The organism is Dokdonia sp. PRO95, assembly GCF_000355805.1.
GTDB lineage: Bacteria > Bacteroidota > Bacteroidia > Flavobacteriales > Flavobacteriaceae > Dokdonia.
In genome coordinates, this window is record NZ_CM001837.1 from 763,094 (window position 1) to 817,307 (window position 54,214).

52 protein-coding genes and 1 riboswitch (1 of these 53 only partly in view) are annotated in these 54,214 nt (G+C 38.1%); of the genes, 24 read left to right on the plus strand and 28 right to left on the minus strand.

Annotation, left to right across the window (positions count from 1 at the left end; translation table 11 throughout):
• The 6 genes from metF to D017_RS03325 form a co-directional block, all read right to left on the minus strand.
• Nucleotides 1-611: the 5' portion of a methylenetetrahydrofolate reductase [NAD(P)H] gene (gene metF, locus D017_RS03300; protein ID WP_035334642.1), read on the minus strand. Its footprint begins 355 nt before the window's first position; 611 of the gene's 966 nt are visible here — the first part of the coding sequence; the start codon lies at nt 609-611; the stop codon falls past the left edge of the window.
• A 3-nt stretch (nt 612-614) separates the two neighbouring features.
• Complete coding sequence (metH, locus tag D017_RS03305; RefSeq protein ID WP_035334643.1) at nt 615-3,305, minus strand: methionine synthase; 2,691 nt, start codon at nt 3,303-3,305, stop codon at nt 615-617.
• Nucleotides 3,305-4,303: a homocysteine S-methyltransferase family protein gene (locus D017_RS03310; protein WP_035334644.1), complete on the minus strand. Its 999-nt coding sequence runs from the start codon at nt 4,301-4,303 to the stop codon at nt 3,305-3,307. Before D017_RS03310 ends, metH begins: the two co-directional genes overlap by 1 nt.
• Before the next feature lie 2 nt (nt 4,304-4,305).
• Nucleotides 4,306-5,394, minus strand: coding sequence for an aspartate kinase (locus D017_RS03315; RefSeq protein ID WP_035334645.1), 1,089 nt, complete (start codon nt 5,392-5,394; stop codon nt 4,306-4,308).
• Nucleotides 5,382-6,353 carry an alpha/beta fold hydrolase gene (locus D017_RS03320; RefSeq protein ID WP_035334646.1) on the minus strand — a complete coding sequence of 324 codons (972 nt, stop codon included), beginning with the start codon at nt 6,351-6,353 and terminating at the stop codon, nt 5,382-5,384. The genes D017_RS03315 and D017_RS03320 overlap by 13 nt, the downstream gene beginning before the upstream one ends.
• Before the next feature lie 94 nt (nt 6,354-6,447).
• Nucleotides 6,448-7,740, minus strand: coding sequence for an O-acetylhomoserine aminocarboxypropyltransferase/cysteine synthase family protein (locus D017_RS03325; RefSeq protein WP_035325679.1), 1,293 nt, complete (start codon nt 7,738-7,740; stop codon nt 6,448-6,450).
• Between the two features lie 158 nt (nt 7,741-7,898).
• Nucleotides 7,899-8,020: riboswitch (SAM riboswitch) on the minus strand.
• A gap of 410 nt (nt 8,021-8,430) precedes the next feature.
• Here D017_RS03325 and metK point away from each other — a divergent pair.
• Entirely contained in the window at nt 8,431-9,684 is a 1,254-nt protein-coding gene (gene metK, locus D017_RS03330) for a methionine adenosyltransferase (protein WP_035334647.1), read from the plus strand.
• Between the two features lie 123 nt (nt 9,685-9,807).
• Here metK and D017_RS03335 read toward each other — a convergent pair whose 3' ends face one another.
• The 6 genes from D017_RS03335 to D017_RS03360 form a co-directional block, all read right to left on the minus strand.
• On the minus strand, nt 9,808-10,350 hold the full coding sequence (locus D017_RS03335; protein ID WP_035334648.1) for a CIA30 family protein: 543 nt from the start codon (nt 10,348-10,350) through the stop codon (nt 9,808-9,810).
• A 65-nt stretch (nt 10,351-10,415) separates the two neighbouring features.
• Nucleotides 10,416-11,036 carry a TMEM175 family protein gene (locus D017_RS03340; protein WP_035334649.1) on the minus strand — a complete coding sequence of 207 codons (621 nt, stop codon included), beginning with the start codon at nt 11,034-11,036 and terminating at the stop codon, nt 10,416-10,418.
• An 80-nt stretch (nt 11,037-11,116) separates the two neighbouring features.
• A complete protein-coding gene (locus D017_RS03345) occupies nt 11,117-13,882 on the minus strand; it encodes a carboxypeptidase regulatory-like domain-containing protein (RefSeq protein ID WP_035334650.1) in 2,766 nt (921 codons plus the stop codon).
• 145 nt (nt 13,883-14,027) lie between these two features.
• Entirely contained in the window at nt 14,028-14,903 is an 876-nt protein-coding gene (locus D017_RS03350) for a GLPGLI family protein (protein ID WP_035334651.1), read from the minus strand.
• 65 nt (nt 14,904-14,968) lie between these two features.
• Entirely contained in the window at nt 14,969-15,796 is an 828-nt protein-coding gene (locus tag D017_RS03355) for a GLPGLI family protein (protein ID WP_035334652.1), read from the minus strand.
• Nucleotides 15,797-15,806: 10 nt separating this feature from the next.
• Nucleotides 15,807-16,280, minus strand: coding sequence for a hypothetical protein (locus D017_RS03360; protein ID WP_035334653.1), 474 nt, complete (start codon nt 16,278-16,280; stop codon nt 15,807-15,809).
• Nucleotides 16,281-16,414: 134 nt separating this feature from the next.
• Here D017_RS03360 and D017_RS03365 point away from each other — a divergent pair, with 134 nt between their 5' ends.
• Both D017_RS03365 and D017_RS03370 read left to right on the plus strand, forming a co-directional pair.
• On the plus strand, nt 16,415-18,019 hold the full coding sequence (locus tag D017_RS03365; RefSeq protein WP_035334654.1) for a HAMP domain-containing sensor histidine kinase: 1,605 nt from the start codon (nt 16,415-16,417) through the stop codon (nt 18,017-18,019).
• Nucleotides 18,012-18,689, plus strand: a complete 678-nt coding sequence (locus D017_RS03370) for a response regulator transcription factor (protein ID WP_035334655.1) — start codon at nt 18,012-18,014, stop codon at nt 18,687-18,689. The genes D017_RS03365 and D017_RS03370 overlap by 8 nt, the downstream gene beginning before the upstream one ends.
• A 55-nt stretch (nt 18,690-18,744) precedes the next feature.
• Here D017_RS03370 and D017_RS03375 read toward each other — a convergent pair whose 3' ends face one another.
• A complete protein-coding gene (locus D017_RS03375) occupies nt 18,745-19,137 on the minus strand; it encodes a group III truncated hemoglobin (protein ID WP_035334656.1) in 393 nt (130 codons plus the stop codon).
• Between the two features lie 50 nt (nt 19,138-19,187).
• Between D017_RS03375 and D017_RS03380 the strand changes: the two genes are divergently transcribed.
• The 3 genes from D017_RS03380 (at nt 19,188) to D017_RS03390 (ending at nt 21,244) form a co-directional block, all read left to right on the plus strand.
• Nucleotides 19,188-19,976, plus strand: a complete 789-nt coding sequence (locus D017_RS03380; protein WP_051583788.1) for a hypothetical protein — start codon at nt 19,188-19,190, stop codon at nt 19,974-19,976.
• Nucleotides 19,977-19,978: 2 nt separating this feature from the next.
• Nucleotides 19,979-20,593 (plus strand): deoxynucleoside kinase, encoded by a 615-nt coding sequence (locus D017_RS03385; protein WP_021778044.1) that lies wholly within the window; start codon nt 19,979-19,981, stop codon nt 20,591-20,593.
• A 132-nt stretch (nt 20,594-20,725) separates the two neighbouring features.
• On the plus strand, nt 20,726-21,244 hold the full coding sequence (locus D017_RS03390) for a hypothetical protein (RefSeq protein WP_035334657.1): 519 nt from the start codon (nt 20,726-20,728) through the stop codon (nt 21,242-21,244).
• A gap of 70 nt (nt 21,245-21,314) precedes the next feature.
• On the opposite strand, the gene D017_RS03395 is transcribed toward D017_RS03390, so the two are convergent.
• The 5 genes from D017_RS03395 to D017_RS03415 form a co-directional block, all read right to left on the minus strand.
• Nucleotides 21,315-22,322 carry a phosphatase domain-containing protein gene (locus D017_RS03395; RefSeq protein WP_035334658.1) on the minus strand — a complete coding sequence of 336 codons (1,008 nt, stop codon included), beginning with the start codon at nt 22,320-22,322 and terminating at the stop codon, nt 21,315-21,317.
• 150 nt (nt 22,323-22,472) lie between these two features.
• Entirely contained in the window at nt 22,473-23,003 is a 531-nt protein-coding gene (locus D017_RS03400; protein ID WP_035334659.1) for a peroxiredoxin-like family protein, read from the minus strand.
• A 176-nt stretch (nt 23,004-23,179) separates the two neighbouring features.
• Nucleotides 23,180-23,707: an inorganic diphosphatase gene (locus tag D017_RS03405; RefSeq protein WP_035334660.1), complete on the minus strand. Its 528-nt coding sequence runs from the start codon at nt 23,705-23,707 to the stop codon at nt 23,180-23,182.
• Nucleotides 23,708-23,957: 250 nt separating this feature from the next.
• On the minus strand, nt 23,958-26,501 hold the full coding sequence (locus D017_RS03410; RefSeq protein WP_035334661.1) for a DUF5686 and carboxypeptidase-like regulatory domain-containing protein: 2,544 nt from the start codon (nt 26,499-26,501) through the stop codon (nt 23,958-23,960).
• Between the two features lie 172 nt (nt 26,502-26,673).
• Nucleotides 26,674-27,651 carry a pyruvate dehydrogenase complex E1 component subunit beta gene (locus D017_RS03415; RefSeq protein WP_035334662.1) on the minus strand — a complete coding sequence of 326 codons (978 nt, stop codon included), beginning with the start codon at nt 27,649-27,651 and terminating at the stop codon, nt 26,674-26,676.
• 250 nt (nt 27,652-27,901) lie between these two features.
• Here D017_RS03415 and D017_RS03420 point away from each other — a divergent pair, with 250 nt between their 5' ends.
• The 11 genes from D017_RS03420 to D017_RS03470 all read left to right on the plus strand — a co-directional run bounded on the left by D017_RS03420 (nt 27,902) and on the right by D017_RS03470 (nt 37,943).
• Entirely contained in the window at nt 27,902-28,642 is a 741-nt protein-coding gene (locus D017_RS03420) for an electron transfer flavoprotein subunit beta/FixA family protein (protein ID WP_035334663.1), read from the plus strand.
• A 92-nt stretch (nt 28,643-28,734) separates the two neighbouring features.
• Nucleotides 28,735-29,697 (plus strand): electron transfer flavoprotein subunit alpha/FixB family protein, encoded by a 963-nt coding sequence (locus tag D017_RS03425; RefSeq protein WP_035334664.1) that lies wholly within the window; start codon nt 28,735-28,737, stop codon nt 29,695-29,697.
• 167 nt (nt 29,698-29,864) lie between these two features.
• Nucleotides 29,865-30,479 (plus strand): bifunctional nuclease family protein, encoded by a 615-nt coding sequence (locus D017_RS03430; protein ID WP_035337916.1) that lies wholly within the window; start codon nt 29,865-29,867, stop codon nt 30,477-30,479.
• Nucleotides 30,480-30,491: 12 nt separating this feature from the next.
• Complete coding sequence (locus tag D017_RS03435; RefSeq protein WP_035334665.1) at nt 30,492-31,892, plus strand: nucleoside transporter C-terminal domain-containing protein; 1,401 nt, start codon at nt 30,492-30,494, stop codon at nt 31,890-31,892.
• A gap of 209 nt (nt 31,893-32,101) precedes the next feature.
• The gene (locus D017_RS03440) at nt 32,102-33,382 is read left to right on the plus strand and encodes a carboxypeptidase-like regulatory domain-containing protein (RefSeq protein ID WP_035337918.1); all 1,281 of its coding nucleotides are present in this window, start codon (nt 32,102-32,104) and stop codon (nt 33,380-33,382) included.
• Between the two features lie 164 nt (nt 33,383-33,546).
• On the plus strand, nt 33,547-34,371 hold the full coding sequence (locus D017_RS03445) for a thymidylate synthase (protein WP_035337920.1): 825 nt from the start codon (nt 33,547-33,549) through the stop codon (nt 34,369-34,371).
• 25 nt (nt 34,372-34,396) lie between these two features.
• Nucleotides 34,397-34,807: a hypothetical protein gene (locus D017_RS03450; RefSeq protein WP_035334666.1), complete on the plus strand. Its 411-nt coding sequence runs from the start codon at nt 34,397-34,399 to the stop codon at nt 34,805-34,807.
• 1 nt (nt 34,808) lies between these two features.
• Nucleotides 34,809-35,270: a hypothetical protein gene (locus D017_RS03455; protein ID WP_035334667.1), complete on the plus strand. Its 462-nt coding sequence runs from the start codon at nt 34,809-34,811 to the stop codon at nt 35,268-35,270.
• Between the two features lie 171 nt (nt 35,271-35,441).
• Complete coding sequence (egtB, locus tag D017_RS03460) at nt 35,442-36,608, plus strand: ergothioneine biosynthesis protein EgtB (RefSeq protein ID WP_035334668.1); 1,167 nt, start codon at nt 35,442-35,444, stop codon at nt 36,606-36,608.
• Between the two features lie 39 nt (nt 36,609-36,647).
• The gene (locus D017_RS03465) at nt 36,648-37,613 is read left to right on the plus strand and encodes an L-histidine N(alpha)-methyltransferase (protein WP_035334669.1); all 966 of its coding nucleotides are present in this window, start codon (nt 36,648-36,650) and stop codon (nt 37,611-37,613) included.
• 48 nt (nt 37,614-37,661) lie between these two features.
• A complete protein-coding gene (locus D017_RS03470) occupies nt 37,662-37,943 on the plus strand; it encodes a DUF427 domain-containing protein (protein ID WP_035334670.1) in 282 nt (93 codons plus the stop codon).
• 80 nt (nt 37,944-38,023) lie between these two features.
• Here the strand turns inward: D017_RS03470 and D017_RS03475 are convergent, their stop codons facing one another.
• Nucleotides 38,024-38,317 carry an isoamylase early set domain-containing protein gene (locus D017_RS03475; RefSeq protein WP_035334671.1) on the minus strand — a complete coding sequence of 98 codons (294 nt, stop codon included), beginning with the start codon at nt 38,315-38,317 and terminating at the stop codon, nt 38,024-38,026.
• Between the two features lie 218 nt (nt 38,318-38,535).
• A complete protein-coding gene (locus D017_RS03480) occupies nt 38,536-39,615 on the minus strand; it encodes an aminotransferase class V-fold PLP-dependent enzyme (protein ID WP_035334672.1) in 1,080 nt (359 codons plus the stop codon).
• A gap of 63 nt (nt 39,616-39,678) precedes the next feature.
• Here D017_RS03480 and D017_RS03485 point away from each other — a divergent pair, with 63 nt between their 5' ends.
• From D017_RS03485 to fabD, 3 genes are all read left to right on the plus strand, one after another.
• The gene (locus D017_RS03485; protein ID WP_035334673.1) at nt 39,679-40,125 is read left to right on the plus strand and encodes a 2TM domain-containing protein; all 447 of its coding nucleotides are present in this window, start codon (nt 39,679-39,681) and stop codon (nt 40,123-40,125) included.
• Nucleotides 40,122-40,607 carry a dihydrofolate reductase gene (locus D017_RS03490; RefSeq protein ID WP_035334674.1) on the plus strand — a complete coding sequence of 162 codons (486 nt, stop codon included), beginning with the start codon at nt 40,122-40,124 and terminating at the stop codon, nt 40,605-40,607. The genes D017_RS03485 and D017_RS03490 overlap by 4 nt, the downstream gene beginning before the upstream one ends.
• Before the next feature lie 96 nt (nt 40,608-40,703).
• Nucleotides 40,704-41,588: an ACP S-malonyltransferase gene (gene fabD, locus D017_RS03495; RefSeq protein ID WP_035334675.1), complete on the plus strand. Its 885-nt coding sequence runs from the start codon at nt 40,704-40,706 to the stop codon at nt 41,586-41,588.
• A 105-nt stretch (nt 41,589-41,693) separates the two neighbouring features.
• On the opposite strand, the gene D017_RS03500 is transcribed toward fabD, so the two are convergent.
• Nucleotides 41,694-42,098: a hypothetical protein gene (locus D017_RS03500; RefSeq protein ID WP_035334676.1), complete on the minus strand. Its 405-nt coding sequence runs from the start codon at nt 42,096-42,098 to the stop codon at nt 41,694-41,696.
• A 239-nt stretch (nt 42,099-42,337) separates the two neighbouring features.
• Here D017_RS03500 and D017_RS03505 point away from each other — a divergent pair, with 239 nt between their 5' ends.
• Nucleotides 42,338-43,108, plus strand: coding sequence for a LexA family transcriptional regulator (locus tag D017_RS03505; protein WP_035334677.1), 771 nt, complete (start codon nt 42,338-42,340; stop codon nt 43,106-43,108).
• 54 nt (nt 43,109-43,162) lie between these two features.
• On the opposite strand, the gene D017_RS03510 is transcribed toward D017_RS03505, so the two are convergent.
• The 3 genes from D017_RS03510 to D017_RS03520 are packed head-to-tail and all read right to left on the minus strand — an operon-like array spanning nt 43,163 to nt 43,926.
• The gene (locus tag D017_RS03510) at nt 43,163-43,402 is read right to left on the minus strand and encodes a hypothetical protein (protein ID WP_035334678.1); all 240 of its coding nucleotides are present in this window, start codon (nt 43,400-43,402) and stop codon (nt 43,163-43,165) included.
• A 42-nt stretch (nt 43,403-43,444) separates the two neighbouring features.
• Nucleotides 43,445-43,654, minus strand: coding sequence for a hypothetical protein (locus tag D017_RS03515; RefSeq protein ID WP_035334679.1), 210 nt, complete (start codon nt 43,652-43,654; stop codon nt 43,445-43,447).
• Between the two features lie 50 nt (nt 43,655-43,704).
• Nucleotides 43,705-43,926, minus strand: a complete 222-nt coding sequence (locus tag D017_RS03520; protein ID WP_035334680.1) for a hypothetical protein — start codon at nt 43,924-43,926, stop codon at nt 43,705-43,707.
• Between the two features lie 140 nt (nt 43,927-44,066).
• Between D017_RS03520 and D017_RS03525 the strand changes: the two genes are divergently transcribed.
• Complete coding sequence (locus tag D017_RS03525) at nt 44,067-44,726, plus strand: DUF2461 domain-containing protein (RefSeq protein ID WP_035334681.1); 660 nt, start codon at nt 44,067-44,069, stop codon at nt 44,724-44,726.
• Between the two features lie 25 nt (nt 44,727-44,751).
• On the opposite strand, the gene D017_RS03530 is transcribed toward D017_RS03525, so the two are convergent.
• On the minus strand, nt 44,752-45,984 hold the full coding sequence (locus tag D017_RS03530) for a glycosyltransferase N-terminal domain-containing protein (RefSeq protein WP_035334682.1): 1,233 nt from the start codon (nt 45,982-45,984) through the stop codon (nt 44,752-44,754).
• Between the two features lie 137 nt (nt 45,985-46,121).
• Here D017_RS03530 and D017_RS03535 point away from each other — a divergent pair, with 137 nt between their 5' ends.
• Together D017_RS03535 and D017_RS03540 are read left to right on the plus strand one after the other, a co-directional pair.
• Nucleotides 46,122-47,255 (plus strand): DegT/DnrJ/EryC1/StrS family aminotransferase, encoded by a 1,134-nt coding sequence (locus D017_RS03535; protein WP_035334683.1) that lies wholly within the window; start codon nt 46,122-46,124, stop codon nt 47,253-47,255.
• Nucleotides 47,256-47,258: 3 nt separating this feature from the next.
• Nucleotides 47,259-48,536 carry an amidohydrolase family protein gene (locus tag D017_RS03540; RefSeq protein ID WP_035334684.1) on the plus strand — a complete coding sequence of 426 codons (1,278 nt, stop codon included), beginning with the start codon at nt 47,259-47,261 and terminating at the stop codon, nt 48,534-48,536.
• Nucleotides 48,537-48,657: 121 nt separating this feature from the next.
• On the opposite strand, the gene D017_RS03545 is transcribed toward D017_RS03540, so the two are convergent.
• From D017_RS03545 to D017_RS15320, 3 genes are all read right to left on the minus strand, one after another.
• Complete coding sequence (locus D017_RS03545; protein ID WP_035334686.1) at nt 48,658-50,607, minus strand: OmpA family protein; 1,950 nt, start codon at nt 50,605-50,607, stop codon at nt 48,658-48,660.
• 37 nt (nt 50,608-50,644) lie between these two features.
• Entirely contained in the window at nt 50,645-51,607 is a 963-nt protein-coding gene (locus tag D017_RS03550; protein ID WP_035337923.1) for a type IX secretion system membrane protein PorP/SprF, read from the minus strand.
• A 71-nt stretch (nt 51,608-51,678) separates the two neighbouring features.
• Nucleotides 51,679-54,214: gliding motility-associated C-terminal domain-containing protein (locus tag D017_RS15320; RefSeq protein ID WP_035334687.1), on the minus strand; the 2,536-nt coding region annotated here is incomplete at its 5' end.

The window sequence follows — 54,214 nt, forward strand, 5'->3', positions numbered from 1 at the left end:
AGCTTTTTCTTTAAAAAATGAATATCACTTTCAAGACTGGGCGCTTCTAGGTGCTTTTCTGGATATCCCGCTACTCCTATGCAAAAGTCTGTCTTTGCACTGTTCTGCAAATCTTCATCTAAGTAGGTGCCGTTGTTCAAATCAATAATTTGCTCTACGAGATCCTGCGCATAGATATTTCCGTTTTTATTGGGCTTGTAGTAAGTCTCACTCTTTACCGCATCACCACGTAAGGCCATCACATTCTCAATACCTAGAAAATCCATATCTATCAAAAAATTCTCAGTATCTTCTTTTGAAAAACCACCACACAACACGTGCGGCACTGCATCTACTTGATAGCGGTTTTGTATCGCAGCACAAATACCCACGGTACCAGGGCGTTTACGCACTACCTTTTTCTCTAGCAACCCATCCTCACGCTCCTTATAAATATATTCCTCACGGTGATAAGTTACATCTATAAAAGGCGGCTTAAATTCCATAAGCGGATCTATATTATCAAAAATGGTATTGATATTTTGCCCTTTGAGAGGTGGCAAGATTTCAAAAGAAAAATCGGTTCTCTTCGCTGCTATTGCTTCTGCTATGTGATCTCGTACTTTTGTCATAATCTACTCTGCTATATTTGGGGTGAGCCATTTTTCCGCTTTCGCGAAAGCAATATTCTTGCGGCTCGCATAGTCCTTTACTTGATCTTCTTTTATTTTACCTAAACCAAAATACCTCGCCTCAGGATGCCCGAAATAATATCCGCTCACACTTGCCGCCGGCCACATTGCCAAACTTTCGGTAAGGGTAACACCTATGGACTCTTCCACGCCAAGCAATTTCCAGATAGTCTCTTTCTCCAAATGATCTGGACAAGCGGGATAACCTGGCGCTGGACGTATTCCTTGGTATTTTTCTTTAATTAAATCTGTATTTGCTAGTGCTTCTCTAGTGGCATATCCCCAGTGTTTTGTGCGCACTTCCTTATGTAGATATTCGGCAAAGGCTTCTGCGAGTCTATCTGCAAGTGCTTTAATCATTATAGCGCTGTAATCATCTAGCGCATCTTCAAACTCTTTTGCCTTTCTGGCTGTTCCGAATCCTGCTGTAACACAAAAAGCACCCATATAATCTTGCAATCCACTATCTAGCGGAGCAATGAAATCTGATAGCGCGATATTGGGCTTGCCCGCTGCCTTTTTTGATTGTTGCCTGAGCGTTCTAAAAACCACCGAACCCTCTACTCGCTCCTGATTTACTACAATATCATCTTGGTTATTTGCATTTGCTTTGAAAAGACCAAAAGTCGCTTTGGCAGTGAGCCATTTTTCGGTAATGATTTTTTTGAGCATTTGTTGTGCATCGTCAAATAGTTCGCTGGCTTGTTTTCCTACCACCTCATCTGTCAAAATCTCTGGGTACTTACCGTGCAAATCCCAACTCCTAAAAAATGGACTCCAATCTATATAAGGCACCAGTTCGTTGAGATCTAAATGTTCAATCACCTGTACACCTAGTTCTTTTGGAGCGACAATATCCTCGGCTTTGAAATCTATTTTTAATTTATTTGCTCTCGCCTGCTCAATCGTCACATATTCCTTAATGCGTTGTCTTGAGTTAAAATTTTCGCGAAAGCGGGCGTATTCCTCTTTGAGTTTATTTTTAAAAAGAACACTTGTATCTTTCTGTAATAAATCACCCACAATAGTTGCCGCCCTGCTGGCATCGTTTACGTGCACAACGGCACTCTCATAATGCGTGTCAATTTTCACAGCGGTGTGTGCCTTGCTTGTGGTCGCACCACCTATCAAAACTGGGATTTTGATATCTTGTCTTGCTAGCTCTTTGGCTAGATAAACCATCTCATCGAGGCTAGGTGTAATTAAACCACTTAGACCTATGATGTCTGCATTTTCGGCAAGAGCGGTGGCTATGATTTTTTCTGGTGGCACCATCACACCTAGGTCTATAATTTCATAATTATTGCACGCTAGCACAACGCTCACGATGTTTTTACCTATGTCGTGCACATCTCCTTTTACGGTTGCCATTACAATTTTACCCGCACTCTGACTCGCGGCTTGGGTACCGTTTCTCAACTTCTCTTCTTCTATGTAGGGCAATAAACAAGCAACGGCTTTTTTCATCACTCTGGCAGATTTTACTACTTGAGGTAAAAACATCTTACCACTGCCAAAAAGGTCTCCCACTACATTCATACCCGTCATTAAGTGGCCTTCTATCACTTTGATAGGAGCATCTACAGCTTGTCTGGCCTCTTCTACATCTTGTAGAATATAGGCATCTATTCCTTTTACTAGTGCTCTGGTGATACGGCTCTGCACATCCTCTGTTCGCCAGGCTTCGGTTTCTTTTTGTGTAGATTCTTTTTGACCTACGGTCTCTGCAAATGTGAGTAGGCGCTCTGTTGCATCATCTCTTCTATTGAGTATTACATCTTCTACACGCTCTAGTAAATCTGCTGGAATATCATCATACACCTCCAGCAAGGCGGGATTAACGATACCCATATTCATCCCTGAATCAATAGCGTGATACAAAAACACCGAGTGCATCGCCTCGCGCACGGCATTATTTCCTCTAAAACTAAAAGACACATTGCTTACACCACCACTCACACTACAATGAGGTAAATTATTTTTTACCCATCGCGTGCTCTCTATAAAGTCTAATGCATTGCGTTTATGCTCATCCATACCCGTCGCCACAGGAAAAATATTGAGATCAAAAATGATATCTTCTGCCGGGAAGTTTACCTCATTAACTAAAATCTCGTAGCTGCGCTTTGCAATCTCAATGCGACGCTCATAAGTATCTGCCTGACCTACTTCGTCAAATGCCATTACAATCACAGCGGCACCATAACGTTTGATTGCCTTTGCTTGTTGTATAAAAATGGCTGCTCCTTCTTTTAAAGAAATAGAGTTTACAACACATTTACCTTGTACTACTTGCAAGCCAGCCTCTATAATCTCCCATTTTGAACTATCTATCATAATGGGCACTCTCGCGATATCTGGCTCTGCAATCACAAGATTTAAAAAGGTAACCATCGCCTCCTTGCCATCTATGAGACCGTCATCCATATTAATATCGATGATCTGCGCACCGTTTTCTACTTGATCTCTAGCGACAGAAAGTGCTTCTTCAAATTGTCGTTCTTTAATGAGTCTCAAGAACTTTCTTGACCCCGCGACATTAGTACGTTCTCCTACATTTATAAAATTACTTTCTGGCGTAATCACTAAAGGCTCAAGACCAGAAAGTCGCATATATCTAGGAGTCACATTCATTATAGCTTACATTTTCTAGGGGTTACATTGGCTACTAGTTGAGCAATGGCTTTAATGTGTGCAGGTGTGGTGCCACAGCAGCCACCCACAATATTTACAAGGTTTTTATCTATGTATTTTTTAATCTGCGTTGCCATTTGCTCTGGTGTTTCATCATACTCCCCAAAGGCATTAGGCAATCCCGCATTAGGATGTGCAGAAACACCCACCTCTGTTTTACTTGCTATGGCTTCTAGATGTGGCTGCAGCTGACTAGCACCTAGCGCACAGTTAAAACCAACAGACAACAGCGGAATATGAGATACTGAAATTAAAAATGCCTCTGCCGTTTGCCCAGAAAGCGTTCTACCAGAGGCGTCTGTTATGGTGCCAGAAATCATTACTGGCGTGTCTACCCCTCGCTCCTCTTTTACCTGATCTATCGCAAAGAGCGCAGCCTTTGCATTGAGCGTGTCAAACACAGTTTCTACCAGCAGCAAATCCACACCACCGTCTAGCAAGGCTTCTACTTGCTGCTTATAAGCAACTCTAAGTTCTTCAAAACTCACCGCACGATAACCCGGGTCATTTACATCTGGCGACATACTCGCTGTCTTGTTTGTAGGGCCTATGCTCCCTGCTACAAATCGTGGTTTGTGAGGTTCTTTTGTGGTTATGGATTGAGCGACATTTTTGGCAATTTTCGCGGAAGCGTAATTCAAATCATACACATACTCCTCCATCTCATAATCTGCCATTGCGATGGTGGTACTCGAGAAGGTATTAGTCTCCACAATATCTGCTCCCGCTTCAAAATACTTGCGGTGCACCTCTGCAATTGCGGCAGGCTGCGTGAGTGACAGTAAATCATTATTACCTTTTACAGACCGATGAAAATCTTTAAAGCGCTCTCCTCTAAAATCTTCTTCACTAAAGTTATATGCCTGTAGCATCGTTCCCATCGCACCATCTAGCACGAGGATACGCTCCTTTAGTGCGTTTGTAATTGCCGTGCTCATAACTAATTAAGGCTTGTCGTGATTTTTAAAATATCAGTCAGCACGCCTCTTGCCGTCACTGCCTTTCCTGCGCCAGCTCCTTGTATCACAAGTGGGTGGTCGCCGTAGGAGTCTGTATAAATTTCAAAAACGGCATCTGCACCTTGCGTTTGCCCCAGTGCTGTGTGCTTAGACTCTTGCACTAGTTTTACTTCAAGCTGTTGTGTTTTTAAATCTAACTCACCTACGTGTCTCAACACTTCATTTGCTCCTAGTTGGGATTTACTTTTCTCAAAAATGGCATCAAGGGTTTTTACGCTTTCGCGAAACTGAGGTAAGGTAGTGGTACCATTTAAAGCTTTAGGCACTAGTGATTGTACTTTTACATCGTCAAACTCTTTTGTGAGTCCTACCTCTCTCCCTAAAATCAAGAGCTTGCGTGCCACGTCTTTACCAGATAGATCTTCTCTAGCATCTGGCTCAGTGAGTCCCAACGCATCTGCCTCAAGTAATATGTCTGAAAAACTCTTATCCTCTGCCGAAAAGGTGTTAAACAAATAACTAAGAGAGCCAGAAAATACACCTCGTACCTTATGTATTTCTTCACCACTATCGTATAAACTTTTTATGGTCTCAATGATAGGCAGTCCTGCTCCTACGTTTGTTTCGTATAAGAACTTCTTGTTGTGCTGTTTTAAGGATTTACGCAGGGTTTTATAAAAATCATACGAGCGTGTGTTTGCAATTTTATTTGCCGTTACAATATGAAATCCATTTTCGACGAGAGCTACATAGTTTTCTACAAACTGCTGACTCGCAGTTACATCTACCGCGATAAACGAGCTTTTATCATCGTGATTTGACTCTTGTTGTTGTTTTAATTTTTTCGCGTAAGCGTAAATATCATCAAGTGTGTATGGATGTGCCTGGTTCTCAAAATCTGCACTCCAGCTGCCTGTCGTCTCATTTTGAAATAATGCCAGTGTAGAGTTTGCAATACAAAAAATGTTAAGTTGCTTACTAGAAGACTTTTTATTAAAATCTGTAATCTGTGTGATGAGCGTGCTCCCCACATTACCTATACCAAAAATGGCGATGTTTATTTGTGACATAATTGTGTTGAAAAAATGGGTTTTACAAAGCTTGATAACTGCTCATATTCTATTAAAAAGGCATCGTGACCGTGTATGGATTTAATCTCATCATAGGTAGATGAGACACCCATCTCTTGTAATTGCAAGTGGGTCTCATACATCTCATCTGCTAGAAAAAGTCCATCTGTATCTATAGCTACTTGATGCACGGTACCGGTAAAGTCACACAGGGACTCTTTAAAATCTTTGCTTCCTTGTGTAATATCTGCACTAAGCAATAACTGATTCATAAGCCTATATGCCGATAGCGAAAATCGTTCTGAGAGCTTTATGCCGTGGTGATTAAGCCAGCTTTGTGTATTATATAATTGCTCATCGCGCTTACTGCGATTAAACTTCTCTTTAAAAGAAGCTGGTGTGCGATAAAAGGTCATTGCGTGCATACGCGCATCTGCTACGGGCTGGCTAGAATGGGTAAGAAAGCTGTCTTGTATGTGACATTGTGCTATCACCCAGTCTGTCGCTTTCCAGTCTGTCGCAATGGGTATTAAATGTTTTATAAGCTGCGGCTGTTGGCTTGCGAGTTCCCAGGCTATCTGCCCTCCTAAGGAACCACCTACAACGGCAAAAAGTGATGTTATGTTAAGATGCTGTAGCACCTCCCCGTGTATGCGTGCGATGTCATAATTTGTAAACTCTTTATAAGCTGTAATGCGCTGCGTGCTTGCGTGGCCATTACCTGGTATATCTATAGATAGTATGGTGTAGCAACCTGTATCTATAGCTTTTTCTTTACCTATCAAATCACTCCACCAGCCCTTATTACCGGTTATGGTAGAGTTACCCGTGAGCGCGTGATTAACCAGTACTACAGGTGCCGTACCTAGTACCTGACCCGCCAGCTGGTATGACACTTCGAGATCACAATGATAACCAGAACGTGTGGTAAAAGATGATATGGATACTATGTTAAGCATATGTATTGCAGTTTAAGATGGGGTGAAAGGCTACTTATTGTAAAAAAGCTCCAACTAGCTCTGGCAAAAAAGCTAGCTGGAGCATCACAATTAATTACACTAAAACAGTTTTATCTACGCGCGCAAAAGCCGCTACGAGATCTTCTTTAAGATCTTCTATATTCTCAAGACCTACAGAAAGACGCACGAGATCTTTAGTCACTCCAGTTGCCTCTTGCTCTTGGTCTGAGAGTTGCTGGTGTGTGGTACTCGCTGGGTGTATAATGAGTGATTTACTATCACCTATATTTGCGAGTAGTGAGAAAAGCTTAGTCTCGTTTGCAATAGTTTTTGCACTTTCAAAACCACCTTTTATACCAAAGGTGACAATCCCACTCTGTCCCTTAGGCAAGTATTGCTTTGCAAGATCATTGTACTTACTTGACTCAAGGCCTGGGTAGTTTACCCACGCCACCTCATCACGAGTTTCTAGCCACTGCGCAAGTGCAAGTGCATTTTGCGAGTGCTTTTGCAATCTAATTTCTAGTGTTTCTAGCCCTTGTAATATTTGGAATGCATTAAATGGGCTCAACGCCGCACCGTGATCTCTCAATCCTTCTATGCGCACCTTTGCAATAAACGCTGCCTCTGCTAGTGCATCGTGGTACACTAAGCCGTGGTAACCTGCAGAAGGCTCTGTAAACTCAGGAAATTTACCATTACTCCAATCAAATTTTCCTGCATCTATGATTACTCCACCTAGTGCGGTACCATTACCGTTTATGTATTTTGTAAGAGAGTGAATCACGATATCTGCCCCGTGCTCAATTGGGTTAAGAAGCGCTGGAGTTGCCACTGTGTTATCTACAATGAAAGGCACTTTGTGCGCTTTCGCGAAAGCGGAAATACCTTTTAAATCTAATACATCCAGCTTAGGATTACCTAGTGACTCCACAAAGAAGGCACGGGTATTTTCTTGTGCTGCGTTTTTAAAATTTTCTGGATCTGAAGGATCTACAAAAGTGGTTGTAATCCCAAAACGAGGAAGCGTCACACTTAGTAAATTATACGTTCCTCCATAGAGACTACTTGAGGCTACTACGTGGTCCCCTTGCTTTAACAGTGTAAGTAGCGTGGTGTTAATTGCCGCAGTACCAGATGCGGTTACTACAGCTGCCAGCCCTCCTTCTATCTCTGTGAGGCGCTTCTCTAGCACATCATTTGTAGGATTATTAAGACGTGTGTAGATAAAACCTGGCTCAGAGAGGTTAAAAAGGTTTGCTGCGTGGTCTGCATCATTAAAAACGTAGGCAGTGCTCTGGTAAATAGGCACGGCTCTTGTTCCTCCGTTTGCTGCATAATCGTGTCCTGCGTGCAACGCTTTGGTTGCTAATTTTTGTGTACTCATTTTTCTTTTTTTTGAGTTTAATAGATTCCCTCTCACCCTGTGTGAAAGGATTAAAAACAAAAGCCAAACGTCTCTTAAACCTTTTTACAGGCTCTCAAGATTTTTAAGAAAAATATTATAAGAAAAAACATAAGCACGTACCTGAGCGGTACTGCTCGATGTTATCTATCCTCAAGATTCGGTAATGAGCGACTCTTGGGTAGAATGTAGCACCTTCTTTCTAAGTGAAAGGGTTGCTAAGGCTTCATAGGGTCATTCCCTCAGCCTTTCTTGATAACATTTCAATAAGTTGTTGAACTTTGTGAGCACAAATATTGTAAAAACAATTTTAGAAAAACAAACTTTTTAGAATAATTTTCTAAATAAAGTTATGTTAAATTCATTTAGACAAAAATTAAACTGTATTTAATCTATATAAAAAACTATTTTTCTAATACCTCCATAAAAGCAGAAAATAGGTCTTAGAAAATTTTCACAAAAAAATAACATTACCCTACCAGATTGGTAGGGTAATAGATTATTTATATCATTAAAGTTTCTTTACTTTTGTCCCCATAATAACGAGGACAGATTTGACTGCTTGCAACCTCAAAAAAAAATGGCTAAAATCAAACACAAGACTTTAACATTTCTTGTGTTATGTTTCTACCCAGCACTCGTCAAATCTACTTCTTGACAAAAAATTAAAAAATGGCTTATTTATTTACCTCAGAATCTGTTTCTGAAGGACACCCTGATAAAATTGCAGATCAGATTTCTGACGCACTTATCGATAACTTTCTTGCTTTTGACACGCAGTCTAAAGTTGCTTGCGAGACCCTAGTTACAACTGGGCAGGTAGTTCTTGCAGGAGAAGTAAAGTCTAATGCATACCTAGATGTTCAAAAAATTGCCCGTGAGACTATTAATAAAATAGGATACACAAAGGGGGAGTATATGTTTGACGGTAACTCTTGTGGTGTACTGTCTGCCATACACGAGCAGTCTGACGATATAAATCGTGGTGTAGACCGCGAGAGCAAAGAAGAGCAAGGTGCAGGAGACCAAGGTATGATGTTTGGCTATGCGACTAAGGAAACTGAAAACTATATGCCACTAGCTCTCGAGCTATCACATAGACTACTCATTGAACTAGGTAAACTACGCCGTGAGGATGATGAGATTACCTACCTACGTCCAGATGCCAAAGCACAAGTTACTATTGAGTATAGTGATGATAATGTGCCGCAACGCATTGAAGCTATTGTGGTGTCTACACAACACGACGACTTTGATGAAGATGAGGCAATGCTAGGCCGCATACGTGGTGACATACAAGACATTCTTATACCGCGCGTAGTAGGAATGCTACCAGAAAATATCGCTGCGCTCTTTAATGATGATATTAAGTATCACATCAACCCAACGGGCAAGTTTGTGATAGGTGGACCTCACGGAGACACAGGTCTTACAGGTCGTAAAATTATAGTAGATACGTACGGTGGTAAAGGAGCTCACGGTGGTGGTGCTTTTTCTGGAAAAGACCCATCAAAGGTAGACCGCTCTGCAGCTTATGCAACGCGTCACATTGCAAAAAACTTAGTAGCTGCCGGAGTAGCAGATGAGATACTTGTACAAGTATCTTATGCAATAGGTGTTGTTGAGCCTATGGGAATCTTTGTAGATACCTACGGCTCATCAAATGTGTCGCTATCTGATGGTGAGATTGCTCAAAAGGTGACCGAACTTTTTGATATGAGACCAGCTGCAATAGAAAGCAGATTAAAACTGCGCTCTCCTATATACAGCGAGACTGCAGCATATGGACATATGGGACGTACAAACGAAGTGGTGACAAAAACTTTTGAAAGCTTTGACGGTAAGAAAAAGGAAGTTGAAGTAGAACTCTTTACTTGGGAAAAACTAGATTATGTAGAGGAAGTAAAAAAAGCTTTTAACCTATAATCTATCCGTATAGATAGTAAAAAAGGGAGCCTAGTGGCTCCCTTTTTTTGTTTTGTATGTTATCACTCATATGCGCTCAATGTGATGTGATTTCTCGGCAGGCTCAAAATGACAGAAATGTAGTTACTCAAATATGATTTTATCTACTTCTATCTCAAAATCTGTTGCGGCTTTTGTATTTGAGATCAGTCCGAGACGTATAATCTCTGCAAGATCTTCTTTATCGGGCTGCCCTTCCAGAGGTTGCCCCAGTCTGTAGGTGCCAAAATCTGCGAGATTATAGGTGACGGTTTTCCACTCCCCTTGAGTGATGGGTAGGTTTATTTTATAATTCGGTCTCCAGAATCTTTTATACTTATTGAGCGTGAGCCCAAAATCTTGCCCTGTGGATTTATATCGCACAGTCACGGTCGTATAACCCGACAAATCATACGACTGGTAAGGAGTTCTCAATGATGCAAAACCACCATTATTCTCCAGACTTACGCTTCCGCGAAAGATGATACTTTCCTTAGTTTGCTCAATACTACCCGTAGATAATCCTCCCATCACACCATCAAGCACGACAAACCAGTCATCACAAGTATTGCAAGTAGTTCCAAAATCAAAAGAGAGCGGTGTCGTGTTCATAGTAGTTGTGATCAGTAAGGCTAAGAGATATTTCATAGCTTTTTTCTTTAAAGTTACGCTTTCGCGAAAGCGTAAACCTTATACTTACCACATTTTTAACACTACTCGGCAAGTGTCATTTTCTTCTTAAAACGACGATCAATAAGAAATTGAACAACAAAAAGAAGTAAAAATATAAAACGTGAGAGGCTAGGCATAGAGCTTGCTATAAGACCAGCAATTACCCAAATAATCATCACATTAAGACCCCTAGCTCTGTACCAACGATATCGTAACCTAGTAAAACCCGAGAGTTGCTTTTCTGAGTGATACACATATCGCAACATCACTATATTAAAAAACCCTATCACACTAAGATTAATACAATAAAATATGAAAGGACCAGCTTGGTCAAAACCATTTATATACATCGCAGTTGAGAATGGTAATACGACGATAGCGAGTAGAAAAAAGATGTTTATCCAAAGTAATTTACCTGAAATCACATTTACGTAACGCATTAATTTTATGTGACCCATCCAGTAGAGCGCACTAACCATAAAACTCACAAAAAGCCCAATAAAATCTGGTATTCTAGCAGATAGAACACTTTTGAAAGGTTTTGTATTAATCTCACTTATAGTAGGGACACCCACCTCGAGAATGAGAAGTGTCATTACAATAGAAAATACAGCGTCTGAAAAGTTGATTACCCGTGTTTTATCATAAGTTTCTTGTATCATTTTTCTAAAGTAATTAAAAAAAGTAAAAGCGACCTCATAAAGAATGAAGTCGCTTTTAAAAAGTGTTTCTTGTAGATATACTACAAACTATACTGTACTGTGAACATTACAATACGAGGCTGCACAAAATACTCTGTATTTGAGATGGTAAAATCATTTACACTATTTGTACTTATCACATCTACATCTAGCAAGTTTGTGGCCTGTATTCTAAACTCCCACTTACTTTCTGGTTTTTTATAGTACAGATTTGCTTCTAAGAAAGAATATCTATTTTCTATCTCAGTACTATCGTCATTATCGTCATAGTTATACAAGCTCCAGTCTGCAGCAATTGTAAATCCTTTACCAAAACTCCACTCTGCATTTGCAAATGGTCTATTTGTAAAGAAGGTTCTATCTGTCACCCCATTATCTGAGTTTGTGCTCGTAAAGTTATAACCTATTTCAAAATTGGGACCTTCTTTAAAATTAGTCTCTGCACTCGTTGTATAGTTTTGGGTTAAGTTTTTTGTATTACGGTCTTCTGTATTTACAATGTTATTAAGATCACTGTAGCTACCTCTTGCGCTTGCATTAAATTTCCACTTTTTAAAACGTTTTGAGAAGCGCGCATTTGCACTTAACGTCTGGTCTGCAAAATTTGTATTATTTACAGGCCTTGATATTCTGTTTATACCTATAAAGTCACCGGCTGTCTTAATAGGATCTACACGACGGCTATAATTAACACCCCCAAAAAGACTCGTAAAGTTGAACATACTGAAGCTAAAATAATTTAAACTCACGTCGTGATAGATGGCATTTTCTATATCTCGATTACCTCTAAAGAGGCTGTTGTAGTTATTAAACAACAAGCCTTCGGCAAAGTTATTTACGTCTGTATACTGGGCAGTCATCTGGTAATTAAAACGCAAGCTTTTACCTTGAGAAAACTCCACTACAGTATATAAATCTGGTAGTACCATCCACTCACTATCTTCTGTTGTGCTCCCTAGTTGTGTACTTTTAGTAGTATAATTATGTACTGTAAGCCCTGGTGTGATTGTAAATATGCCAGTCTTTATTTTATAATGAAGACCTAAAAACACATCGCTAAAATTAAAACGCACATCATTACCTATAGGTGTACCATCTTCTGTCTCGTTGAGATCTTGACTGCTACCATTTTCTAAAATTTCAAATAAATTAGAATTAAAGTCTTGACGACTCAAAGTGGTTCCTAGTGTAAAGTTGAGATTACTTTTATTATTAAGAACATAGTAGTAATCTATCTTTGCGTCAAGCTTGTTTGAGATGACGCTTTTATTTTGATTAATATCAAAAAGCCCGTCTGCTCCTGCTGTAAAATCTATGGCCTCAAAAGGATTATCAGGATCATCTGGGTTAGGAGACGTAAAAGGCTCTTGAGATAATAACGCACTATAAAATGGATTTTCATCCTGATATAAATGCTGGAAGGTACCAGAGAATATGTTATTCTCATCTAGCGTATAATAAACGTTTGCATTTTGATTTATAGAAAATGGTTCATTTTCCTTATTCTGGTCTACAATATCTGTTGTGGTCTCTCCATCTTGCGTAATAATACTTGCGCCATCAGAAAATTCTGTTTGTTTTGACTTTTTAAGCAGTACATCATAATCTACCTGCAGGCTCGCATTAGGCTTAAATTTTGAGCTTAGTTTTGCCATACCCAGCTGGTTGCGCTGGTCTGTCACTTCATTAAAACCTTGAGTAAACCCTTGATTGATAAATGTGTTGAGAGAGTTATTTACAAAGTTGGTTTTATTATCGCTTAGTAGCGCAAAGCCGCTAAGGTCCCACTTAGGTGAGGCTGCATAGGTGAAATTTGCTGCTACAAAATTAGACTCAATCTCATTTGCTCTATTATTTTGAGTAGTCAAAAAGCCTAAACCGCTATCGCTTACATTAAATCCAGTACCACCTCGTCTATTAAAACCTCTAAAACCGCCTGTAAAGTTGAAATAATCACGAAAAGTAAAAGGAACATCTCCCGTATTATTAAAGTTAGATATAACATTAATACTCCCCTTAGGGCTGTAATAAAACAGTTTTGCCTTACCCAGATAGCGCGTCTTCTCACCATCTCCTAGACCGGCAGTCACATCACCAAACCAAAAATTAGTCTTTCCTTCTTTAAGTCTTAAGTTTATCGCGACATTATCTTGGTCATTACCCAAACCTCGCATCTGGTCTACTTCATTATAATTTTTAAGTACTTCTACTTTTTTGAGTGCATCTGCAGGTATATTTTTTGTTGCTAGCTTAGAGTCTCCGTCAAAAAACTCCTTCCCTTCTATCATCACTTTGCTTACGACCTGTCCTTCTACCTCAATCTCACCATCATCATTTACCTCAACACCCGGTAATTTTTTAAGTACATCGCCTAGCTTGCGTTCTGTACCATTTGTAAAACTGTCTGTATTATAAACAATGGTATCGCCTTTTATAGTAACCGGCATCTCATAGACAAGCTCTACATTATCAAGCTGATTTGGATCCTCTTTAAGTACAAAATCTTTAACTACCTCATCTGCATCTTGGGCAGGTGTAAACTCTTCTAGTATAGACTGTAATCCCAAGTAACTTACTTTAAGATCGTAAGTAACACCCGTAGCAAGATCCAGCTTATATCTACCAGATTGATCTGTAATACCGTAAGACTCTAGGGTACCTTCAGCTTTGTTTGTAGCAATAATATTTGCTAACTCAAGCGGGTTCCCTATGCTGTCTTTAACCACACCTTTGAGTGTCATACTTTGGGCAAAAATAATGCTGGGCAATGCAAGCAGCACTGCCAAAAGAAGTTGGGTATTTTTCATCTTTGGATTGGTTGTTTTTTTACACCGCAACGTCCCGCAATTAAGGGTCGTCGTGTATAAAATAATTATGAATGTTAGTCCTACGCTTTCGTACTTCGGCAGGCTTTGTATAGACTACAGCAAACTGAAAGCGATGATAGCTTTTCTAAAATCTGCCACCGCCTTGACCACGTCTTCCTCCTCTGCCAAAACGCTCTGCCATTTCTTTTCCTTTTTCTTCAAGGATTTTTGTGTACTCCTCGCGGCTTACTTCCTTACCTTTTACAGGAGCCTCAATAGTTACAGGCTCTTTTGGGTTTAACACCACCTTTGTGCATAAAATAGTGGTATTACTTGTGCTTAACTCTAGTATTAAACCTGGTAACCCGCCAAACTCGTCTGGGCCGTGACTTGCAGGAATCATAGGTGTGTACCAAGCTACGATTTCTTCAGTCTTAGGCTCCTCTTCGGCAACGGTTCCTCCAGCCTTTTTAATAGAGTCATTTTTTTCTTGCAACTCTCTTGCTCTTCTCCCCATTCTAGACCACAGGTTGGTCTCAAGGCTGCGCGTTGCAACTGCCTTAAAAACGGGATACTGCCCTATCATCTTACTTTCTTTTACAAGCTCCCAGTTAAGGTTATTTAAGGTGTCTTTTACAAGAAAAGTTTTACCCATCATATCATTCTCACGTGCATAGTCATTACTTGCACGGTTAGAATAAATACCTCCTTGTGTAAAACCACCGCCAAAACCACGGCCTCCTCCACCTTGCCCTGGAGTTTCCAACTTTGCCTCTTCCTTATAAAAAGACTCATCTTTTGTAAAGCTTAGTGTATATTCTTTTTCTAAGAAGCGCTTCATACGCTCCATCATTTGCTTTTTCTGAGCTTCGCTCATTTGCTGACCACGACGTCCAAAATTAGACATATCTACCGTGCGTTTGCTCTGGTAAGTAGCCATCCCAGTAATCTCCTGCGCAGTAACCACTGCCGAAAAAAGGAATGTGCAAATCATTAAAAAAGAAAAGGTAGCTTTACTCATATCATCTGTGTTTAAAACTTTAGACTATAAAGCTAGCTAATAGTTTAATACGGGTTAAAAATTATTTATCCCTGTATCTCAATACTGATGTGATTACCTCCCTTTTTACCTTTAGTTTGGTAACGCTCCATCATCTCTTTTGCTTTTGCGGTAGAAATTTCTTCATACTCATCTGCACTTACTTTTTTACCTTTTGTAGGTGGTATTATGTTAAGTTTTTCGCTTGGATTGAGCACTACCTTTGTACACATCATAGCCATCTTACCGTCATTTACCTCGAGTATAAGTCCTGGCAATCCCCAGAAACGATCTGGCCCTTGCTGCACAGGTATGTCTAGCGTGTACCAGGCTGTTGTGACTTTTGTTTCTTTTGTTGGGGCAGTTTCTTCTCCATTAACCATATTAATAGTCTCCTTCTCTTCTGTAAGTGTCGCTTTAAAACAGGTGTATTGCCCTATATTTTTAATCTCTTTCTCAAGTTTCCACTCAGGCTTTTTTAAGCTGTCTTCTATAAGGAAGTCTTTTCCCATTAAATTGGTCTTATTTGTAAAGCTTTGCTCTTCTATATTATTAAACAGCTCATCATTACTAGTAGATACTTGAATTTGTATCCCGTTACTTGAAGGCGCTTGTGGCTTGTCTAATGTTGTGTTTTCTTTCCACAAAGACTTTTTACCATTAAAGGTGAGTGTGTATTCTTTTTGAAACTGCTTGCGTAGCTGCTCTTGTAAGGTCTTCTGTATATCACTAGTAATACCAGAGGTGCTGTCCATCTTCATTTCTATATGACGCTGCGTTTGGTAAGTTGCCACTCCAGATACTTGTTGTGAGTACGCTTTCGCGAAAGCGCAAACCATCACAAGCGCTAGTAAAGTTTTGGTTATAGATTTCATAGTTTTTATGTTATTTGTTATTCTTTTTATTTTGTTGCTCTAGCTTTTCAAGCCTTGATTTTAGTTCTAAAAAGGATGGGCTTTTTTCAAATATGCGTGCCGCTTCTGAAAGTTTTCTCTCAATGTCACTTAAGTCCTTCTTAGTGAGCCCGGCGAGTGAGGCCTGATCATCCTCATCTAGATTTATGGTAAATTTTATTTTTTTTGTAACCTTAGCATTGAGACTGTCCAGAGTAACATCTTCTTTTTCGAGAGTGTAACTTATTTTCTGACTTACCTCTTCCATCTTAGTCTGTAATTTTACTATATCTGACTTTGAAAAGAACTCATTGCTCTCTACATCTTCAAGCTTTTCAGAAAGAACTGTGAGCGCCTCTTTTAGTTCTTCTTTAAATTCTTGAGACACTTCGAGCTTCAACTCTTTTTGTTGAGCAAAAGAAACACTCACTAGTAAGGATAGAATGATTGTGATAATTGTTTTCATAATAGATTGATTTTAAAATGTTTGTTGTATTGAACAGTACAAATATGGAGAACATCTATGGCTATTTGAGTTAACAAGCGTTAACGAGTGTTAAGCGATTTGGTAACAGCTAGTTAACCCAGTACATTTGAACTATGCAAGAAAGACATTATAAAACCATATTGTATTTTATAAGCGCCGTCATAATATGCACACTCGCAGTGCAGATTTATTGGAATTATAAAAATTATCAAGTGGGAAAAGCACAGCTCAAACGTGATATGCAAACCAGTATTGATAATGCTGTAAGCGCTTATTATGAAGGCATCACGGCTTCTAACACTATAGGATTTCTGGGAGATGACCAAAATCTAGATTTATTTTTTAAATCAGATAAAATGCAGAATCTAGGTAAGCGTGTAGACAGTGGTCTTACTATAAATAGTATTAAAATAGAAGAGACTAATAATGATGATAACATTATAGTGGAAGGTGCAAGCCCAACAGAACTAGACAGCATTTTTGCAAGCCGTGTTGTTAAGGTAGACACCACATATGCTCAAGAGTTTAAACGCAACATACCTACATCGAGTGCTCATACTACTTTTAAAGTTTTTGGCGAAAGTGAAAAAGCAGTAGAAGTACTCTCAAAAAGAATAAAAAACAACCTACTTACCTCACAACAGGTAACAGACTCTTCACAAACAGCATTACCAGATAGACTTGAAGCACTTACAGAACTTACAACTAGTATTGTTTTGTCATTTAAAGATGATAAGATAAACGTGCCTACCCTAGATAGCCTCATTAACCTAGAGCTTACGCGAAAAAACCTCAACAACACACAATATACTATTGCTTACAACGCAGCAGAAAGTGATACCACACAAACACTCAATAATCACGATCTAGCTATCGTCTCTACCTCAAATTTGCTCCCTAAGAAGAGTAGCCTAGCCGTAGGTTTTAAAAATGTAGCCAGTATCGTTTTACAACGTAATTTACTAGGGATGCTCCTCTCCCTACTACTTGTAGGTGCTGTAATAGCCAGCCTACTCTACCTCCTTAAAATCATACAGGAGCAAAAGCAGCTTGCCGAGATTAAAAATGACTTTATAAGCAACATCACCCACGAGTTTAAAACACCCATAGCCACCATAGGTGTAGCTATAGAGAGTATACAACACTTTAATGAGGCAGACAGTAAAGAGATAACAAAAAAGTATCTTGAGATGTCATCACAGCAAGTATCAAAACTCAACACAATGGTTGAGAAGCTACTTGAGACCGCCACTCTAGACAGCGAAGCTTTAGAACTTAATAAACAAGAGACTAACCTCGCTGAGCTACTTGAGCACATCACACAATCACATCAAGAAACCACAAATGGTAAGGCACTAACCTTTACCACCCAAGACAGAAATATAAGCGCATCTATAGATGTTTTTCACCTAGAAAACGCGCTAGATAATATTATAGATAACGCCATAAAATATGGCGGAGATACCATAAAAATAACTCTTAACAGCACAAAAGAAAATATACAAATCACCATCGCAGACGATGGTAACAAGCTTACAAAACAACAAGCTCAACACATTTTTGATAAGTTCTACAGAGTGCCAAAGGGAAATAAGCACGACGTAAAAGGTTTTGGTATAGGTCTCTACTATACAAAGACCATTATAGAAAAACACAGTGGTAATATTACGGTACAAACCCAACCCACCACTTTTAAAATCACACTGCCTTATGTCTAAAATAAATCTACTACTCGCCGAAGATGAGCCTGCGCTAGGCCAGATTGTAAAAGAGAGTCTTGAGACTAGGGACTTCACCGTCACACTATGTCCAGATGGTGAGATTGCTTTTGAAAAATTTAAACAAGACACTCCAGACATACTCGTACTCGATGTAATGATGCCTAAGATGGATGGTTTTACTCTAGCCAAAGAAGTAAGAGCTATAAATGATGAAATCCCCATTATATTTCTCACAGCAAAGTCTCAACCAGCAGATGTTGTAGAGGGGTTTAGCATAGGTGGTAATGACTACCTAAAGAAACCCTTTAGTATGGAAGAACTCATCGTGCGTATTAAAAACTTATTGAATCGCTCTGCACAACAAAAAAAGTCAGAGGTACTTAAGGTGGGTAACTACAGCTTCGACTTTCCGAGGCAAGAATTACATTACAATAATGACGTCACCCGTCTCACACATAGAGAAGCTCATCTTCTTTTTAATCTGGTAAAAAATAAGAATCAAGTGCTGGACCGCAGCCTGATTTTAAAAAAGCTATGGGGCAATGATGATTTTTTCAACGCACGTAGTATGGATGTCTTTATCACAAAACTTCGCAAGAAACTCAAAGACGACCCTCAGGTTGAGATTGTAAACGTGCGTGGCTATGGTTATAAATTGCTGTGCTAGATTTATATTTAACGCAAAGTATTAGTTGCTGTGTTACGCTTTCGCGAAAGCGTAATTATTCCACTCCTGGTTTTGCCTGAAACATATTTACTAGAAAGAAAGTTCCAATCTTACGAGCTCTAAACTTTGCCATCTCTGCAAGGTCTCCTTCATATAATTCATCTACCGTTTGCACCCAGTGATTGAGCCACACGCCAAAGTGTTGCTCATTTATAGTATAACCCTCATCTCTATCTACACGTTTGTGAGCTTGTAAAGGTCTTCCTGTAAAAATGCGCTTTTGAAACAGGTTCCCTTCCCAAAAATCTGTGAGATGCTCAAAGTGATGTGGCCAGTCTGTAATGTGTTTATTGAAAATAGGTCCCAGATAAACATCACTACGTATGCGACCATAAAAAGTGGTAACCAGTTTATATACGTCTTCTCTATTTTTAATCTCTTTTCTCACATTACAAAGGTATTAACTATAACGGCTAGATTTTTGTACTTTGCTTACTAATGCACAAACTGATTTACATACTATTATTTCTTGCTTCTATCACAGCTACAAGCCAGAGCTACTCCCTAGAGAAGATAAATGAGGTCACACTAGACACAGACACCTTTATAGCTGTAGATGCTTTTAATGCACTATACCACATTAAAGGTGATATATTATATAAGACTGATGTGCAAAATGAGTATCAATTTTCGGCATTGCAACTGGGTGCGTTAACTTCGGTAGATGTGCTCAACCCGCTTAGAATTACCTTGTTTTATGAAAGCTCAAACACAGCTGTCATTCTTGACAACACACTTAACGAAATCACACGTGTAAACTTCTCTACCATAGAAAACTTTAGAAATGTAAGCCACGTGCGTACGGCAAGTGATAGGCGATTCTGGATTTTTAATACAGATTTACAACAGTTAGAAATTTTTGACTGGAACACTCAAAAGGTTCTTACCCAGTTTCCTCCTATGGCACATAATGCCACAGCGCTTATGACCAACTTTAATTTTGCCTGGGTGAGTACTAAAGATGGTGTTTTTTACTACAATAATTATGGGAGTTTTATAGAGAAGATAGAAAGTCCTGAAAGCCAGCTTATGTCACAAGACAAAGGTGCTTTTATACTTTATGCAGATAAGAAGCTCTATTACAAACCTAATGATACTGCTGCTGTAGGAGTTATAGAAACATTAGATTTATCTATAAAACAGCTTTCTTTAAAAGGGGAAAGTCTCTATATTTACAGTGATAAAAAGCTCACTGCTTTCCGTCTCAAACTAGCTAAACAACCTTAACTATGCACATCGCCATCGCCGGTAATATTGGTGCCGGTAAAACGACACTGACTAAACTTCTCGCAAAACATTTTAAGTGGACTCCACAGTTTGAAGACGTGGTAGATAACCCTTATCTAGATGATTTTTATAATGAGATGGAGCGCTGGTCTTTTAACCTGCAAATTTACTTTTTAAATAGCCGTTTTAGACAATTACTAGAGATACGCGATAGCAATAAATCTATTATACAAGACCGTACTATCTATGAAGACGCATTCATATTTGCGCCTAACCTGCACGCGATGGGATTGCTTACTAATAGAGATTACAACAACTACAAGTCGCTTTTTGACCTTATGGAGAGTGTAGTAGATGCACCAGACCTTATGATTTACCTGCGTAGCTCTATCCCAAACCTTGTATCGCAAATACACAAGCGTGGCAGAGACTATGAAAACTCTATATCTATAGACTACCTAAGCCGTCTTAATGAACGCTACGAGGCGTGGATACACGGTTATGACAAAGGAAAGCTTCTTATTATAGATGTAGATAATCTTGACTTTGTAGATAATCCAGAAGATTTAGGAGATATCATCAATAGAATAGATGCTGAGTTAAATGGGCTTTTCTAGAAACTAGAATTTATTATTACCCACTTAATTTCAGTTATTTACAAACACAAATGAAGCTTTTTACATCTGTAAAAAGCTTTTCTAATTGAATAAAATACTCTAGTTTTGCGCCTTGAAAAACTAACAAATATTATGAAAAATCTTAAATTTATTTTAGTCCTTGCTATTTCTGTAATGGCTATTTCTTGTGGTAATGATGATGACGGTACACCAGCGGGACCTACATTAACTCCAGCACTTCTTGAGGGAACATATAACTTCACATTTTTTGAAAGTGAGGAGGTAATAGAACAGCAAGTAACAGGAGGGACGGCTACGACAACTATCACTGAGGTAGGTGACACCTTTGGATCATCAAACATTGTTTTTAACGCAAACGGAACTTACACTACTAGCTTCCAATACCGTTTAACAACAACTACTCAATTAGAAAACAACGACCCAGTAGAAGAAACTGAAATTATTGTCGATTCTGATACAGGTAGTTATACTGTAAACGATACAGATCAAACAATTACTTTTGACGGTGGTAACACAGGTGATGTGACTTTATTTAACAACAGCCAGTTGAGAATAGAATTTATGGATGTAGACGTAAGTACAGATAGAACATCTACAACAAATCAAGAATTTCGTTTTGAAAGACAGTAGTCACAGAGCAACTTGATAACATATAAAAACGGCTACTTAATTAAGTAGCCGTTTTTTTTATGCTTTATGATTATGCTATAAGACCTATAGATCTGGCGTACTCCTCTGCAAAGGAACTCTTTTCTACTAGTACTGCCGGCGTGGTCTCATACTGTGCAAGTACACTTTTTACACGCATTACCTTTTTCTTATGTTTTACACTACGCAGATATACCGCTAGTATTTGCTCTGGATACTCCTTTGCTACTTCTAGATAAATATCTACATCGTGCTCTCCACTATCACCTATAAGCACAAACTTTAAGTCTGGATAGGTGTTTAATATATTTCTAATCTCGTGCTGCTTGTGCGGCTTTTCTGGTTTTGGAGTTTTCTCAAAAGGCCCTCTAAAATCTCTTAATAATATAGGCCCTTTCGGGAAATTTTGATTCCTCACAAAAGATTCTAGGTAGTTATATAAATTCCAAGGGCTGTTACTCACATAAAACATTGGGTTTGCATCTGCTCCAGAAGTTCCTCTATGTAGTTTTTGATATAAAGAAGGAGCTCCCTCTAGCGATGTGCGCCTCCCTACATCTTTAAAAAGTGTATTTACTATCACCCTCCACTTAAGAAGCGACGCTACTCCCGTGTGTAATATCGTATCATCTATATCACTTATGACTCCATAAGAAGCATTTTCTGAAGGAATTAGCATCTCTATAGCAAACTTATTTTCTCCCATAAGCACCACATCCTTTTTTACATCATCAAAGCTCACTGTAAGCTGGAGCCAGCCTTCACTATTAGTCATCTTATCTAAGCCGTGTACCTGCTCATCTAATTTAAAATATCCTTCGGCATCTGTGGTGGTATAAAAGACAGCTCCATCTGGCAAAGTCACTTTGAGTTTCGTGTGACGCAGCTCATCTGTAGCAAACTGTTTATAGGCATTTTTAAAAGCAGCAAGCACACCCTTTTTCTTTAGATCTACTCCTTCGTGCTCTAAAGCGCGCCCTATGAGGTATAAGTGATTTTTAGTTCCATAAGACTGGTACCCGTCTATTTGTATAGGACCTTGTTTTTTAGAAAAGAACATTGTACGATGTATTGGTTAGTATTACGCTTTCGCACTTCGGCAAGCTCAGTATAAATTTGAGTAAACTGAAAGCGTTAAAATAATAGCTTCATAAAAAAAGTGCACAACTATAGTAATGCACTTTTTTTGGTAGAGATATGTCTCTATTTCTTACGCATTTTGAGGAATTCCTTTTACCTCTCCTCTAGCTGGGTAATCTTTTTTCATAATAAAATCAATCCCTCCTAAAAGATCATCAAATTGTGGTCTCGCAAATGGCATCGATTGCACTGAAGAAAAGAAAAGTGTACCATCTGGTTTAATTAAAAATAGTCCAGGCTCTGTAAAGAAGTCTGGCTCCTTATCTGAAATAGCTTCAGAAATATAAAGTCCGTACTCTCTAGCCTTTTCTAAAGACAGATTATAACCAATAGGAAGTGATGGAATATCCCAGTCTTCTCCTGCTATTTTAGCACGCTTTTCTGTGTCTGCGCTTATCGCAATCACATTAATTCCTCGCTCTGTAAATTTATCTAGTTGTGACGCTAGGTCCTCTAGTTGCGCTTTACAGACAGGACAATGTAATCCCCTATAAAAAACCACGAGCGTAAAGTTTTCTACATTTTGCTCACTTAATTTCCAGTTAGTATCATTTATTAAAGGTACTTCTAGTGAAGGTACTTTAGTCTTAGGTAGTATCATAATCTTATTTTTTTATAAAAGTACCTGAGATGAAGGTTAAAGTATATTAATGTGACAATAAAGGTTTGTTAAGAAATTCTATGACAAGCACTTCCCCGTTCTTTGACTAGAGAGCATAAAAAAAGCAGCCTGATGGCTGCTCTCTTGTAATTTAATCTATTTTAGAATATGTGCTATTATTTAATAGACACCTCTTCTGCAGGAACATCAGACTCTTCGTAACGCTCGATACATTTCTGAATGATAGCCTTAGCTTCGTTAACATCTCCCCATCCACCTACGTCTACTTTCTTTTCTTCAAGATCCTTATATACTTGGAAGAAGTGCTCGATTTCTTTTATTAAATGCGGGTTACAATCAGATAAATCTGCAAGTTTACTTGCTGCAGGATCACTTACTGGCACACAGATTACTTTTTCATCTGGACCTTTCTCATCTGCCATATGGAATACTCCAATAGGCTTCACCTCAATTACACAACCAGGAAAAGTAGGCTCTGTTACTAATACGAGTACATCAAGAGGATCACCATCTAGCGCGAGAGTTTCAGGAATAAAACCATAATCTGCTGGGTACATCATAGAAGAGAAAATCATACGATCGTAACGCATTCTCTTTAGTTTAAAATCGTACTCATACTTATTACGGCTTCCCTTAGGAATCTCTACTAATACGTCAAATGTTGTTACTTTATCTGCTGTCATAATATATTATATTTCAAATCTCATGTATTTTGATACATAAGAGATGTCTCAATTAATTCACAATATCCTTAGTGTACACTTTATTAAACAACTGCATAACAACTATTTAGTTTAAAATATATTTATTAAGGCGTGCAAAAATACGCTGAAATAGCGATTTAGCCAAATATTGGTGCATTAAGATTAGGTTAGGTGATTAAAAAAACACCCTTCTAAAAAAGCTAATAAGCTATCCTACAATAAGTCTTCCTTAAAAATAAAACCCAAAACTACCCGTAACTCCTATCTTCCTTGCATCTGGAACAGAATTATAATTTCCTCTAAAGTTAAGGTCAATACGGAACACCTTAAAAATGTTACCCACTCCTACACTATACTCATAATAAGGCTCTACAGATGGGGCTACCATGCTCGGGGTTATTGCTGTAATAGGCTGTCCTTCTTCAAATAGTAAACTCTCAAACGCTGGGCGGTTTAAGTCAATGTTACCTTGAGAGATATTACCTATCACACCACGCACGCTTACTATCTCACGTAAATTCAAATTTTTGAGTAATGGAATACGATTAAAAATGCGGCCTCCAAAGTTGTGTTCTAGCTGTAGTGAGGCATACTCATCTGTTGTAAACTCATAAAAGTTAAGCTGGCTAAAGGTATTGAAGATTGAAAACAGCGACTGGTTACCAGGCACAGGACTTAATAGTGCTAGCGGTACCTCATCAAATGTTTTACCTATTTCTGTAGAGGCTGTTAATGTACCGAGACCTCCTATACGGATTGCCTTCCTAGCAGAAAATTGCACCTTATCATATGCAAAGTCGCTATCAAGTGTCCCTTCTAGTCCACGTGTATAACTCGCATAAAAACTAGGAAACCACTCATTAGTCACTCTACGCTCTACTCCAAAACCTGAAGTTTTCTTTCCTGGCTCCCAGATGGTGGTAAGAACCACTTCTGCTTGTTTTAACTCTCCTGTGGTCGTAGTTTGCGTATCATCTGTAAAATAGTCTAGGCTAAAAGTTTCCGAAGCCGACTCTAAAGTTCTCAGAGAGAAGTCTGCCCTTACTTGAAGGTTACGCACTACTTCTACTTCGGCTGCAATATTTGCTAGCTTGATCGAGGTAAGTTTATCGTTGGTCGCTGTATTTACTAGTGAGGATGATGCTAGATTTCTACCTAGCACGTCTCTAGAGGTTGTAAGGCTCGCTCCTATTTGCTCAACGTCTTGTCTATATCCACCAGAGACAATAAATCTACTCTTTTTATCTAGCAGCCATTTTCCTGAGATTCCAAATTTTCCTTTTTTATCCTTAAATCCGTAGGCTAGAAATCCTTCTAATCTCCATGGATCATTCTGTGAGAAATAAGTTCTTCCTCCCGTGCGCACACGCAATCCCTCTACCTCATTAAACCCAAAGGTTGAGAATATAGGCCCGTAGTCAAAGTTAAGGCTTGGGATCTCATAGTATCCAGATGCCAGAATGGAGCCGAGGTTATAAAGATTTTTAAATTTCTTTACCGTTTTTAAGGTGTCAAGCATCTTATAAACTCCTAGCTCATCTTTACTAAGCGCCTCTTTTCTATTTTCTTGCCAGAAGGCATCACTACGATTAAAAACGTCCTTATCGTAGTTATAAACCTGCCTGTCATAAAAGTCCTTTTCTAGCTTATTATCAAAGTTGTGATTATCGTATAGTGTCGTTCGTTTACCATACATACCTCTTGACTCCTCTTTTTCGCGCAAAGCGAAATCAGATAAAAAGTAATCTCTTGAAAGTAAGAAGGTGCTATCATTTACGATATCAAATTCTTGCTCCATGTAAATCTCTTTTACCCAGTTTACATTTGCACTTTTAGAAAGCTGCATATTGATTTCCTTAATGGCCCATGTAGAGTCATTAACCCAGAAATCTCCTTTAAAGGTAAGTTCGTTTTTACGTCTCGGGTAGTAGATAATGTTATAACACCACTTATTGTTGATATAAGCGCTATCTGCAAGTACATAGTTATAGGTTTGGATACCTGTACGAGAAATTGGACTTGTAAAACTCTTGTCAAAAAACTGTAGGTAGTTATCATAGATGTCATAGTCACTATATAGACTTTTTACAAAACCTATGATAGTTTGATTCTCACTAAAACCACTGTTTTTATTACCTTCTAGAATCTCCTTTTCCTTATTAATCTCATTATCCCCATATACTTTTGAAAATGCCTCGTTTACAAAAATAGGCAGGTACGTTTTTCCAGTAATACGGCTTGTGTCTGTCTGCTCAAAGATGAACTCCATCCCTCTAAAGATGCGGCTATTAATAAGCGCACTATCAATCGTATTAAGATCAAACTCTAGCTTCTCATACTTATCATAAGCATATTGCTTGTACTGTTTTAATCCGTTCTGGCGTTTATTTGCCCATATTTTACGAAGAATATCTACCGCTGGGTTATTCTTCTTATCTGTTTTTCCAGTAAATATGACTACCTCATCAAGCGAGCCTGCCTCTTCCTCTAAGACTACTTTCATCTCATAATTTACCTTCTCACTCAAGTTTATCACCTTGTTTGAAAAACCTATAAATGAAAAACGCACTTGATCCCATGTTTGTTCAGACTCAAGATAAAAACGCCCATCTTCATTAGTTATAGTACCCTCATTAGACCCTACAAATATGACATTTACAAAAGGTAAGCCGTTACCATCTGCGTCAAAAATCTCACCACTCACTTTAGTTTGACTAAACAAATTTGCTACGCAAAATATGCTAGCGATGATGAGAAAAAAATTATACTTCATGTTAAACAATCTATGTTGATAGCCTATTAATTGGGGACACCATTAGTTAAAACTATGTACCATCAAATCTTTGACAGTACATTTATCACAACCTTACTCAAAGGTGAAATAAATTAAAAAATCCCTTCCAGTTATGAAAGGGATTAAATCTTATTCCGCTTTCGCGAAAATATTATTTATACATCACCTTTCTAACCGCATTTACCACGTCGTCGCTGTTAGGCAACCACTCTTTAAGTAATACTGGTGAGTATGGTGCAGGTGTATCTGCTGTATTTATACGTTGTATAGGAGCATCTAAGTGATCAAAACAATGCGCTTGTACTTGATATGTGATTTCTGTAGAAACGTTTCCAAAAGGCCAAGCCTCTTCAAGAATCACAAGTCTGTTTGTTTTTCTTACAGACTCAAAAATAGCTTCCTTATCTAAAGGTCTTACAGTACGTAAATCAATAATCTCACAAGAAATCCCTTCCTCTGCAAGTTGATCTGCCGCTTTGTAAGCTTCCTTAATAATTTTTCCAAAAGAAACGATTGTTACATCTTTCCCTTCACGCTTAACATCTGCAACACCTATAGGTAATACATATTCTCCATCAGGCACTTCTCCTTTATCACCATACATTTGCTCAGACTCCATGAAAATTACAGGGTCGTTATCACGTATTGCTGCTTTTAAAAGCCCTTTTGCATCATAAGGATTAGAAGGTACTACCACCTTAAGACCTGGTGTGTTTGCAAACCAGTTTTCAAAAGCTTGAGAGTGTGTTGCCCCCAGTTGTCCTGCAGATCCCGTAGGACCACGAAAAACTATAGGACATGGAAACTGTCCTCCAGACATTTGTCTAATTTTGGCAGCGTTATTTATAATCTGATCAATACCTACCAGTGAGAAGTTAAACGTCATATACTCAACAATAGGACGCAGTCCTGTCATTGTGCTTCCTACACCTATTCCTCCAAAACCAAGCTCTGCAATAGGAGTATCAATAACCCTATCTGCTCCAAACTCGTCTAGCATTCCCTTTGACGCCTTATAAGCTCCATTATATTCTGCTACCTCTTCACCCATTAAATAAACAGACTGATCACGGCGCATTTCTTCGCTCATTGCCTCACAAATGGCTTCTCTAAACTGGATTGTTCTCATAATATATAAACCGCTACGGCGGAAATTTAATCAAGGTTCCTCATAACATAGAGAATTACCTTATTAATATTGTCTTCTTTAACAATCACAAAAATAAGCAATTCCAAAACCTCAATAAATTACATTTTTGTAAAATTTTACTATGCACGCACAGTAAATTATACTTTTTTATGTTATTTTTGTTACGAAAACGAAATAGTTTAGGATTACGCTTTCGCGAAAGCGTACCTTTATATAAAATATAAATTCTATGAAAATATTAGTGTGCATCAGTCACGTACCTGATACGACATCAAAAATTAACTTCACAGACGGAGATACAAAATTTGACACTAACGGTGTTCAGTTTGTAATCAACCCTAACGATGAGTTTGGATTGACACGTGCTATGTGGTTTAAAGAAAAGCAAGGAGCCTCTGTAGACGTAATTAACGTAGGAGGACCAGAGACAGAACCTACATTGCGTAAAGCACTTGCAATAGGGGCAGATACTGCCATCCGTGTAAATGCTGAGGCAAAAGACGGTTTTCAAGTTGCAAAGGAGCTTGCAAAAGTTGTTCAAGATGGAGGTTACGATCTAGTTATTGCTGGACGTGAGTCTATTGACTACAACGGTGGTATGGTACCTGGAATGCTTGCTGGAATTACAGGAGCAAACTTTGTAAACACGTGTATTTCTTTAGATATAGATGGCACAACTGCTACAGCGACTAGAGAAATAGATGGTGGAAAAGAAACAGTAAAGACTTCGCTTCCTCTAGTAATAGGAGGTCAAAAAGGTCTTGTAGAAGAAAGCGACTTACGTATTCCTAACATGAGAGGGATCATGATGGCTCGTAAAAAACCATTAAACGTGGTAGAACCTTCTGGAGCTGGGACTGAAACTAATACAGTTTCTTTTGAAAAACCTGCACCTAAAGGAGCTGTTAAGCTTGTAGAAACAGTAGATGAGCTAATCGACCTGTTACATAACGAAGCAAAAGCTATCTAAGTTATCTTATCGTAAGATAGGAGACTTTTTAATCTAATAATAATCCCAAAAAGCAAAACCTCGCGTTCGGCTATTTGGAAATTCTTATAAATATGTCAGTTTTAGTATATACAGAATCAGAAAACGGAGTGTTTAAGAAGGCATCATTAGAAGTTGCTTCTTATGCAAAAGGAATTGCAGATATGATGGGAACATCTGTTACTGCAGTTGCCGTAAATGGTGGAGATACTGCACCATTAGGAACTTATGGAGTAGATAAAGTTCTCAATATAAAAGACGCAAAGCTAGATGCATTTAATGCTGCAGCTTATGCAAAAGGAATCGCAGCTGCTGCAAAGGCAGAAGGTGCTCAAGTGGTAGTTCTTACTCAAAGTGCAAATGCTAAGTACCTTGCTCCTCTTCTAGCAGTAGCGCTAGATGCAGGATATGCATCAAATGTAGTATCACTTCCAGAAAGTGCTTCTCCATTTACAGTAAAGCGTACAGCATTTACAAACAAAGCTTTTAGTAATACGGAAATCTCTACTGAAATTAAAATTGTAGGACTAGGGCAAAACGCTTACGGCCTTAAAGAAGCTTCTGGAGCAGCTGCAACAGAAGATTTTTCTCCAGAATTAGGAGATTTTGGTGTAGAAGTACAATCTGTAGACAAAGCAACAGATAAAGTAGCTATCGCAGATGCAGAAGTTGTAGTATCAGCAGGGCGCGGACTTAAAGGACCAGAAAACTGGGGAATGATAGAAGAAATGGCAGATATCCTTGGAGCAGCAACTGCTTGTTCTAAGCCTGTGTCAGATCTAGGATGGAGACCTCACGGTGAGCACGTAGGACAAACTGGTAAGCCAGTAGCGTCTAACTTGTATATCGCTATAGGAATCTCTGGAGCAATACAGCACCTAGCAGGAATTAACTCTTCAAAAGTAAAAGTAGTAATCAACAACGACCCAGAAGCTCCTTTCTTTAAAGCAGCAGATTATGGTATCGTAGGTGATGCTTTTGAAGTTGTACCAGAACTTAACGAAAAATTAAGAGCGTTTAAGGCTGCAAATAGCTAAGCAATCACTCTTTAAAACAAAAAATGAGCTTAAATATTTCTTTAAGCTCATTTTTATTTACCACCTTTTACACTGTAAATCTGATAGATAGCAGCATTTTTTAAACCATCAACTCTAGAGAGATAAACTTCTTCACTTATGCAGCCTTTTTCCTATTTTTGCAACTTATGAGCTTAGTGCGTTTAAATATAAAAGGAATATCCTACAGCCAAACTCAGAATGGAGCATATGCTTTGATTCTAACTGAGCAGGGAGGAGAGCGTAAATTACCTATAGTTATAGGCGCCTTTGAGGCACAATCTATTGCAATCGCTTTAGAAAAGGAGATTAAACCACCTCGACCGCTCACACATGATTTGTTTAAGAACTTTGCAGATCGCTTTGATGTCATTATTAAACAAGTAATTATACACAAGCTTGTAGATGGCGTTTTTTACTCTAGCATTATATGCGAGCGTGATAACATTGAAGAAATAATTGATGCTCGTACTAGTGACGCTATATCGCTAGCATTACGTTTTCAAGCGCCTATTTTTACTTACAAAAACATTTTAGACAAAGCAGGGATTTTCTTGAAAGGAAATACAAACCCTGAGGAGTTTACAGAAGATGACGAAATCCTAATGGATGAAATCTTACTAGAAGACGAGACATCTTCTAGTGATAGTGATTACAATAAGTTATCACTGCAAGACTTACACAATAAACTTGATCAAGCTGTAAATAGCGAAGACTATGAAACAGCTGCCCAGTTAAGAGATGAAATCTCAAAACGCAACTAACCCATTTATTATATGCGCAGATTACTACTTACCCTATTGGTATTATTAAGTTCATTTACAGTATTTGCGCAAGAGGCACCTCAAGCGATTATGGATGTAGTTCCATCACAGGGTTTTTCTCTTGAAAGCTTTGGACGTGGAGTACTAGGTATGTTCTCCCTAATACTAATTGCCTTTATATTTAGTAGTAATCGCAAAGCGATAAACTGGAAAACGGTAGCCGTAGGTCTCGCCTTCCAGCTTGTTATTGCTGTCGGTGTTCTAAAGGTAGCTTTTATAGAAAAAATATTTGATTTCATTGGAGGTATATTTGTCGCCATATTAAACTTTACGCTTGCCGGTAGTGATTTCCTTTTTCAAGGTCTTGTGAGTGACACCTCTACCTTTGGATACATTTTTGCTTTTCAAGTATTACCTACCATTATATTTTTCTCTGCACTTACATCAGTTATGTATTACTTTGGGGTTATTCAAAAGGTGGTTAAGGCCTTTGGATGGCTACTTTCTAAGTTATTAGGCATCTCTGGAGCAGAGAGTTTAAGTGTTGCTGGTAATATTTTCTTAGGACAAACTGAGGCACCACTTTTAATAAAAGCATACCTAGAAAAAATGAACAAGTCAGAAATTCTGCTTGTAATGATAGGTGGTATGGCAACAGTAGCCGGAGCTGTCCTTGCAGCATACATAGGCTTTCTAGGTGGTGAAGACGAGGCTCTACGCCTAGTATTTGCAAAGCACCTACTCGCGGCCTCTGTAATGGCTGCACCAGGAGCTATTGTAATATCAAAAATACTATATCCTCAAACTGAAGAAGTAAATACAGACGTAAGTGTATCTAATGACAAAATAGGTGCAAACGTTCTTGACGCTATTGCAAATGGAACTACAGAAGGACTTAGACTTGCTGTAAACGTTGGGGCAATGCTTCTTGTATTTGTTGCATTTATTGCAATGGCAAATGGAGTTTTAGGTTGGATAGGTGAAATCACTACGATTAACGATTGGATTGCAGCAAACTCAGCATATCCTAAGCTTTCTTTAGAGGCTATCTTAGGAACCATCTTTGCTCCTTTAATGTGGCTCATAGGTGTTGCAAGTGAAGACACCACGATGATGGGACAACTACTTGGAATTAAACTAGCAGCCAGTGAATTTGTAGGGTATATTCAGCTAGCAGAACTTAAAAATACTGCAAATGCTATTCACCTCAACAATGAGAAGTCTATCATTATGGCAACCTACATGCTCTGTGGTTTTGCAAACTTTGCATCTATTGGTATACAGATAGGCGGTATTGGATCTCTAGCTCCTGGACAGCGCACACAGCTATCTCGTTTTGGATTAAAAGCATTAATTGGAGGCTCTCTAGCTTCATTAATTTCGGCAACTATTGCAGGGATGATTATTGGTTAAAAACCACATCCATTAGTGTAAATAATTCATTTTCTTTTCGACTTTAGAAGTACGCTTTCGCGAAAGCGTGCCCATTCATTGTGCCTTATTCTTAAAATCTTAGCCTCTTAGTTTTAATAAATTAACAGCAGGATTTTAAATATGCCATAAAAATATATTAACTTATAGTGTTAAAAAGACTTCTTGAGAATTTACTTAAACTCATTGCTATGAAAACTATTTACAAGCTTACCAAATTAACTTGGGCATGTATACTTATGCTCTTTCCAATACTAATCTTGGCTCAAACTGCCACCACAACCATTAACGGATCTATAAATGACCGCGAAACTAAACAAGCTATAAGCGGAGCAACAATTACTTTAGTTGGAACCAACATAAGCACCATATCAAATACCGAAGGGGATTTTGCTTTAAAAATAATGGAAGCCACAACTAGTCCTTCTCTACTTATTGAAGCCTTAGGATATAAAAACAGCATACAAGATATTGCAAATGTTGACGATGATATAAACATACGCCTATCTCCAAAAAGCGTAGACCTAAGCGAAGTGCAAGTTGTGGGGTACAAATCTGCTAAAGAACTCGTAAAAAAAGTCTTTAATAAAAAGAGAGAAAACTACATAGGTGAACCGCTTAAGATGACAGCATTTTATCGAGAGACTATCAAAAAAAGAAAGAAAAATGCATCACTGGCAGAGGCCGTTGTTTCTATTCAAAAAGAAGGATACATAAGCAACAAAGAGGACCAAATACGCTTACTTAAATCAAGAAAGAGCACAGATTACGCTAAGCTTGATACTATCGCACTCAAGCTACAAGGCGGGCCTTTTAGTACATTATATGTAGATGTAATGAAGTATCCTGAATATATTTTCACTCCAGAAACGATGGATGCTTATCATTTTAGTTTTGCAACGCCTACAGAGCTCAACGGTAAAGATGTGCTAGTTGTAGGTTTTGAGCCAAAACCTAACATCGTGGGTCCTTTATATGCCGGCCAATTGTATGTAAGCGCCACATCACTAGCATTACAAAAAGCAACATTTACACTAGATCTTACAAACGAAATTGAAGTAAACAAGATGTTTGTAAGAAGCAAGCCGAACGGCGTACGAGTGAAAGCAAGAGATATCTCTTATGAAGTAGATTATAGAGAGAAAAATGGAAAATGGTATTACGGCTATGGAAAAGCAAATTTATCTTTTGAGGTCAAAAAGAGAAGACGTCTTTTTAAATCTATTTACACACTCTCTTGCGAGATGGCAGTTACAGACTGGAAAGTAACCACTGCAGATGCTTTTAGTAAAGATGGAGAGATATCACCATCAATAATCATGGCAGATGAAAATCTAGGTTTTGGCGATCCAGAATTTTGGGGTGAGTACAATGTGATAGAACCTGAAAGATCTATAGAAGCAGCCATCAAAAAAATAAAACGTAACCTAGAAAAAGAAGATAATTATCGTGCTTCTTTAGGAGGTAAATAAGACCTCGTTAATAACTCATAACAAGATTATACACCTTGCGTTGTACAACTAGCAAGGTGTATTTATTTTTATACGCTATACGAGAGTAACAGTTAATTACTTTGTGGGACATAGCACCTACTTCAATTACACCAACTCTTTTACAAAAAATCACCGCTGCACCTATGAAACAATATCACGACCTCATCAAACATGTACTAGAAAACGGAAATCAAAAAGGTGACCGCACAGGTACAGGAACTAAGAGCGTTTTTGGGTATCAAATGCGCTTTGATCTCTCTGAAGGATTCCCGATGGTCACAACTAAGAAGTTACACCTCAAATCTATTATTTATGAGTTGTTATGGTTCTTGCAAGGAGATACAAACATCAAATATTTACTAGAAAATGGCGTGCGTATCTGGAATGAGTGGGCAAATGAGAATGGAGATCTAGGTCCCGTTTACGGATACCAATGGCGCAACTGGAATGGTGATGAGATTGATCAAATTAAAGACATTGTAGAAACTCTTAAAACTAATCCTAACAGTCGTAGAATGCTCGTGAGCGCATGGAATCCCTCTGTAATGCCAGACACCTCAGCATCTTTCTCAGAGAATGTTGCAAATGGTAAAGCTGCGCTCCCACCATGCCATGCATTCTTCCAGTTTTATGTTGCAGATGGCAAGTTAAGCTGCCAGTTATATCAACGCAGTGCAGACATATTCTTAGGAGTTCCATTTAATATTGCAAGTTATGCGCTCTTCACAATGATGATGGCGCAAGTTTGTGGTTACGAAGCTGGGGAGTTTATACACACCTTTGGAGATGCTCATATCTACTCAAATCACATGGAACAAGTTGAGCTTCAACTCTCAAGAGATTTTCGTACTTTGCCTACATTAAAAATTAATCCTGATGTAAAAGATATCTTTGGCTTCACTTTTGATGACTTTACTTTAGAAAACTATAATCCGCATCCACATATTAAAGGAGCAGTGGCTATTTAACCCCCCAAACTAACCTACTTACCTTATGAAAAAACTATTATTTGTACTCGCACTTGTAGCAGGAATCACAACTATGAATGCTCAAGAAGGAGTTTACATGAAAAAGTCTACCACATTGAGACTTGAAGAAGTTCCTCCTACATGGCCTGGTTGTACTGGATCTATAAATGCAAAAAACAATTGCTTAAGGCAAAAACTAGCAACCCACGTTGTGCGTAACCTAAAGTTCCCAAGTGATTACCAAAAAGGAGCTCGCGTTGTAGTTGATATGGTTATCAATAAAGAAGGAAAGCCTGTGGTAAATAATGTCACTGGCGGTACTCCTGGGATGCAAAAGGCTGTAAAAACGGCTATCATGACTATCCCACAATTAAAACCCGGAAACATAGGTGGTACTCCTAAAGAGAGCAAACTTAAACTTCCTTTTACATTTTAATATGCGTTACCTTCTATTAAGCTTAGTTTGTATATGTACATTTTTCTCACAAAATACTCATGCACAAATTAAAAAAGACATTTCATTTACTATAGTAGACACTCCACCTAGATATCCTGGGTGCAAGGGAGCAAATGTTAACTTCCTCAAGGAATGTTTTCGTAATAAGGTAGAAGATTTTATTACAGGTAATTTTGACTTTGAGAAATTTGAGGCACTTTTACCTAAAGGAAACCACAGAGTTTTTGTGCAATTTAGAATATTAGAAGATGGCACTTACGATCAGTTATCTGCGCGCACACCTTATACCTCTATAGAAAAAGAGGCACTTCAAGTTTTATCAAAACTACCACGTTTCAAGGGAGCGATGCACAAAGACGAGCCTAGAAACACACTATTTGCTACCGCATTTACTGTGGTTGTAAATGAAGGCATCACAGGCAAAGAAGACGATAATAATTAATTTTATCACAAAGCTAGCTAGTGCAATAATTTGCACTAGCTCCACCTCTCTTGACGTTGCTATGTGCTCATTTAACAAACATTTATTACGTTATTCCTCCAGTCTAGAGATTCTCACAAGTACGGCTTGCTAAAAAGCCGTAAATTTATATGACTCATAAAAGTCATATATATGATTGCTATAGAAAACCTTGTCCAATTCTTTATTGAAACTCGAGAACACACAGAGAATATCTGTAAACCACTAGAAATTGAAGATTACGTTGTGCAACCCATTGCAGACGTCTCTCCTCCAAAATGGCACCTAGGACACACTACTTGGTTTTTTGAAGAATTCATCCTCAAGCACCATAAAGAAGGATACACCCTCTTTAGCGAAGATTTTGCATTCGTATTTAATAGTTACTATGAGAGCGTAGGAAAAAGAGTCGTGCGCACAGATCGTGGCAACCTGTCTAGACCTACAGTAGACCAAGTATATGCATATCGCACATACGTCACTCAAGCACTCCAAGAGCTTCTTGAAGAAGAAATTACACCTATAGTAGAAAAACTACTCACCATAGGTATCCACCACGAGAAACAACATCAAGAATTACTAGTTACAGATATTAAATACATCTTGGGCAACAACCCTCTTACTCCTATTTATGAAGGAGAATTACGCTTTCGCGAAAGCAAAAAAGAAACACCACAAAGCTTGATAACCATTAATGAAGGAGTCTATGAGATAGGCCATACTGGAGAAGATTTTTGCTATGATAATGAATTAGGTCGCCACAAAGTGTACCTGCATGACTATCAAATATCAAATACACTAGTAACAAATGGCGAGTGGATTGCATTTATTGAAGCTGGCGGATATCAAGAAACGCTCTTATGGCATTCCGAAGGCTGGGACTGGGTAAACACGCATGAAATAACTGCTCCTATGTATTGGTACCTTATTGATGATGAATGGCACCAATACACTCTTAATAATGGGTTACAAAAAATAAATCCAGACGAGACACTTGCACATATTTCTTATTACGAAGCTTTTGCATTTGCACAGTGGAAAGGAATGAGATTACCTACAGAATTTGAGTGGGAAGTCGCTAGCTCACAACTAGACTGGGGTGATCGTTGGGAATGGACAGAAAGCTCATACTTGCCTTATCCAGGATACACCAAAGAAGAGGGCGCTCTAGGAGAATACAACGGAAAATTCATGGTTAACCAAAAAGTTTTAAGAGGCGGATCTGTAGCAACACCGCCTAAACATACAAGACATACCTATCGCAATTTCTTTCAAACCGGACTACGCTGGCAATTTACAGGTTTACGCCTTGCCAAATAACAGTGAAAGTATTTATAAAAACCCACGACATAAACGTCTATGACGACCAAAACTACTACCATCACATCTGCATTTAGTCAAGAAGTAACCGAAGGACTCACCTCCTTCCCAAAGTTCCTATCTTCAAAGTATATCTATGATAAAAAAGGCGACAAGCTTTTTCAAGATATTATGGCGATGCCTTCCTACTATCTCACAAACTGCGAGTTTGAAATTTTTGAAACACATAAAGAATCGATTTCAAAAGCCTTTACAGACAGTAACGGTTTTGACCTCATAGAACTAGGCGCTGGAGATGGTAAAAAAACTAAAGTGCTTTTAAAACATTTAATAGAAAGAGGCGACAACTTCACATACTTACCTATTGACATAAGTCAGAATGTACTTGATGGACTTAAAGAAAGTGTAGAAAGAGAAATACCCGGTATTAATATAAAACCACAACAGGGTACTTATTTTGAAGTTCTTGAAGATGTTGCTGAATACAATGAACGCAAGAAAGTTATTATGGTACTAGGCTCAAACATAGGTAATCTTCTACACCCACAGGCTATAGATTTCCTTACAAATATCCAGAAAGCAATGACTTCTGGAGATTTGCTTTATATGGGGTTTGATCAAAAGAAAAACCCGCAGACTATTCTTGATGCTTATAACGATCCAGAAGGTATTACTGAGGCATTCAATAAAAACTTACTGCACCGTATTAATAATGAAATGGAGGCAGATTTTAATCCTGATAATTTCAAACACTGGGAAGTATACGATCCAGAGACTGGTACTGCCAAAAGTTATTTGGTAAGCACAAAAGACCAATCTGTAACTATAAAATCACTAGACCTTACTGTAGATTTTACAGCATGGGAAACTATTCACACAGAGATTAGCCAAAAGTACGATGATAACATAGTACAGTGGCTAGCTGGGGAATCTGGGCTTGAGATAATAAATGAATTCTCAGATAGTAAATCTTACTATAAAAACTATTTATTCAAGAAGAAATAAATATCAATACAAACGCAAAGGCAACTTCTCACATTTAAAAAAACTATTATGAAAGCAATATGGAATAATCAAGTGATAGCAGAAAGTAATGATACCGTAGTTATTGAAAACAATCATTACTTCCCTCATGACGCCATTAAAAAAGAATTTTTCTCGTCCAGTGATTTGCAGAGCACCTGCCCATGGAAAGGTGTCGCTTCTTATTACACCGTTACCGTAGATGGAAAAGAAAATAAAGACGCTGCCTGGTTTTATCCAGAAGTGAGCGAACTAGCAAAAGGAATTAAAAACCACGTTGCCTTCTGGAGAGGTATAGAAGTAGTAGAATAAAGAATTACTCAATACTAAAACAGCCATTTCATATAGCTATGAAATGGCTGTTTTAAATTATATGAATATATGATTGGTTATTATAATTCGAGGACACTATTTTCTGTTGCTGCATAGTCGTTATATTGAAAACGATCTGCTTCTGCCTCATTTACCCACTCACCATCTACTACGTAGCGAAACTCGTAAGAATTATCTGTTGGAATATCAAAAGTTCCTTTAAAGGTTCCATTTTTTAATTTCTTGAGAGATGTAGATGTGTCCCAGTTATTAAAATCACCAGCAACAGCTACAGAACTTGCGTGTGCCGCAGGTATTGCAAAAGTAACTTTACAAACAGGTTTTGTTTTTAAAAATTTTTTTGTGACTGCCATAATAAGAGGTTTAAAAATACACTCAAATATAGCAGGATATTTACTTAAAAAACAGCATATCAATAGTTTAACCTTATTTTTACGATATAACAATATTAGGAGCTTCAAAATTAAAAAGCCGCAAAGCGAAAACGTTTGCACTTTTTAAAAAACTAGTAAGTGCTTATTACAAATCATAGTATTTGCACTATACCCATCATCAAATTGACCAAAAAATTTTATTTAAAGCTACAAAGAGCTAGCAGTTTATTAAGATCATCTTCTGTATTAAAATAATGAAACCCTACTCGCACACCTTCACCTCGTGCAAGAGTTATAATGCCTTCATTTCTTAAACGCTCCACAAGCTTATCATCTCCCTTAATATTAAAAAAAGATCCGTGGTCTACTCGATCTATAATTTCTTTTGAAATAAGTCCTCTCTCTGCAAAGGCTTCTTTTGCCTTAGTATTGATAGCTTTGATTTTTTCATCTATAGTCTTCATTCCTAGCTGTCGTATCACATCGATGGCAACTCCTAAGCTGCCATAGTTAAGTGTGTCTTGATGTCCCGGCTCAAACCTTCCTAAAAAACTACCTTCTTGAGGTTTATATTTTCCTTGTATAGAATTGAAACCTGTGGTTCTAGGAGCAACATGCTCTGCTACAGATTCTTTAAACAAAAACAGTGCATTACCATATCCAGCATTCATCCACTTATAGTTACTACCTCCTATCGCATCAAATGCAGAGTTGTCAAAATCAAATACTTCGGTGCCCAGATACTGAGTAGCATCTGCAAGAAATAAGGTGTCTGGATATTTTGACTTTAAATCTTTTAAAAATTTATGACTGATTTTTATACCAGATAACCACTGTACCATAGAAAAGGCAAATATTTCGGGTTGCGCTTTCGCGAAAGCGGTTGCTATCTCCTCCTCAATAGCACCAGTGATTTTTATATAACTCAAGTTAAAGTCTCGACTCTCAAAAGGCCAATTTACCGAAGGATAATCTCCCTCCAACAAGAGTACTTTTTTATGCGTTGTGATCCCCTCGACTAGCGTATTAAATCCGTAAGAAAAATTAGGTACAAGTGCCACTCTGTTTGCTTTACAAGAAAAAAGCTTACCTACCTTTTCTCGCACACTTGTAAGCACCTTAGCTTGATTTTCTTTAAGTATGCTACCTTGTATAAGAAAATCGAGATCATGTTCTTGACGCCACTCCATGACAGGTAACGACAGTAAGCCCGAACCCGCAGTATTGAGATAGGTATATTGTTTTAAAATAGGAAAGAGTTTTGCAAAATTTTTCATAAGCTATTTACAATTGACGCTCAAAAAGGCTAATTTTATATCACCATATAAAGGTCGCATTTTATGTCACTATTCTCAAAGAAAACTACTACTTCTATTGATCCAGTTCAAAAAGAGCTCATTGAAAACGCGCAAGCACGCGTGCGTCAAAAGAAGAATCTCTATAGACACTTTGTTACTTTTCTAGCAGGCGCAATCTTACTTATAGTAATTAACCAGGTACTTCATGTAGGAGAAGAATTTAAGCCATTCAAAAGACCATGGTTTGTCTGGGCAATACTTTTATGGACCTTCTTTTTTCTAATTCACCTCATAAATGTATTACTTATGAGTAAGTTTATGAATAAAGAGTGGGAACAAAAACACCTTGATAGACTTGTTACAAAGCAGAAGGTACGTATAGCAGAGATAGAAGAAAGTGTAGCGCAATCACATCCATTACCAGAAAAAAAAAGTCCCGTAATGAGGGATCCATCCTTACCACTAGACGATCAGAATACACTCCTATGATAACAATGATTGCCGCAGCTGCAGAAAATAATGCTTTAGGAAAAGATGGCAACATCCCTTGGCATTTACCAGATGATTTTAAGCACTTCAAACAGATAACTACTGGTCACCATATTATAATGGGACGTAAGACTTGGGAATCTTTTCCTAGGCCGTTGCCTAATCGCACGCATATAGTGATCACTCGTGACCTAAATTACAAGGCAGAAAATGCTATCGTAGTGCATTCTCTAGAAGATGCACTCGCTTACAGTAAAGACGAGAAACAAGTTTTTATTATAGGTGGTGGAGAGATTTACACGCTAGGTATGGACTATGCAACACACATAGAACTCACACGAGTACATAATGAATATGAGGCCGATGCCTTCTTCCCTACCATAGACACTAATACTTGGAAACTTACAAAAAGTGTTTTTCACGATGTAGATGACAGGCATAAAAGTGGCTTTACTTTTGAAACTTGGAAGAAAACCACATAAGTCTACATTCTATTTTTTCACGCTTTCGCGAAAGCGTAACAACCACGGGTATCTTCTAGGTTTTGTATTTTTACCCCAACAAATGAATTCTTAATTATGAAAGCATATATATTTCCAGGACAAGGAGCCCAATTTTCAGGAATGGGTCTAGATATTTTTGAAAAGTACCCTGCTGCTCAAAGTCTTTTTTTAAAGGCAAATGATGTATTAGGTTTTAATATTACAGATGTAATGTTTGAAGGATCTGCAGAGGATTTAAAGCAAACTAACGTTACACAACCTGCCATATTCATCCATTCAATCGCTATCAAAACGGTGATGACAGATTTTAAACCTTCTATGGTTGCTGGTCACTCTCTAGGTGAGTTCTCTGCACTAGTGGCAAGTGGTGCGTTAGATTTTGAAGATGGTCTTAAGCTAGTAAGTAAACGCGCTCAGGCGATGCAAAAAGCATGTGAATTGCAACCTTCTACTATGGCGGCAGTTTTAGGTCTTGAGGATCACGTTGTAGAAGAAGTTTGTAATGAAATTTCTGGTGTTGTTGTAGCAGCAAACTACAATTGCCCTGGCCAGCTTGTTATTTCTGGTGAGGTAGAAGCTATCAATAAAGCTTGTGAGGTTATGAAGGAAAAAGGTGCTCGCCGCGCTTTAGTACTGCCAGTAGGTGGTGCTTTCCACTCTCCTATGATGGAGCCAGCTCGTGAAGAACTAGCTGCAGCTATAGAGAATACAGTTTTTAAAAACCCAGTATGTCCTATCTATCAAAATGTAACAGCTAGTGCCGTTACAAGTGCTAGCGAGATTCAAAAAAATCTAATTGCACAACTCACTGCTCCCGTGAGATGGACACAAACTATACAACAAATGATAGCAGATGGGTCTACTGAGTTTATAGAAGTAGGTCCAGGTAAGGTTTTACAAGGTCTTATGAGAAAGATAAACAGAGATGTGACTGCAAGCAGCGCAGCGCTTCCAGAATAAATTATAAACATATATCCATAAAAAAACCAGCCTTAGGGCTGGTTTTTTATTGTTTAAAAATTACAATGTTTCAATGCATTGTAATTTCTATAAACTATATATGACTTAGTTTACTGCTTTTTTTACAGCATCACCAGCTTTAGTTGCAGCATCTTTAGTAGCGTTTGCAGCGTTGTTTGCAGCGTCTTTAGTTGCATTTACAGCATCATTTGCAGCATCTTTTACAGCATCACCAGTTGCGTTTGCAGCATCCTTTGCACCTTCCATTGTTGCGTTTGCAGCATCCTTTACAGAATCTCCAGCTTCTTTTACAGCATTTCCAGTTGCATCAACAGCATCACCTGCAGCATCTTTTACAGAGTTTCCTGCGTCATTTAAAGCATCACCAGTTGCATTTGCCGCGTTTTCAACAGCATTTCCAGCTTCGTTTGCTTTTTCTTCCATTTCTCTACAAGAAACAGCACCTACGATTAATGCTAAAGCAGCAACATTTAAAATAAATCTTTTCATAATTCAAATTTGTTTGGATAATTAGATGCGCGAATTTAACATAATTTCACATTCTCATAACAGAAAATATTCAATATCTGTAGTAATTATCGACAAAATGCAAATTTCTTAGCCATTACGTCAAAATCTTAACGATTTAAGATAAATCTTAGCATCAATTGCATTTCCTGGATTTTTCAAAAAAAATTAATAAAACAATTTATTATAGGAATTATTCCTAATTTTCATACATTTACCTTATGGGCATAAACGATTTACCTTCAGAAATACGCAGATTTAAGGAAGTACGAGAGGATCACGACTTCACACAAGCAGAATTTGCAGATAAATTAGGGATAAAAAATAGCACGGCAGATATAGAACGTGGCAGAACTAAACTATCTGGACAAGTTATTACAGAGCTCCTTAGACTCTTTAATATCAATCCTTTGTGGATTTATGGTTATAGTAAGCAAAAATACCTCAATACAGATAAAAGTGATGTAAGTCCAAAAGTTGTTATTGTTGATAAAGATGATAATGAAAATATGGTGCTGGTTAATCAAAAAGCCGCAGCCGGATATCCTAATAATATTGCAGATGTAGAATGGTATCAAAAGCTCCCAGCGTTTGACTTTCCAATACCACAATATCGCAATGCAACTTACAGAGGGTTTCAAATAGAAGGCGATAGTATGATGCCTAGCTTTAGACCAGAAGACTGGGTACTTGCAAAAGGGGTAGAAAGCTTAGAATATGCTAGTGACAATAAAGTGTATGTCATTGTCTTACAAGACGCAGTAGTGGTCAAGAAATTACAGAAAATGCCAGACGGAAAAAAGGTGTTATTAATATCCATAAATGAAGAGTACGTGCCTTATGAGGTAGCGGTAAGTGACATTCAAGAAATATGGCAAGTTAACAGCAAGCTCACTTTTAATCTTGATGAAGGAAGCAGCAATAGCTTACTTAAAGAACTCCAGCAATCCATGCTTGATCTCAAAGCACAAATGACTCAATTTAAAGCATAAAAAAAGGTCGATAACTCATAGAGTTATCGACCTTTTAAAATATAAGTTTGACAGTTAGTTGTCAGTTTTTACTTTTACCTCTCCATCTTCATCTACTTTTACCTTAGTTTCAGAACCGTCTTCGCCTTCTACTTTTAATTTGTAGCCATCGTCGGTATCTTTTTCCTTAGTTATCTCAGCGTTAGCCTTTGCTTCTTCTATAATAACTTCGGCTTCAGTTTTCTTTTCTTTACATGATGTAAATGATACCGCAAGGACACCAAGAGCTATAGCTCCTATTTTTAATGATTTCATAATTTTAAATTTTGGTTGTTTGAAAAAAAATAGCTGTTAGACTTAATTATCGTCTGTGCCGCCAGTTCCTGTATTCTCTTTGATCTCGTCAACACCTTCTTCTATAGCGTCTCCAGCGTCATCAACACCTTCTTCTATTGCATCTCCATTATCTGTAGATACTTCAACAGTTTTATTCTCCCTACAAGAAGTAAGTGTAAATGACGTCCCTAAAAGAGCTACAAGTGCTAGACTTAAAAAAATTCTTTTCATTTTAATTAAATTAAATAGTTAATTAAATGATATACGAACGCCACAACGTTTTAGTTGTCGTCACCTATTTTTTCTATCTCTTCGTTAATTTCTTCATTTACTTTATTATCTACTTTCTTTGCAGCTCTTTCTAAGATACCTTCACGTTCTTTTTCGGTTTCTACTTGAACTTCTTTTACAACTGTAGTTTCTTTTACCTCTGTCTCTCTACAACTTGCTACGGTAAACGATGCAATTAATAGTGCGATAATTGTAATATTTCTTGTTTTCATAATTTGGTTGTTAATTACTGTACAAATGTATCCTAACGAGAATGTTGTATTCCATAATTTGAAACCAATGTTTTCTAAATCATTCGTTAACTTTTGAATATGCAGATCATTTATAGATAAAAACTGTTAATTTTATTTCCATGAATTTTAGAGACACTTACAATTTCTTAGAACGACTACAACAGAACAACACAAAAGAGTGGATGGATACTCATAGAAGTGAATATCATCATATACGAGACAATCACATCAAATGGCTCAATCACCTTAACGATAAACTCGCCCAATTTGATCCTGAGTATTTTGATACTCCAGGTAAAAAAGCGATTAATCGTATTAATAACAATTTGATGTTTCATCCAAACAAGCCTATTTACAAAGACCACATAGGCGCAGGACTAGATCAGAAAACAAAACAAGGAGATTTTTATATTGAAATTGGCCTCAATCAAAACTTACTAGCAGGAGGCTTTTGGAGACCTAAGAAAGAGATACTACAAAGTATCCGAGAAGCTATAGACTATAATGGTGAGGAGTTAAAAGCTATGATCAACAAGCCTAGTTTTATAAAAACCTTTGGTGGTTTATGGGAAGATGACAAACTTAAAACAGCTCCAAAAGGATTTTCTAAAGATCACCCACACATAGATTTATTAAGAAACAAAACATTTGCAGTAGAAGTAACACTCTCACAAGAACAAGTACTAGCAGACGACTTTGAGAAAACAATTGTTTCTGTCTATAAAGAGATGCTCCCCTTTAGAAGATACTTAAGAGAGGCTGTATCTATAGTAACTTAGAATCTGTCCTTTAGTTTTAAGCAAGCTAATTATTCAAGTAGTCAATAATAGCTTTTGTGGCACCGGTATTACTATTAATAAAGTGTCCCGCTATCATCCCTGTTTGCGCTCTAAATGTTTCATCTACGATTAACTTGGATAGACGCTCATCAAATTCGGCTTGATTGGTTACGGCATAAAGTCCTGCGAGTTGCTGTAGTTTTTTTGCTTCGGGAAACTTATCAAAATTGCCTCCAGTAATTATAGGCACACCAAAGGTTGCTGGCTCGAGAATATTATGTAGTCCCGTAGTTCCCATCGCTCCACCTACGTAAGCAATATCTGCATAGCTATATATTTTAGTAAGAAGACCTATAGTATCTATAATCAATACGTCGTAAGACGCTAGTGACGCTGCATTCATTTGAGAGTATAGCATAACCCTACTCTTAATACTTGAGGCTAGCAACGCAATTTTCTCAGGCTTAATTTCATGTGGTGCTATGATAAATTTTGCTGCTCCTTCATTCTTGTTGATGTAATTTATAATCACATCATCATCTTCTGCCCAAGTACTTCCGCACACTACGCACATTTTGTCATTCTTAAAAGTATGAACAAAATCTAAAGTGTTATTCATTTCGATTTGATGACTTACTCTATCATATCTAGTGTCTCCGCTTACGCTAAAATTTTCAAATCCTAACTTCTGTAATGCAGTTGCAGAATCTTCGTTTTGCAGAAAAAAGTGCTCAAAACTTTTGAGAGATGCTGTCATCCACTTTCCATAAGGTTTAAAAAATGGCTGACTTTCCCTAAACACCCCTGAAATTAAAAACGTGCGAATCTTTCGGCGTTGGAGTTCGCTTAAATAGTTAGGCCAGAATTCATATTTCACAAAAAACGCCATTTCTGGAGATACTATGTCTAAGAACTTAGTGACGTTCTTAGGAGTGTCAAATGGTAGGTAAACGGTAGCTTTCGCGAAAGCGTTATTTTTTTTAATCTCATAGCCAGAAGGGGAGAAAAAGCTAATGACCATCTGGTGCTCGGGATACTTCTTTTTTAACTCCTCAAGAACAGGCACTCCTTGCTCGTATTCTCCTAAAGAAGCTGCATGTATCCAGATAGTAGGCTTGCCAGCGATGAGTTCTTTTTTTAAAATTTTTAAGGTGTGCTTACGTCCTACTATCGACTTCTTAAGCTTTGCATTAAAAAAACCAGCTACTGGAATTAGAGCTTGAATAAGCGTAATTAAAAGAGAATACAATTTATGCATGGTTTCAAAAATAGTGCTTTGTTCTATAAATAGATTGTTAAGCGGTTGTAGTTTTTGTAATTTCGTTTCGTGTGAAAAAACACATCTATTTATAACTACACTTGCAGGGTTGCCACTTGCTTCCCTCCCACTATACGATGAAAAAAATACAAATGGTCGACCTTAAAGGTCAATATGCACAGATTAAAGACCGTGTTGATAGCTCAATCATGGAGGTGATTGAAAACACCGCTTTTGTAAACGGACCAGAAGTGCACGCTTTTCAAAAAGAACTAGAGGAATACCTAGGAGTAAGAAATGTTATTCCATGTGCAAATGGTACAGATGCTTTGCAAATTGCTATGATGGGCCTAGGTCTAGAACAAGGTGATGAAGTAATCACTGCAGATTTTACATTTGCCGCTACAGTAGAGGTTATTGCGCTATTAAAATTGACTCCAGTACTAGTAGATGTTGACCCAGTAAACTTTAATATCGATATTGAAGCAATAAAAAAGGCTATTACTCCAAAAACTAAAGCAATTGTACCTGTGCATCTTTTTGGAATGGCAGCAAATATGGATGCCATTATGGATCTTGCTAAGGAGCACAATCTTTATGTAATAGAGGATAATGCACAAGGAATAGGATCTACATTTACTGGTCGTGACGGACAGAAAGTTAAAACCGGTGGTATAGGTCACGTAGGTACTACTTCTTTCTTTCCATCTAAAAATCTAGGATGCTACGGTGATGGTGGTGCTATTTTTACAAATGATGATGAGCTAGCTCACACCATTAGAGGAATAGTAAATCATGGTATGTATGAACGTTATCACCACGACGTAGTAGGTGTTAATAGTAGGCTAGACTCTATACAGGCTGCCGTACTAAGAGCAAAATTACCTCACTTAGACAGTTATAATAAAGCTAGAAGAGATGCTGCACGTAAATACACTGCCGCTTTTACAAATGAGACTAAAATTATAACTCCATTTATATGTGATAGCTGTGATTGCCATGTTTTTCACCAGTACACACTTAGGGTAAAGGATACAGATCGTGATGCGCTAGTAAAACACCTTAATGAAAATGGCATCCCTTGTGGAGTCTACTACCCAATACCATTACATAGCCAGAAAGCTTATAAAGACACTCGCTATAATGAGGCAGACTTCCCAGTGACTAATGCTATTGTGAAGGATTGTATCTCCTTACCTATGCACACAGAACTAGAGGATGACCAAATTGCATTTATAACTAAAACTGTTATTGATTTTGTAAATAAGTAAGCTATGAAATACTGCCTCTTTCTACTACTTGTCCTCATTACAAGTTTTATGCTCTCCGGTCAAGAAACGCTTCTCCATTGCGGGAAACTTATTGACACTAACAATGGAAAAGTTTTAACCGAACAAACAGTAAGCATTTTAGGCAATAGCATTATAAAAGTTGAGAAAGGTTACGCTTCCGCGAAAAGTGGCCAGACCATTATTGATCTTAAGTCAAAAACAGTGATGCCTGGCTTTATAGACATGCATGTGCACGTCGAGAGTGAGACCAACCCAAAGAAGTATTTGGAAACCTTCACTAAAAATGAAGCAGACGTAGCTTTTACTGCTGCCGAAATTGCAGAGAGAACACTCATGGCAGGATTTACTACTGTACGAGATCTAGGAGGAAGCGGTGTAAATGTATCTTTAAGAAATGCTATAAATAAGGGCACAACGAGAGGTCCACGCATCTTTACTGCCGAAAAGGCTATAGGAACCACTGGAGGTCATGCAGATCCCACAAATGGATTTAAAAAGGTTAATATGGGTGATCCTGGTCCGGCCGAAGGAGTTATTAATAGTGTAGACGATGCTAGAAAAGCAGTAAGACAACGCTATAAAAATGGCGCCGACTTAATAAAGATTACCGCAACTGGTGGAGTACTTAGCGTGAGTAAGAACGGAGACAACCCACAGTTTCGCCAAGAGGAGGTAGATGAGATTGTGCGCACCGCCAAAGAATATGGGATGCACGTCGCTGCGCATGCCCACGGAAAAGAAGGTATGCAACGCGCTATTAAAGCAGGTGTACAGACTATAGAACACGGCTCCTTTATGGATGAAGAAACCGTAAAACTCATGATACAACATGGGACCTATCTAGTGCCTACCCTATCTGCAGGAAAATATGTTGCAGCTAAGGCAAAAATAAAAGGATACTATCCAGACATTATTATTCCTAAGATTGAAAAAGTAGACGCTACACTTAAAAAGACATTTACCATGGTTGCACAATCTGGAGTAAACATAGCCTTTGGAACAGATGCCGGAGTATTTCCTCATGGAGAGAATGCAAAAGAGTTTCGCTACATGACAGAATATGGGTGGTCACCTATGTTTGCTATTCAATCTGCTACCATTACTAACGGTAAGCTATTGGATATGGAAGGACAACTAGGCGTAATTGCTGCTGGATATCTTGCAGACATTGTTGCAACAGATAATGACCCTACACAAGACATCACAACAACAGAGCGTGTTTCATTTATCATGAAAAACGGTATTGTATATAAGCAGTAAAGAAACCCAAGTAATATCAATTGACGCTCATTTTCTCAATGGTTTAAGAAGCTCAACATTACCCATAAAAAAACCTCGCTCAGTATATGAGCGAGGTTTTTTTATAAGTTATAAATGGGTTTTACTTTGCCATTATAATAAATTCTGACCTTCTATTAAGCTGGTGCTCTTCTTCTGAGCATTCTATGCCATTTGCACAAGCATTTGTAAGCTGCGTTTCACCATAACCGCGACCTGTAAGCCTAGAAGCATCTATACCGCCTTGCTGCACAATATAACGTATGGTAGATACATTTCTACGTTGAGAGAGCTTCATATTGTAAGCATCTGGGGCACGACTATCTGTATGTGATCTAACGTCAATTTTTAAAGTAGGATACTGTTGCATTACCGCAATCACCTTCTCTAGTTCAAGAGCAGCATCTGGGCGTATGTTTGATTTATCAAAGTCAAAATAAATTGGATTAAGTTCTAGTATATTAGTAAGATCTCCTCCTATAACAAGTTGAGCTCCTGGCTTCAAATAAACATCACGATTTATAATACCACCTACATCACTACTTGTAGTCAAAATAACTTCGTGTGGCTCATAAGTATCCTTTGCACCTCGCACTACATAAGTTTCACTACAATTTACATCACTAAAAGTAAATTTCCCTAGATCATCACTTGTTACCGTTGCTACAACTTGATTTACCTTATCTCTTAATGTCACTGTAGTTTGAGGAAGTATTTCATCTGTCTTTACATCTCTAGTGGTACCTACGATGTTTTGAGCGCAATTAGTCAAAATCTTTCTATCTCTTGTAAAGCTATAAATATCATCGTTACCTAGACCAGATGCACGATTAGAAGAAAAATATCCAGTTCCTCTAGACTCGCTTAAAATAAGTCCAAAATCGTCTGCACTACTATTAACAGGCTTTCCTACATTATATGAAACTCCTACTTTACCATCATCACTTAATTGAGTAACAAATACATCTAATCCTCCAAGACCTATGTGGCCATCTGTCGCATAAAACAATTTGTTGTCGCTACTAACAAATGGAAAGGTTTCTCTTCCTTCTGTGTTAATTTCGCTTCCTAGATTTACAGGTGTTCCATAAGTGCCATCTTCGTTTATAGTAGACATCCATATATCACTTAATCCTTTAGTACCTGGCATATCTGATGCAAAGTACAATATCGTACCATCAGGACTCAATGCAGGATGCGCCGTAGAGTATTCATCACTATTAAAAGGAAGCTCTTCTGGAATACTCCATACACCACCTCGCTTATAGCTATGGTACAACTTCAATTTCGTGGTTCCCGCTTCATCTCTTTTAAGCTTTGTTTTTTTACTGTAATTGTTACGCGTAAAATACATCTCATCTCCACTTTCAGTAAAGACAGAGCTACTCTCATGATATGGAGTGTTTATATTTTTTGAAAATTTTTCAATAGATGGATTATCGCTTTTTGCATTATCTACTACATATAGATCTAAGAAAGGCTGGTCATTCCAATCGTGAATATAATCTCCAGTACTACTCTTTCTGTTTGAAGAAATCACAACTCTTTCACCCAAAAAACTTGGGCTAAAATCTTGTAATCCTGTATTAAAGTTTACTTGTTCAACAGCATATCGACCAGACTGAGCTTCTATTTCCTTAAGGTAATCACGTTCCTTTTCAAACATTTCACCTCGAGTATCTGTCCCGCTCATCTGTACGAATATAGCCATCATTTTATCTGCCTTATCGTACTTCTTAACACTCTTAAGCGACTGTGCATATCTAAAATAATATTCAGGAGATACTTCTTCTCCTGTAGCAACTAACTTCTCATACCATTGTGCTGCTTCTGCATAATCTGCTGTAAAGTAATAAGAGTCTCCTAGTTTTGAAAAAACTTCTGGAGAGGTAAACCCTCTATTTGCAACTCTTGAGTATAAATCACGTGCATTTACGTATGCAAATTCCTCAAATTTTTCTCCTGCAACTTTAACCTTACCTTCTTGAGCATACCCGAGGGTACCACTAAAAATGAAGGATAAAATAATTATATAGTGGAATACTTGTTTCATAAATATGTGTTTTAAAAATCTTCTACTAAATAAAGAATTAAAAGAAACGTGGAGATATTAATTTTTTAGGCTGCTTAAATACTTCAAACCTTAAGAAAACTTCATAACTACCATTATTAAACTGTTGTAGCTCTGTGGTCTCCCTATCATAAGCAAAACCAATCATTAAGCTATCTGTAATCTGAAAGCCTACAAGGCCACTTAATGCAGCACTCCATCTGTAAGCAAGTCCAAGAGTTAACTTATCATAAAGCAATGCATTAGCCGTTACGTCCACTTGTAGTGGTGCTCCTTGAACAGCTTTTACAAGTCCTGCTGGCTTAAATTTGAAGTCTTGAGTGATGTCAAATACATATCCAGTAGTTAGGTAGTAATTGATTCTCTCGCGAGCTAGAAATGTAGAGTTTGTACTATTTGAGTTGTCACTAGCATCAAAATGCTCTGTGCGCAATAAATTAGGAGCACTCAACCCTAAGTAATATTTATCAGTATAGTAAAACATACCAAGTCCTATTTGCGGAGAAAACTTGTTGTCAATATTATTTTGAGCCGTAGCTAGATTGTCCCCATTTTGAAATGGGTTTGCCTGACTGTAATTAATATCAAGTAAATGCACACCACCTTTTAATCCAAAAGCTAGCTTTCCCTCATCACTGGTAGGTATCGTATAGCTAAAATCTACATCTATGTAAGTCTCATTACTTATAAATATTTCATCATTAGTAATATTTAAACCTAGTCCTACACGTTTTGACTCTCCTACTGGAGAATGTATGGAAACCGTTTGCGTTCTAGGAGCTCCATCTAGACCTACCCACTGACTACGATGTAATCCTAATACACTTAGACCTCCCCTTGCGCCGGCATAGGCTGGGTTTATACTTAATGTATTATACATGTACTGCGTGTACTGAGCATCTTGTTGTGCTACTGCAGTTTCAGTTGTAAGACCTAAAACGACTACTGCCAGGGCTACTATGGCGATGTATGTTCTTTTCATAGGTGTGTATTTAAATTTGGTACACTTTCTTTTTTTGCTTTCGCGAAAGCGTACCAAATATTATTGTTTTATTATCTATTAATATATAATGGTCCTGCTAGTTGCTTGAGTGAACCAGCATCGTTTGTATAGTCAAGTACGTAGTAATAGGTACCTACAGGTAATAACCTGTCTTGATCTACAACTACACGTCCATTAGACTCTCCTCTGAAGAAGACGTTATCTTGTCCATATCCGTCTGCATCCCAAACAAGCACTCCCCATCTGTTGTAGATACGTAACTTATTATTAGGATACTGCTCGATACCTCTTATTACAAAGACATCGTTAAGGCCATCACCATTAGGAGTCATAATATCAAATACTTCTAATCCATCTGTTGCATCTGGATTACCATTATTTACTTCTAGGAAGTCTGGAATACCATTATCATTCTCGTCACCTAGTTCTTCACCGTTTAGAATACCATCACCGTCACAATCTCCATCAAGGAATTCTTGACTAGCAGCGAGTGTCTGGCTACTTACTTCTAAACTACAAGAGTTATTAGGGTCTGTACCATCTAATCCTTCTCTACCATCAGAAACTCCGTCACCATCTGTATCAGGATTAGTAGGATCTGTAGTGTTACCGTTAGGATCTGAAGGAGTAAGCGGATTATCTATTCCAGTAATCTCTTCCTCATTAGTTAACCCATCGTTGTCACAATCTGCATTGTTAAACTCTGCTGTTGTTGTTACAGTCTGGCTATCTGCTACTAAATCACAAACATCAAATGGATCTGTACCATCTGCTATTTCGTCTGCATTAGTTACACCATCGCCATCACAATCAAGGCTAGCAAAATCAGTATCCATAGGTAGTGTAACACTATCTATTAAGAAATCACATGGACTGTTAGGGTCTGTTTTATCTTCTGCTTCATCACCATCAGAAACTCCGTCACCATCTGTATCAGGGTTAGTAGGATCTGTTGTATTACCATTAGGATCTGCAGGAGTATCAGGATCATCTGTTCCAGTGATTTCTTCTGCATTAGTTAATCCATCCAGGTCACAATCAAGATCATTCCACATCTGAGAAGGATCTACAGATTGACTACTTACCTGTAAATCGCAAGGATCATTAGGATCTGTCATATCTCCAGCTTCATCACCATCTGTTACACCGTCACCATCTGTATCTGGATTTTGTGGATCTGTTGTGTTACCATTTGGATCATTTGGAGTTGAAGGATCATCGATTCCTGTAGTCTCCTCATTGTTAGTAAGACCATCCATATCACAATCAATACTATTCCATTCATTTGTAACGATAGTTAAATCTTGATCCATAGCATTATAAGAACAAGGATCGTTAGGATCAGTACCACCATTTACTTCATCATCATTTGAAACACCATCACCATCACAATCTCCAAGTCCTTGTCCATTACATTCGTCAAAAGAAACAGAAACCTCTGCTGGATCACTTAGATTCCCATCATTATCCATTACTGTATAAGCGATAGGTGCTGGATCTTCTACAGATAATCCTGTACAAGTAGCATCTGGAATGCCCGCAGCAGTACAAGGTGTAAAAGTAATTGCACCTGTTACTGGGTCTACACTCCAAACTCCTACTCCAGGTTCAACTAGGTCATCACCAGGATTTGTTGTACCAACAATCTGTACCGTCGATGGATCTACAACATCCCCATTAACATCATTTGCAAGTACATCTATCACTACTGGAAGACCAGTTGTATTATCTGCACTTACATCGGCAGTTGCAACAGGAACGTAATCCACGGTTACGGTAGCTATATTTGATGGGTTACCATCATTATCGTCTATCGTATAACTAGCAGGCGAAGTTGGATCCTCATTAAATCCAGCTATTGGAATAAAGCTTATTGTTCCAGTAATTGGATTCACCTGCCAAGAACCTTCTCCTGGTACTGTGTAACCAGTTACGTCTCCATTAGCATCAATAGCAACGTCTAGCGCTCCAACTGGAACTACTAAGCTCACGCTAGTTACATCTAAGGTACCATCAGGATCTGCATCTACTCCATTGCCATTATCAGCCGTTGGATCTACACTTACCGTTGCACCAGGTGTATTTGCTAAACTCTCATCATCTTGTGCTACTGGTGGCTCTGCATCATACATCACAGATACCGTAGCTGCGTTAGATACATTACCATCATTATCATTTATTGTATAAGTAATGTCTTGTGGATCTTGGGTAGATACTCCAACACAACTAGCATCAGGAATTCCAGCTGCACTACAAGGTGTAAAAGTAATCGCTCCACTTACTGGATCAACACTCCAAACTCCTACTCCAGGCTCTACTAAATCATCTCCAGGATTGGCAGTTCCCACGATTTGAACCGTCGTCAAATCTAAAGTACCATCAGGATCCATATCATTACCTGCAACATTAACAATCACTGGATCACCAGTCATATTATTGTTACTAGCATCATCCATCGCAACTGGTGGTTCTGGAACAAAACTCACACTTACACTTGCTGGATCTGAAACATTACCTTCGTCATCCGCAACCACATACTCAATATCGGTAGGGTCTGCTGTGAAAATCTCAGGACAATCAGGTAAG

Excerpts from the sequence above, each read along its gene's own strand:
- D017_RS03325 (WP_035325679.1), bottom strand. The coding sequence starts at position 7,740 with ATGAGTACACAAAAATTAGCAACCAAAGCGTTGCACGCAGGACACGAT.
- D017_RS03365 (WP_035334654.1), top strand. The coding sequence starts at position 16,415 with ATGCAAGAAAGACATTATAAAACCATATTGTATTTTATAAGCGCCGTC.
- D017_RS03465 (WP_035334669.1), top strand. The coding sequence starts at position 36,648 with ATGACGACCAAAACTACTACCATCACATCTGCATTTAGTCAAGAAGTA.
- D017_RS03380 (WP_051583788.1), top strand. The coding sequence starts at position 19,188 with ATGCACAAACTGATTTACATACTATTATTTCTTGCTTCTATCACAGCT.
- D017_RS03450 (WP_035334666.1), top strand. The coding sequence starts at position 34,397 with ATGAAAAAACTATTATTTGTACTCGCACTTGTAGCAGGAATCACAACT.
- D017_RS03340 (WP_035334649.1), bottom strand. The coding sequence starts at position 11,036 with ATGATACAAGAAACTTATGATAAAACACGGGTAATCAACTTTTCAGAC.
- D017_RS03415 (WP_035334662.1), bottom strand. The coding sequence starts at position 27,651 with ATGAGAACAATCCAGTTTAGAGAAGCCATTTGTGAGGCAATGAGCGAA.
- D017_RS03360 (WP_035334653.1), bottom strand. The coding sequence starts at position 16,280 with ATGAAAACAATTATCACAATCATTCTATCCTTACTAGTGAGTGTTTCT.
- fabD (WP_035334675.1), top strand. The coding sequence starts at position 40,704 with ATGAAAGCATATATATTTCCAGGACAAGGAGCCCAATTTTCAGGAATG.
- D017_RS03545 (WP_035334686.1), bottom strand. The coding sequence starts at position 50,607 with ATGAAACAAGTATTCCACTATATAATTATTTTATCCTTCATTTTTAGT.
- D017_RS03510 (WP_035334678.1), bottom strand. The coding sequence starts at position 43,402 with ATGAAATCATTAAAAATAGGAGCTATAGCTCTTGGTGTCCTTGCGGTA.
- D017_RS03440 (WP_035337918.1), top strand. The coding sequence starts at position 32,102 with ATGAAAACTATTTACAAGCTTACCAAATTAACTTGGGCATGTATACTT.
- D017_RS03525 (WP_035334681.1), top strand. The coding sequence starts at position 44,067 with ATGAATTTTAGAGACACTTACAATTTCTTAGAACGACTACAACAGAAC.
- egtB (WP_035334668.1), top strand. The coding sequence starts at position 35,442 with ATGATTGCTATAGAAAACCTTGTCCAATTCTTTATTGAAACTCGAGAA.
- D017_RS03425 (WP_035334664.1), top strand. The coding sequence starts at position 28,735 with ATGTCAGTTTTAGTATATACAGAATCAGAAAACGGAGTGTTTAAGAAG.
- D017_RS03355 (WP_035334652.1), bottom strand. The coding sequence starts at position 15,796 with ATGAAATCTATAACCAAAACTTTACTAGCGCTTGTGATGGTTTGCGCT.
- D017_RS03400 (WP_035334659.1), bottom strand. The coding sequence starts at position 23,003 with ATGATACTACCTAAGACTAAAGTACCTTCACTAGAAGTACCTTTAATA.
- D017_RS03480 (WP_035334672.1), bottom strand. The coding sequence starts at position 39,615 with ATGAAAAATTTTGCAAAACTCTTTCCTATTTTAAAACAATATACCTAT.
- D017_RS03315 (WP_035334645.1), bottom strand. The coding sequence starts at position 5,394 with ATGTCACAAATAAACATCGCCATTTTTGGTATAGGTAATGTGGGGAGC.
- D017_RS03410 (WP_035334661.1), bottom strand. The coding sequence starts at position 26,501 with ATGAAGTATAATTTTTTTCTCATCATCGCTAGCATATTTTGCGTAGCA.
- D017_RS03505 (WP_035334677.1), top strand. The coding sequence starts at position 42,338 with ATGGGCATAAACGATTTACCTTCAGAAATACGCAGATTTAAGGAAGTA.
- metH (WP_035334643.1), bottom strand. The coding sequence starts at position 3,305 with ATGAATGTGACTCCTAGATATATGCGACTTTCTGGTCTTGAGCCTTTA.
- D017_RS03420 (WP_035334663.1), top strand. The coding sequence starts at position 27,902 with ATGAAAATATTAGTGTGCATCAGTCACGTACCTGATACGACATCAAAA.
- D017_RS03435 (WP_035334665.1), top strand. The coding sequence starts at position 30,492 with ATGCGCAGATTACTACTTACCCTATTGGTATTATTAAGTTCATTTACA.
- D017_RS03540 (WP_035334684.1), top strand. The coding sequence starts at position 47,259 with ATGAAATACTGCCTCTTTCTACTACTTGTCCTCATTACAAGTTTTATG.
- D017_RS03530 (WP_035334682.1), bottom strand. The coding sequence starts at position 45,984 with ATGCATAAATTGTATTCTCTTTTAATTACGCTTATTCAAGCTCTAATT.
- D017_RS03320 (WP_035334646.1), bottom strand. The coding sequence starts at position 6,353 with ATGCTTAACATAGTATCCATATCATCTTTTACCACACGTTCTGGTTAT.
- D017_RS03475 (WP_035334671.1), bottom strand. The coding sequence starts at position 38,317 with ATGGCAGTCACAAAAAAATTTTTAAAAACAAAACCTGTTTGTAAAGTT.
- D017_RS03395 (WP_035334658.1), bottom strand. The coding sequence starts at position 22,322 with ATGTTCTTTTCTAAAAAACAAGGTCCTATACAAATAGACGGGTACCAG.
- D017_RS03405 (WP_035334660.1), bottom strand. The coding sequence starts at position 23,707 with ATGACAGCAGATAAAGTAACAACATTTGACGTATTAGTAGAGATTCCT.
- D017_RS03520 (WP_035334680.1), bottom strand. The coding sequence starts at position 43,926 with ATGAAAACAAGAAATATTACAATTATCGCACTATTAATTGCATCGTTT.
- D017_RS03335 (WP_035334648.1), bottom strand. The coding sequence starts at position 10,350 with ATGAAATATCTCTTAGCCTTACTGATCACAACTACTATGAACACGACA.
- D017_RS03485 (WP_035334673.1), top strand. The coding sequence starts at position 39,679 with ATGTCACTATTCTCAAAGAAAACTACTACTTCTATTGATCCAGTTCAA.
- D017_RS03445 (WP_035337920.1), top strand. The coding sequence starts at position 33,547 with ATGAAACAATATCACGACCTCATCAAACATGTACTAGAAAACGGAAAT.
- D017_RS03490 (WP_035334674.1), top strand. The coding sequence starts at position 40,122 with ATGATAACAATGATTGCCGCAGCTGCAGAAAATAATGCTTTAGGAAAA.
- D017_RS03515 (WP_035334679.1), bottom strand. The coding sequence starts at position 43,654 with ATGAAAAGAATTTTTTTAAGTCTAGCACTTGTAGCTCTTTTAGGGACG.
- D017_RS03385 (WP_021778044.1), top strand. The coding sequence starts at position 19,979 with ATGCACATCGCCATCGCCGGTAATATTGGTGCCGGTAAAACGACACTG.
- D017_RS03310 (WP_035334644.1), bottom strand. The coding sequence starts at position 4,303 with ATGAGCACGGCAATTACAAACGCACTAAAGGAGCGTATCCTCGTGCTA.
- D017_RS03350 (WP_035334651.1), bottom strand. The coding sequence starts at position 14,903 with ATGAGTAAAGCTACCTTTTCTTTTTTAATGATTTGCACATTCCTTTTT.
- D017_RS03470 (WP_035334670.1), top strand. The coding sequence starts at position 37,662 with ATGAAAGCAATATGGAATAATCAAGTGATAGCAGAAAGTAATGATACC.
- D017_RS03390 (WP_035334657.1), top strand. The coding sequence starts at position 20,726 with ATGAAAAATCTTAAATTTATTTTAGTCCTTGCTATTTCTGTAATGGCT.
- metK (WP_035334647.1), top strand. The coding sequence starts at position 8,431 with ATGGCTTATTTATTTACCTCAGAATCTGTTTCTGAAGGACACCCTGAT.
- D017_RS03535 (WP_035334683.1), top strand. The coding sequence starts at position 46,122 with ATGAAAAAAATACAAATGGTCGACCTTAAAGGTCAATATGCACAGATT.
- D017_RS03455 (WP_035334667.1), top strand. The coding sequence starts at position 34,809 with ATGCGTTACCTTCTATTAAGCTTAGTTTGTATATGTACATTTTTCTCA.
- D017_RS03430 (WP_035337916.1), top strand. The coding sequence starts at position 29,865 with ATGAGCTTAGTGCGTTTAAATATAAAAGGAATATCCTACAGCCAAACT.
- D017_RS03550 (WP_035337923.1), bottom strand. The coding sequence starts at position 51,607 with ATGAAAAGAACATACATCGCCATAGTAGCCCTGGCAGTAGTCGTTTTA.
- D017_RS03345 (WP_035334650.1), bottom strand. The coding sequence starts at position 13,882 with ATGAAAAATACCCAACTTCTTTTGGCAGTGCTGCTTGCATTGCCCAGC.
- D017_RS03500 (WP_035334676.1), bottom strand. The coding sequence starts at position 42,098 with ATGAAAAGATTTATTTTAAATGTTGCTGCTTTAGCATTAATCGTAGGT.
- D017_RS03370 (WP_035334655.1), top strand. The coding sequence starts at position 18,012 with ATGTCTAAAATAAATCTACTACTCGCCGAAGATGAGCCTGCGCTAGGC.